Origin of the sequence: Virgibacillus sp. 6R (assembly GCF_001895305.1) — a bacterium.
GTDB classification, from domain to species: domain Bacteria; phylum Bacillota; class Bacilli; order Bacillales; family Amphibacillaceae; genus Virgibacillus; species Virgibacillus pantothenticus.
Genome location: NZ_CP017762.1, coordinates 1,441,788 through 1,499,458, shown reverse-complemented (window position 1 = coordinate 1,499,458; position 57,671 = coordinate 1,441,788). Strand labels below are relative to the sequence as shown.

General features: G+C 34.0%; 60 protein-coding genes and 1 pseudogene (2 of these 61 cut by a window edge). 32 read left to right on the top strand and 29 right to left on the bottom strand.

Annotation, left to right across the window (positions count from 1 at the left end):
* The 3 genes from guaA to BKP57_RS06845 form a co-directional block, all read left to right on the top strand.
* Positions 1-1,102, top strand: partial view of a glutamine-hydrolyzing GMP synthase gene (gene guaA, locus BKP57_RS06855; protein WP_072741231.1) — the 3' portion only. Its footprint begins 434 nt before the window's first position; the window shows 1,102 of its 1,536 coding nt (coding positions 435-1,536); the start codon falls outside the window, past its left edge; the stop codon is at positions 1,100-1,102.
* 282 nt (positions 1,103-1,384) lie between these two features.
* Entirely contained in the window at positions 1,385-2,401 is a 1,017-nt protein-coding gene (locus tag BKP57_RS06850) for a DUF3231 family protein (protein WP_050351800.1), read from the top strand.
* 87 nt (positions 2,402-2,488) lie between these two features.
* Positions 2,489-2,956 (top strand): hypothetical protein, encoded by a 468-nt coding sequence (locus tag BKP57_RS06845; protein ID WP_050351799.1) that lies wholly within the window; start codon positions 2,489-2,491, stop codon positions 2,954-2,956.
* A 255-nt stretch (positions 2,957-3,211) separates the two neighbouring features.
* Here BKP57_RS06845 and BKP57_RS06840 read toward each other — a convergent pair whose 3' ends face one another.
* Entirely contained in the window at positions 3,212-3,697 is a 486-nt protein-coding gene (locus BKP57_RS06840; protein WP_050351798.1) for an ImmA/IrrE family metallo-endopeptidase, read from the bottom strand.
* Between the two features lie 68 nt (positions 3,698-3,765).
* Entirely contained in the window at positions 3,766-4,110 is a 345-nt protein-coding gene (locus BKP57_RS06835; protein WP_050351797.1) for a helix-turn-helix domain-containing protein, read from the bottom strand.
* 179 nt (positions 4,111-4,289) lie between these two features.
* On the opposite strand from BKP57_RS06835, the gene BKP57_RS06830 reads away from it, so the two are divergent.
* The 24 genes from BKP57_RS06830 (at position 4,290) to BKP57_RS06720 (ending at position 21,518) form a co-directional block, all read left to right on the top strand.
* Positions 4,290-4,520: a helix-turn-helix domain-containing protein gene (locus BKP57_RS06830; RefSeq protein WP_050351796.1), complete on the top strand. Its 231-nt coding sequence runs from the start codon at positions 4,290-4,292 to the stop codon at positions 4,518-4,520.
* Positions 4,521-4,591: 71 nt separating this feature from the next.
* A complete protein-coding gene (locus BKP57_RS06825) occupies positions 4,592-4,834 on the top strand; it encodes a hypothetical protein (protein ID WP_050351795.1) in 243 nt (80 codons plus the stop codon).
* Between the two features lie 370 nt (positions 4,835-5,204).
* Entirely contained in the window at positions 5,205-5,378 is a 174-nt protein-coding gene (locus BKP57_RS22480) for a hypothetical protein (RefSeq protein ID WP_169770795.1), read from the top strand.
* A gap of 27 nt (positions 5,379-5,405) precedes the next feature.
* Entirely contained in the window at positions 5,406-5,972 is a 567-nt protein-coding gene (locus BKP57_RS06820; protein ID WP_050351793.1) for a hypothetical protein, read from the top strand.
* Positions 5,973-5,992: 20 nt separating this feature from the next.
* Positions 5,993-6,493, top strand: a complete 501-nt coding sequence (locus BKP57_RS06815) for an antirestriction protein ArdA (protein WP_050351792.1) — start codon at positions 5,993-5,995, stop codon at positions 6,491-6,493.
* 48 nt (positions 6,494-6,541) lie between these two features.
* Positions 6,542-6,934: a DUF961 family protein gene (locus tag BKP57_RS06810; RefSeq protein WP_050351791.1), complete on the top strand. Its 393-nt coding sequence runs from the start codon at positions 6,542-6,544 to the stop codon at positions 6,932-6,934.
* Between the two features lie 157 nt (positions 6,935-7,091).
* Positions 7,092-8,465 carry an FtsK/SpoIIIE domain-containing protein gene (locus BKP57_RS06805; protein WP_050353464.1) on the top strand — a complete coding sequence of 458 codons (1,374 nt, stop codon included), beginning with the start codon at positions 7,092-7,094 and terminating at the stop codon, positions 8,463-8,465.
* Between the two features lie 23 nt (positions 8,466-8,488).
* A complete protein-coding gene (locus tag BKP57_RS06800; protein ID WP_072741230.1) occupies positions 8,489-9,535 on the top strand; it encodes a replication initiation factor domain-containing protein in 1,047 nt (348 codons plus the stop codon).
* A 27-nt stretch (positions 9,536-9,562) separates the two neighbouring features.
* A complete protein-coding gene (locus BKP57_RS06795) occupies positions 9,563-10,030 on the top strand; it encodes a hypothetical protein (protein ID WP_050351790.1) in 468 nt (155 codons plus the stop codon).
* Between the two features lie 10 nt (positions 10,031-10,040).
* Positions 10,041-10,340: a hypothetical protein gene (locus BKP57_RS06790; RefSeq protein ID WP_050351789.1), complete on the top strand. Its 300-nt coding sequence runs from the start codon at positions 10,041-10,043 to the stop codon at positions 10,338-10,340.
* Positions 10,340-10,648, top strand: coding sequence for a hypothetical protein (locus BKP57_RS06785; protein WP_050351788.1), 309 nt, complete (start codon positions 10,340-10,342; stop codon positions 10,646-10,648). The genes BKP57_RS06790 and BKP57_RS06785 overlap by 1 nt, the downstream gene beginning before the upstream one ends.
* Positions 10,648-11,694, top strand: coding sequence for a conjugal transfer protein (locus BKP57_RS06780; RefSeq protein WP_050351787.1), 1,047 nt, complete (start codon positions 10,648-10,650; stop codon positions 11,692-11,694). The genes BKP57_RS06785 and BKP57_RS06780 overlap by 1 nt, the downstream gene beginning before the upstream one ends.
* A gap of 12 nt (positions 11,695-11,706) precedes the next feature.
* Positions 11,707-11,955 carry a TcpD family membrane protein gene (locus BKP57_RS06775; protein ID WP_050351786.1) on the top strand — a complete coding sequence of 83 codons (249 nt, stop codon included), beginning with the start codon at positions 11,707-11,709 and terminating at the stop codon, positions 11,953-11,955.
* A gap of 12 nt (positions 11,956-11,967) precedes the next feature.
* A complete protein-coding gene (locus tag BKP57_RS06770) occupies positions 11,968-12,489 on the top strand; it encodes a conjugal transfer protein (protein ID WP_050351785.1) in 522 nt (173 codons plus the stop codon).
* Positions 12,490-12,499: 10 nt separating this feature from the next.
* Complete coding sequence (locus tag BKP57_RS06765) at positions 12,500-14,899, top strand: ATP-binding protein (RefSeq protein ID WP_050353462.1); 2,400 nt, start codon at positions 12,500-12,502, stop codon at positions 14,897-14,899.
* Between the two features lie 57 nt (positions 14,900-14,956).
* Positions 14,957-15,241, top strand: a complete 285-nt coding sequence (locus BKP57_RS06760; RefSeq protein ID WP_050351784.1) for a hypothetical protein — start codon at positions 14,957-14,959, stop codon at positions 15,239-15,241.
* A 67-nt stretch (positions 15,242-15,308) separates the two neighbouring features.
* Complete coding sequence (locus tag BKP57_RS06755; RefSeq protein ID WP_050351783.1) at positions 15,309-15,500, top strand: hypothetical protein; 192 nt, start codon at positions 15,309-15,311, stop codon at positions 15,498-15,500.
* Positions 15,490-17,589: a CD3337/EF1877 family mobilome membrane protein gene (locus BKP57_RS06750; RefSeq protein WP_050351782.1), complete on the top strand. Its 2,100-nt coding sequence runs from the start codon at positions 15,490-15,492 to the stop codon at positions 17,587-17,589. Before BKP57_RS06755 ends, BKP57_RS06750 begins: the two co-directional genes overlap by 11 nt.
* 54 nt (positions 17,590-17,643) lie before the next feature.
* Positions 17,644-18,708, top strand: a complete 1,065-nt coding sequence (locus BKP57_RS06745) for a lysozyme family protein (protein WP_050351781.1) — start codon at positions 17,644-17,646, stop codon at positions 18,706-18,708.
* A 31-nt stretch (positions 18,709-18,739) separates the two neighbouring features.
* Positions 18,740-19,231, top strand: a complete 492-nt coding sequence (locus BKP57_RS06740; RefSeq protein WP_050351780.1) for a hypothetical protein — start codon at positions 18,740-18,742, stop codon at positions 19,229-19,231.
* 52 nt (positions 19,232-19,283) lie between these two features.
* Entirely contained in the window at positions 19,284-19,703 is a 420-nt protein-coding gene (locus tag BKP57_RS06735; RefSeq protein WP_050351779.1) for a hypothetical protein, read from the top strand.
* Positions 19,704-19,735: 32 nt separating this feature from the next.
* Positions 19,736-19,927 (top strand): hypothetical protein, encoded by a 192-nt coding sequence (locus BKP57_RS06730; RefSeq protein ID WP_050351778.1) that lies wholly within the window; start codon positions 19,736-19,738, stop codon positions 19,925-19,927.
* Between the two features lie 111 nt (positions 19,928-20,038).
* The gene (locus BKP57_RS06725) at positions 20,039-20,254 is read left to right on the top strand and encodes a DUF3173 domain-containing protein (RefSeq protein ID WP_050353461.1); all 216 of its coding nucleotides are present in this window, start codon (positions 20,039-20,041) and stop codon (positions 20,252-20,254) included.
* Positions 20,241-21,518, top strand: coding sequence for a tyrosine-type recombinase/integrase (locus BKP57_RS06720; RefSeq protein ID WP_050351777.1), 1,278 nt, complete (start codon positions 20,241-20,243; stop codon positions 21,516-21,518). Before BKP57_RS06725 ends, BKP57_RS06720 begins: the two co-directional genes overlap by 14 nt.
* 36 nt (positions 21,519-21,554) lie before the next feature.
* Here BKP57_RS06720 and BKP57_RS06715 read toward each other — a convergent pair whose 3' ends face one another.
* The 4 genes from BKP57_RS06715 to BKP57_RS06695 form a co-directional block, all read right to left on the bottom strand.
* Positions 21,555-22,805 carry a site-specific integrase gene (locus tag BKP57_RS06715; protein WP_072741229.1) on the bottom strand — a complete coding sequence of 417 codons (1,251 nt, stop codon included), beginning with the start codon at positions 22,803-22,805 and terminating at the stop codon, positions 21,555-21,557.
* A 26-nt stretch (positions 22,806-22,831) separates the two neighbouring features.
* Positions 22,832-23,032 carry a DUF3173 domain-containing protein gene (locus BKP57_RS06710; protein ID WP_072741228.1) on the bottom strand — a complete coding sequence of 67 codons (201 nt, stop codon included), beginning with the start codon at positions 23,030-23,032 and terminating at the stop codon, positions 22,832-22,834.
* Positions 23,033-23,606: 574 nt separating this feature from the next.
* The gene (locus BKP57_RS06700) at positions 23,607-23,837 is read right to left on the bottom strand and encodes a helix-turn-helix domain-containing protein (RefSeq protein ID WP_072741227.1); all 231 of its coding nucleotides are present in this window, start codon (positions 23,835-23,837) and stop codon (positions 23,607-23,609) included.
* Entirely contained in the window at positions 23,834-24,256 is a 423-nt protein-coding gene (locus tag BKP57_RS06695; protein WP_072741226.1) for an RNA polymerase sigma factor, read from the bottom strand. Before BKP57_RS06695 ends, BKP57_RS06700 begins: the two co-directional genes overlap by 4 nt.
* A gap of 600 nt (positions 24,257-24,856) precedes the next feature.
* Here BKP57_RS06695 and BKP57_RS06690 point away from each other — a divergent pair.
* Positions 24,857-25,213 carry a helix-turn-helix domain-containing protein gene (locus BKP57_RS06690; RefSeq protein ID WP_072741225.1) on the top strand — a complete coding sequence of 119 codons (357 nt, stop codon included), beginning with the start codon at positions 24,857-24,859 and terminating at the stop codon, positions 25,211-25,213.
* 151 nt (positions 25,214-25,364) lie between these two features.
* Here BKP57_RS06690 and BKP57_RS06685 read toward each other — a convergent pair whose 3' ends face one another.
* From BKP57_RS06685 to BKP57_RS06665, 5 genes are all read right to left on the bottom strand, one after another.
* Positions 25,365-26,537 (bottom strand): MFS transporter, encoded by a 1,173-nt coding sequence (locus tag BKP57_RS06685; RefSeq protein ID WP_072741224.1) that lies wholly within the window; start codon positions 26,535-26,537, stop codon positions 25,365-25,367.
* Positions 26,534-26,926, bottom strand: coding sequence for a MerR family transcriptional regulator (locus tag BKP57_RS06680; protein ID WP_072741223.1), 393 nt, complete (start codon positions 26,924-26,926; stop codon positions 26,534-26,536). The genes BKP57_RS06685 and BKP57_RS06680 overlap by 4 nt, the downstream gene beginning before the upstream one ends.
* A gap of 288 nt (positions 26,927-27,214) precedes the next feature.
* A complete protein-coding gene (locus BKP57_RS06675; protein ID WP_072741222.1) occupies positions 27,215-28,327 on the bottom strand; it encodes an ABC transporter permease in 1,113 nt (370 codons plus the stop codon).
* A gap of 25 nt (positions 28,328-28,352) precedes the next feature.
* Positions 28,353-29,522 (bottom strand): ABC transporter permease, encoded by a 1,170-nt coding sequence (locus BKP57_RS06670; protein ID WP_072741221.1) that lies wholly within the window; start codon positions 29,520-29,522, stop codon positions 28,353-28,355.
* An 11-nt stretch (positions 29,523-29,533) separates the two neighbouring features.
* Positions 29,534-30,475 carry an ABC transporter ATP-binding protein gene (locus BKP57_RS06665; protein ID WP_083547209.1) on the bottom strand — a complete coding sequence of 314 codons (942 nt, stop codon included), beginning with the start codon at positions 30,473-30,475 and terminating at the stop codon, positions 29,534-29,536.
* A gap of 177 nt (positions 30,476-30,652) precedes the next feature.
* Between BKP57_RS06665 and BKP57_RS06660 the strand changes: the two genes are divergently transcribed.
* The 3 genes from BKP57_RS06660 (at position 30,653) to BKP57_RS06650 (ending at position 35,367) form a co-directional block, all read left to right on the top strand.
* Positions 30,653-31,246 carry a TetR-like C-terminal domain-containing protein gene (locus BKP57_RS06660; protein WP_072741220.1) on the top strand — a complete coding sequence of 198 codons (594 nt, stop codon included), beginning with the start codon at positions 30,653-30,655 and terminating at the stop codon, positions 31,244-31,246.
* Between the two features lie 184 nt (positions 31,247-31,430).
* The gene (locus tag BKP57_RS06655) at positions 31,431-32,258 is read left to right on the top strand and encodes a Hachiman antiphage defense system protein HamA (RefSeq protein WP_232231348.1); all 828 of its coding nucleotides are present in this window, start codon (positions 31,431-31,433) and stop codon (positions 32,256-32,258) included.
* The gene (locus BKP57_RS06650; protein WP_072741218.1) at positions 32,248-35,367 is read left to right on the top strand and encodes a DEAD/DEAH box helicase; all 3,120 of its coding nucleotides are present in this window, start codon (positions 32,248-32,250) and stop codon (positions 35,365-35,367) included. Before BKP57_RS06655 ends, BKP57_RS06650 begins: the two co-directional genes overlap by 11 nt.
* A 310-nt stretch (positions 35,368-35,677) precedes the next feature.
* Here BKP57_RS06650 and BKP57_RS06645 read toward each other — a convergent pair whose 3' ends face one another.
* The 18 genes and pseudogenes from BKP57_RS06645 to BKP57_RS06560 form a co-directional block, all read right to left on the bottom strand.
* Complete coding sequence (locus BKP57_RS06645) at positions 35,678-37,588, bottom strand: UvrD-helicase domain-containing protein (protein WP_072741217.1); 1,911 nt, start codon at positions 37,586-37,588, stop codon at positions 35,678-35,680.
* Positions 37,588-39,519, bottom strand: coding sequence for an ATP-dependent nuclease (locus BKP57_RS06640; protein WP_072741216.1), 1,932 nt, complete (start codon positions 39,517-39,519; stop codon positions 37,588-37,590). The genes BKP57_RS06645 and BKP57_RS06640 overlap by 1 nt, the downstream gene beginning before the upstream one ends.
* 208 nt (positions 39,520-39,727) lie before the next feature.
* A complete protein-coding gene (locus BKP57_RS06635; protein WP_072741215.1) occupies positions 39,728-40,639 on the bottom strand; it encodes a conjugal transfer protein in 912 nt (303 codons plus the stop codon).
* 15 nt (positions 40,640-40,654) lie between these two features.
* Positions 40,655-41,665, bottom strand: a complete 1,011-nt coding sequence (locus tag BKP57_RS06630) for a bifunctional lytic transglycosylase/C40 family peptidase (RefSeq protein WP_072742384.1) — start codon at positions 41,663-41,665, stop codon at positions 40,655-40,657.
* A gap of 5 nt (positions 41,666-41,670) precedes the next feature.
* Positions 41,671-43,854 carry a CD3337/EF1877 family mobilome membrane protein gene (locus BKP57_RS06625; protein ID WP_072742385.1) on the bottom strand — a complete coding sequence of 728 codons (2,184 nt, stop codon included), beginning with the start codon at positions 43,852-43,854 and terminating at the stop codon, positions 41,671-41,673.
* 1 nt (position 43,855) lies between these two features.
* Positions 43,856-46,312: pseudogene (locus tag BKP57_RS06620) on the bottom strand (ATP-binding protein).
* Complete coding sequence (locus tag BKP57_RS06615; protein ID WP_072741214.1) at positions 46,296-46,688, bottom strand: conjugal transfer protein; 393 nt, start codon at positions 46,686-46,688, stop codon at positions 46,296-46,298. Before BKP57_RS06615 ends, BKP57_RS06620 begins: the two are co-directional and overlap by 17 nt.
* A 59-nt stretch (positions 46,689-46,747) precedes the next feature.
* Positions 46,748-47,248 carry an antirestriction protein ArdA gene (locus BKP57_RS06610; protein ID WP_018705629.1) on the bottom strand — a complete coding sequence of 167 codons (501 nt, stop codon included), beginning with the start codon at positions 47,246-47,248 and terminating at the stop codon, positions 46,748-46,750.
* A 167-nt stretch (positions 47,249-47,415) separates the two neighbouring features.
* Positions 47,416-47,637 (bottom strand): hypothetical protein, encoded by a 222-nt coding sequence (locus BKP57_RS06605; RefSeq protein ID WP_010097509.1) that lies wholly within the window; start codon positions 47,635-47,637, stop codon positions 47,416-47,418.
* A gap of 25 nt (positions 47,638-47,662) precedes the next feature.
* A complete protein-coding gene (mobT, locus tag BKP57_RS06600) occupies positions 47,663-48,865 on the bottom strand; it encodes a MobT family relaxase (RefSeq protein ID WP_072741213.1) in 1,203 nt (400 codons plus the stop codon).
* 227 nt (positions 48,866-49,092) lie between these two features.
* Complete coding sequence (locus BKP57_RS06595; protein WP_072741212.1) at positions 49,093-50,433, bottom strand: FtsK/SpoIIIE domain-containing protein; 1,341 nt, start codon at positions 50,431-50,433, stop codon at positions 49,093-49,095.
* The gene (locus BKP57_RS06590; RefSeq protein WP_072741211.1) at positions 50,433-50,813 is read right to left on the bottom strand and encodes a YdcP family protein; all 381 of its coding nucleotides are present in this window, start codon (positions 50,811-50,813) and stop codon (positions 50,433-50,435) included. Before BKP57_RS06590 ends, BKP57_RS06595 begins: the two co-directional genes overlap by 1 nt.
* A 13-nt stretch (positions 50,814-50,826) precedes the next feature.
* On the bottom strand, positions 50,827-51,141 hold the full coding sequence (locus BKP57_RS06585) for a YdcP family protein (RefSeq protein WP_018705633.1): 315 nt from the start codon (positions 51,139-51,141) through the stop codon (positions 50,827-50,829).
* A gap of 101 nt (positions 51,142-51,242) precedes the next feature.
* Positions 51,243-51,437, bottom strand: coding sequence for a hypothetical protein (locus BKP57_RS06580; RefSeq protein WP_083547208.1), 195 nt, complete (start codon positions 51,435-51,437; stop codon positions 51,243-51,245).
* A gap of 69 nt (positions 51,438-51,506) precedes the next feature.
* Positions 51,507-52,586 carry a DNA cytosine methyltransferase gene (locus tag BKP57_RS06575; protein ID WP_072741210.1) on the bottom strand — a complete coding sequence of 360 codons (1,080 nt, stop codon included), beginning with the start codon at positions 52,584-52,586 and terminating at the stop codon, positions 51,507-51,509.
* 87 nt (positions 52,587-52,673) lie between these two features.
* Positions 52,674-53,780 (bottom strand): UvrD-helicase domain-containing protein, encoded by a 1,107-nt coding sequence (locus BKP57_RS06570; protein ID WP_072741209.1) that lies wholly within the window; start codon positions 53,778-53,780, stop codon positions 52,674-52,676.
* Positions 53,780-55,417, bottom strand: coding sequence for an ATP-dependent nuclease (locus BKP57_RS06565; RefSeq protein WP_072741208.1), 1,638 nt, complete (start codon positions 55,415-55,417; stop codon positions 53,780-53,782). Before BKP57_RS06565 ends, BKP57_RS06570 begins: the two co-directional genes overlap by 1 nt.
* Positions 55,418-56,018: 601 nt before the next feature.
* Positions 56,019-56,951 carry a helix-turn-helix transcriptional regulator gene (locus BKP57_RS06560; RefSeq protein WP_072741207.1) on the bottom strand — a complete coding sequence of 311 codons (933 nt, stop codon included), beginning with the start codon at positions 56,949-56,951 and terminating at the stop codon, positions 56,019-56,021.
* 121 nt (positions 56,952-57,072) lie between these two features.
* On the opposite strand from BKP57_RS06560, the gene BKP57_RS06555 reads away from it, so the two are divergent.
* Positions 57,073-57,671 carry the 5' portion of a type 1 glutamine amidotransferase family protein gene (locus BKP57_RS06555; protein ID WP_072741206.1) on the top strand. 40 nt of this gene lie beyond the right edge of the window, so 599 of the gene's 639 nt are visible here — the first part of the coding sequence; its start codon is at positions 57,073-57,075; the stop codon falls past the right edge of the window.

The following is a 57,671-nucleotide window of genomic DNA, read 5'->3' as shown; positions in this document are numbered from 1 at the left end:
TGATGCCACAAGTCCATCGACACCAATTGCAGCTATTAGTTATCAGGAAAAAGGACTATATGGTGTACAGTATCACCCTGAGGTACGTCATTCTGAGTACGGAAATGATGTATTAAAGCAGTTTGTATTTGCTGTTTGCGGGAGCAACGGCGATTGGACCATCGAGAATTTTATAGATATGGAAGTAAAAAAGATCCAAGAAACAGTCGGCGATCGCAAAGTATTATGTGCATTGAGCGGTGGGGTGGATTCTTCCGTTGTTGCAGCATTAATTCATAAAGCGATTGGTGATCAGCTAACTTGTATTTTTGTTGACCATGGTTTGCTTCGTAAAAATGAAGCTGACGATGTGATGAAGGTATTTGCTGATGATTTCCATATGAACATTATTAAAGTGGATGCTAAAGATCGTTTTTTAACGAAATTAAAGGGCGTCGACGATCCAGAGAAAAAGCGTAAAATTATCGGTAATGAATTTATTTATGTGTTTGATGATGAAGCAGCTAAATTAAAAGACATTGATTTCCTTGCGCAAGGAACACTTTATACTGATATTATTGAAAGTGGTACAGAAACAGCACAAACGATTAAATCACATCATAATGTTGGTGGACTACCAGAAAATATGCAATTTGAATTAATCGAGCCGTTAAATACATTGTTTAAAGATGAAGTTCGTGAATTAGGAACTCAGCTAGGTATACCAGAACATATCGTCTGGCGTCAGCCATTCCCAGGTCCAGGACTAGCTATCCGTGTCTTAGGAGAAGTAACCGAAGAAAAATTAGAGATTGTTCGCGAATCTGATGCGATATTGCGTGAGGAAATTGCTAAGGCTGGTCTAGACCGTGATATTTGGCAATACTTCACTGTCCTTCCTAACATTCGAAGCGTTGGTGTTATGGGCGATGCCCGCACGTATGATTACACGATCGGTATCCGTGCAGTCACCTCGATTGATGGTATGACTTCCGACTGGGCACGTATCCCTTGGGATGTCTTGGAGAAAATTTCGACCCGTCTCGTGAACGATGTAGCCCATATTAACCGGGTAGTGTATGATGTGACGAGTAAGCCGCCTGCGACCATTGAGTGGGAATAAGAGGCTAACTTGATTTGAAGAGAGAACGCTGATTTAACAGCATTTGTCCTAAGCTAAAACGGATAAATTGATAAAAAATAATATAGTTCCCTGCCAAAAACCCTGCCAATAAAAAATTTTGGCAGGGAATTTTGTTTTTACACTGAATTTTGGCAGGGAAATTTTTTGGTATTTGGATTGTCGTGTGGAATTAAAATTAATAACCATGTAATCCTAAAAAATGAATATTTCTCAGAAGGTGGTGAAACATAAAGGTAAATATAAGGCATGAGGAGTGATTAAATGACAACAGGACATATACCGATAACGTCATCCGAGCTTTCAACCCTTTGGATTATTTATCAAAAAAAGACTATGATGGTAAGAGTGATTGAATTTTTTTTGTCAAATAATCAAGATGCTGAGGCTATAGAAATATTGCAAACATTTCACGAAGGTGAAAGTAATTTTGTTAATGAACTAAGGAACATTTTTACACAAGAAGGGGCAGCAGTTCCAATTGGGTTTACAGAAAACGATGTAAACCTTAATGCACCAAAATTGTTTGACGACATTTTTGAGGTCATGTACTTACGTATGATGATGAAAGTTGCTTCAGGTTTACATGCATTGCATATATCGATGAGTTACCGGAAAGACATCATGGATTTATACAAAAGGTTCTCAGCGTTTGCGGAGGATACCTGTGAAAAAACGACACAGTTTTTGCTAAGCAAGGGTGTACTTCCAAAATCTCCAGTTGTCACCTTACCCAACCATGTTGAATTTGCTGAGAAAAAGAATTATCGGTCAGGATTTAAAATCACGGGTCACAGGAGGTCATTAAATACAGTTGAAGTGGCTTATCTATACCAAGCGATTGAATCGAATGTAGACGGAATGAAATTAATGACAGGCTTTGCTCAAGTAGCTAAGAAAAAAGATATACGGGACTACTTCTTCCGAGGTAAAGAGTTATCTAAAACAATCATTACAAAATCCAGCGAAATATTATTAGACAGTGATATTAATCCTCCGTCCACACCAGCAGGAAGGGTTACAGATTCAACAGTGTCGACTTTTTCAGATAAGCTTATGATGTATAATACGTCCTTACTGAATACTTTTGGTTTTGGCAGTAATGCTATAGGTACGACCTTCAGTCTAAGGAAAGACTTACCTTTAAAAATGATACCAATTGCTAAAGATGTTTTCGACTTCGCAAATGATGGAGGAGACCTCATGATTGAACACGGGTTATTGGAAGAACCACCTCAAATGGAGGATAGAACCCAATTATCAAAAGGACAGAGTAAATAAAGACAAAGATTGGGCAATTCTGAATTACGTTGTCCTTCTTTTGCCTTAAAAAAGTTATGACCAATATAATCATTTGGACGTGATTATATGAATCAAAATAATAAATATGAGAAACTGTTTTGGAGTATTGCATTGCCGGGTTTTGGTCAAATTCTAAACGGTAGGTTTCTAAAGGGATTACTCTTCATTGCTTTGGTGTTTCTAGTTAATGTTCAGTCCAACTTTCACCAAATTATATTATTAAGTTTTCATGGGAGTATCAAAGAAGCCATTGAGAAAACGAATTATGCATGGTTGATGTTTTCCCCTTGCCTGTATATTTTTGCAATATGGGATGCCTGGAAAGACGCCGGAGGTGGAAGGCATCCTCATTCTTTTCTTCCCTTTGTATTCACAGCCTATTGGGCAACGGTTGGTGTGATTTATTCTTCGGAATTCACTTTATTTGGGCTATTATGGGGGCCTGTTTGGCTCCCAATTCTTTTTATAATACCGGGATTGGCCACGGGATTTCTCATCAAGTTACTATTACTGAAATATAAAAAAATTTCTTAACGTAGGGTTTTTTTAAAATGCTGGCGATACCTCTGGAAGTGAGCATTATTATATTTTATTGTATAACCGAATAAAGGCTTGTTCCGTTGGGCGCTTTTGTTGAATAAAGAATTTCAGTAAAGAACTTTTTATCACAAATTTATGTTTACTGGTCGGGCGAATGTGAAAAGTAAACAACTATTTTTGAAATCAGCCGCATTTTTCAACGGTAATAATGCGGCTTCATCCCTTCAAAAGGAAACAACTTTATTGTCATTACGCATTAAGTTGTTGTTGCAATCTTGATATTTGTAGTTGATTTCTAAAATGAATAAGTCTTTTTTGTGCAAATTTCTGTGTTACGTTGAATGTCTTTGTTATAAAAGGTATACCTTCGGGTATGTTGGCGATTTCATATTTAATTAATATAAATGTTGGTACACAGAAATGAAGTGCAAAGTTATTTGCTTTCCATTCTTGGTATGCCAGAAAAAGATTATTCAAGTGCAATATTTGATTTCCGTACTGTAATAATAAATGACAAAGTTCATGTCCAAAATCCTCCCATTGTTCTTCGGGGGATAACCTAGAATCAATTATAATTTCTTTTTTATAAACACGACTTGATATATCCCAAAAATAGACTTTAATTCCCAGGTAGTCAGCTATTTCCAGAATATCTAGTTGATGTGGGTAATAAATACCTAAGTCAACATAAAAATGCTTTATTGCATCTTCTAGTAATGTTGTGTGATATTTCATGGCTTGTCCTCTTTCGGGGAATGTATGTTCTGTTTTTTATTATAAATAAAAGCCCTAATATTAGAGCTCTATTTCTTTTTGTCTCGTTCTTTAATAAATTCCCAAAAACGTATTAGTTCTTCGATTTTTTCTTCGGGTGCGTTTTGTAAGTCTTTAAAGAATATTTGTGTTTTAGGGTCTAAAAATTCTTTCCACATTTCATCAGGAGAATTAGAATGTTCATTTCCTGTGATTAGGTAGTCAATTGATACATTGAAAAAGTTAGAAATTTTTTTGAGTGTACCGTAATCAGGTTGTCTTTTATTTATTTCGTAATGAGCGTAGGTTCCTCTGGAAATGTTTAGTTTTTTTGCTAGTTCTTGTTGAGATAAATTCTTTGTTGCTCTTAGTTTTTTTAGTCTGTCTCCCAACATTGTGTAACCTCGTTTCTATACGATTTATAAATCGTTTATAGTTATTATACTGTAGCAAAAAGCTACATAAAATAATTGTATCAAAAAAGTACAAAAAAGTATTGACAGTAGCGAAACGCTACTATATAATTAGAATTAACAAGTAGCGAAACGCTACAATGAAGGTGGCGATTAAATGTATGAAAAAAAGAGAATGGTTGTATGAAAAAAGAATTGAACGAAATTTAACACAAGAAGATGTTGCGATACAATCAAACATAAAAAGACCTTATTATTCTCAAATTGAATTAGGTATAAGAAGACCTAGCGTAAAAGTTGCTAAACAAATCGCCGGAGTAATTGGTTTTGATTGGAAGCTTTTTTTTGAAACTGGATGTAGCGATTTGGAACAAGATATAAATGTTTTATAGAATTAGATTTGTTTCTTATAAATCTAATATCTAATAAATGAATTATATTATTTCTAGGGGGTGAAATTCAAATGAACTTTAATGAAATGCAAAATTTAATGAAAAAGGCAGTTCCTTTGGCAAAAGAAATGGAAGGTGACTGGCAGGCTAGGATGAAGTTAGCTGTCCGAATTGTAAAGGCAGATTATTATATGCAACAGCCGATTTCGAAGGAAATTATTCAAAAGCTTTTATTGCATAATGTTTCATATCGTAGAATTTGTAAGAATTATGATATGTCAAGAAAAGGAATTTCAGCATTTGAGAACATGTAACGAGTGTGAGTTTATACCACTTAATGAATTGTTCGAAAATGCATGAAAGGAAATGATGTTCCTTGAAAACTTCATATAGAAAGAGAGCGCATATGATAAATCGTAACTTATCATACACGCCAATAAAACCTAGACACTTTTATTGTAACGTGTTTTGACTGATTTGTCATTAAACGTAATCTAAGTGATGATAGCTAACACTTTTAAAAAAGCTATAGCAGTCCAAAATGAGGGTGCTAATGGTTATAAGCATAACCTACTATATGTTGCCATGACCTTAACTGTGAGCGACTGATAAGCGCGGTAATGGTTCTTATAGAGCCTAGCGAATTATCTTTAATTTTTTATTAAAAATGAATGAGGTGATTTTGTGCTGGATAAAAGAATTGCTTATTACACGAAAAAAGTTGCTGATTTTGGCTCTATTCATCCTAGTAAGCGTAGGAATCCTTATCGGCATGAAAGATTACTTCTATATAAAAAACTACTTCATGAAAAAATATATGAAAATAGACCTTCTGCATTTAGAGGGTTTAATTATTAATCAGATAGTAGGTGAATAAATGAAATTATGAAATTAAATGACCTTTTGAAAGAAAATAAAATAGTGGCATTTGGTTTTCCGGCAGTGAGAGATTTGGTGCGATATGATAATAAAGAATCAGATACCACTATTATTATTTCTACACTTGCACCTTCCCTTTTAGTAGGGCATGGAATAAATGAATATTATGGATTGGATTTGCCAAGAGATAAAGTATTTGAAACTGGACTAGATATTATTAAAGCAGATGTAAATGTATCTAAATATCGTTTAACAGCTTTAGAAATTTATCCATGGGAAATGAAAAATAACTTTATCATTGCAAGTCGCCATATGGGAACTGTTGAAATATTAAAAAATGAATTTCCATTTTTGCAGAATGCACCGGTATTCGAACGTGTTGAAGCAGATGATATTAAAGGAAAACATGTTTATGGTACATTACCACATCATTTAATAGCAGGATGTGATTCGTATGTAGCTGTGACTATAAAAGGTTTTGATAATGCAAAAGATGGTGATTTGATGGGAAAAGAATTAAAGGAACGTATTCAAATTGCCGAATATCCGATTATGTTAGAGATGATTGAATGAATTATACGAGGTGATAAGTATTGGAAATGCGTGTGTATATATCCAATCTCGGCAAATATAATGAGGGGGAGCTTGTTGGTGATTGGTTTACTCCTCCAATCAATATGGAAGAAGTAAAAGAGCGTATTGGCTTAAATGGTGATTATGAAGAAATTGCTATTCACGATTACGAATTGCCATTTGAGATAGATGAATATACATCTATCAATGAAATTAATCGTTTGTGTGCAATGATTGAAGAAATTGAAGGCACACCTATTTATTACGAGTTAAAAGCAATGATAGGTTACTGGTTTAGTGACCTTGAGGAATTGTTGGAAAATGTAGATGACATTGTATGTTATTCTGATTGTCATTCTATGGAAGATGTTGCAAGATATTTCGTTGAAGAAACAGGAGCACTTGGAGAAGTTCCTACCAATCTACAAAATTATATTGATTATGAAGCTTTTGGACGTGATATGGAATTGGAAGGAAACTTCCTTGTTACTTCTCATGGTGTATTTGAGTACAATAATTAAAAAAACAAGAAACTTAAATATTAAAAACAATTAAGGGAGAGATTTTGAATGGAATTTAAAACAGGAATTATACCGAATGAACTAACTTTTGGTGACTTATTTTTTATGGGGTTGAAAAGAGAGAAGATGTTTTTTGACCGAGATAAAAATGAAAGAACAGATAAACTGGAATCAAGGGTTTATAATCTTGCTTCATCCACTCAAAAAGAGCAAATTGAGGTGACTATACCGGAATATGTTGATTTAAAAGAGATTGATTTTAACAAACAGGTGACCCTAAAAAATCCTGTCATTAAAGCAAGAGCACAAGCAAATGGAAATTTTGCTAATGTTGTATGGACTGTTGAAGCAGAGGATATTGTAGAGGTTGGTAGTTCGGGTGGTGTGAAGAAAAATGAACCGAGTAAAGAGCCTGTGGGAGCAGGAACGGATAAAAAATAGTAGAGTAATAGCGTGCTAGTTATAAATTAATTGGCACGCTTTTTTTTGTTCAATTATTTTAGAGAGGACTGAGATTTCTCTGTAAAAGAAGGTGATAAGGATTGAATTTTTAAAGAAACGCCTTTGGAAATATCGTGGCATAAGAATAACGCCGAAAATGGAACATGGAGTGTTAATAGCAGGATTAAGCATATTTATTCCTGTTTTTTTATTGAGTATTTTTTTCTGTTATAAAACTGGAATGAGCAATGTTGCCGAATGGTTCACTTGGGACTATTTGAAAAACATTAAAGGTTGGAATTGGGCGTACATTGGAAAAGGATTTGTTATATCTTTTATAGTTGGCGCAATGACTGTTTTATTAGCTTATTTTGTTTTCTTTGAAAAGTATAGGCGTATTTGGCATAGGCAAAAAATAGCAAGAATGTTTATATCTAATCGTTTTATCGAAAAAGAAAGCTATTCAACGGAATCAAAATGGAGTTTTAGTGATAAGACTGTTACGAAATCAAAATTAACCTACTTCCCAAAAGCCTATTACAAAATAAATAAAGGATATATTGAATTTAGAGTGGCTATGGATATGAGCCGATTTCAAGAAAGGTTTTTAAAGTTAGGGGATGAACTAGAAAACGGTTTATATTGTACTTTAGTTGACAGGGAATTGGAAGAAAATTTCGTTTGTTATAAATTAATGTATGATGTACAACGAAACCGTATTTCTATTCATGATGTGACTGTTAAAAATGGCTCTATGAAGCTTATGGAACATATTGAATGGAAGTTTGATGAATTACCTCATATGTTGATTGCTGGTGGTACTGGTGGAGGGAAGACTTATTTCATTTTGACCATGATTGAAGCTTTATTGAAGTCGGATGCTGAATTGCGGATATTAGACCCAAAAAATGCAGACCTTGCAGACTTAGAATCGGTCATGCCTGAAAAAACTGTTTTTAGTAGGAAAAATGGAATTAAAATGACTTTGAAGAAAGCAAGAGAAGAAATGCATGAACGTTCCGAAAGAATGAAAAACATGCCGAATTATAAAACAGGTGGAAATTATGCAAGTGTGGGCATGAAGCCACTCTTTGTTATTTTTGATGAATATGTAGCATTTATGGAAATGTTAGACCATAGAGAGAAGCAAGAAGTATTGGAGGATATGAAGCAATTAACTATGCTGGGTCGTCAGGCGGGTGTATTTCTTATTTTGGCAAACCAACGTCCTGACGCAAAATATTTGGCAGATGGAATAAGAGACCAGTTTAATTTTCGTGTAGCATTAGGTAGAAACAGCGAAACAGGATATGGAATGATGTTTGGAGATGTTGATAATACATTTGTAAATAAGCGTATAAAAGGGCGTGGCTATGCCGATTATGGTGCTTCTATCATTACAGAATTCTATACACCATTAGTGCCTAGAGGATATGACTTTTTAAAGGAGATAGGAAAAGCAACGCCGAAAATGGAGGTTGCGCCAGCGACGACAGTCGCAAGCGACAGCGAAAAGCAACCGGAATTGTAGGCGTGGAGGAAGGAGCGTAGCGGATGACGACATCAAACCCCCCCTACTCTAACAGGGGGGTACAAAATACAAAAAATGAAGAAAACCCTTTAGTATCAATGATTGACTATTTAAGGGTATCGTTTAAAACGCATAATGTCGATTTGATATTAGAAAAAGTGCTTCATCTAAAAAAAGAATATATGGAGCATAAAGAAAGTGGTTTTTATGGATATGTAGGCACATATCAACTGGATAATATTAAAGTATTATATTCTCATGGTTCAGATGTGCGTGGAACACTTATTGAATTAAGTGGTCAAGGTTGCCGTCAATTTGAAACTTTTTTAAAAGCTAGGAAAGTAACGTGGTTCGATTTTTTTAGAGATTGTAAGAAAAATGGTGGGAAATTTCCTCGATTAGATATTTCGATTGACGATAAAAAAACATATTTTGAAATACCTATGCTTTTTGACAAGATAAGAAATGGCGAAGCGATTTCCCGATTTAAAAAAACTGATTATAATGGCTCGTTATCAATGGAAGATGGTGAACAGGGCGGTACGACACTTTATTTTGGTTCAAAAAAACATTCTGAAGTCTATTTCTGTTTTTATCAGAAAAACTATGAGCAATCGGAAAAGTATGGAATCCCTTTAGAAGAACTTGGAGACTGGAATAGATATGAATTAAGATTTAAAGATGATAGGGCGAATGCTGTTGTATCAGAACTTATAAAAAGTGAAAGCATGTTACCAGTTGCTAAGGGAATCATTAAGAATTATTTACGTTTTGTGGATAAGGATAATGATTTAAATAGAGGGCGTTGGAAAACTTCTCATTTTTGGGAAGTTTTTTTAGGTGATGTTGAAAGGTTAAAAATTTTTACGAAACCGCAAGAAGATTTTTATCAAAAGTCTCGAAATTGGTATATGAATCAAGCGGCTAGAACAAGAAAAATGATAAAACTGGTGGAAGATACAAAAGGAATTTCTGATTTAGAAGATTTTGAGGAAGAATTAGAACTAAACGAAAAGCAAGAGCATATGATGTTGGTTTATCTTGCACAGCCGGAAGAAATGATTGTTTAATGTTTTTCCCCTTTTGAGGTAGTGATATTGGGACGCCGTGTGGGGGCGGAACCCCACGAACTTAACGTCATTTGTTATGGAAAAGGGCTGATATTAACGAACGACAGGGCAAGCGGTTTTGTCGGTACAATAGTAAGAGACAAGTCAAGTTTATTTAAATCCCTTTTGAGTATAGTTGACTTGGTGACCATCAAGCACCGACAAAAAATCGGAAAGCAAGGGGGAAAGGGTGGAGATTTTTTAGGCGGTTTTCCTAAAAAATACTACCCGAACCTTGCTTGGAGATTAGTTACTATGTTAGGTGGTGAAAATGTGGACCACGCAATTCAGAATTTGAAATCCTATATGAGTGCAACGCTTGATTTGCATAGAGACCTTGGCCAGCCAGAAGATGTTTATAGAGATGAAATAAAGGCGTATGTATGTGCTATAAATGCTTTGGAACTTTATTATTATGAAGAAAAAAGAACAAAACTAGAATTTGTTTTGAGTTAATGGAAGGAAGGTGAAAAAAATAATTCCACTTATTTTGAATCAAGCTGTATTGATAGGAGCCTTGGAAAGGGAAAAATTGATTAATCATAAATCTGTCATTTTAGAAAAGTTGAGAGAAGAGATGCAGGGTATTGATAATTCCCTCTATATTGAAATGGACGTGTATTTTTATCATAAGAATGAACAAGAAGAAGATAAAACATATCATTGTATATTTGCGAATGTTTCTCATAGACAGAACAAAGTAACGGGAAAACCAAAAAATGCAATTATAGCAGTGGAGTTTCTTGTATTGGAGGTTCATGAATAATGAAAATGAAGTCGATACCCGAATCTTTTAAGGAATTAGGCTTTACTGTAGGTATTCCTAAAAATAGGGAAGGAGAAAAACATTCTTTTTATCAAGCTTATGTAAAAGATTTATCTAAAAATACATCTTTGATTGTTGAAGGATATAGAAGGCAAGGATATTCAACCTATCGTTTTTCTTTTTATAAAGCTACCTATATAGATAATGGTAAGAAAATAAATGAAAAAGTGTATTTGGAAAATGCTTCACCACTGGAGGTATTACAGAGGGTAACATCTTTTGTAGATTATATTGAGAGGAGTTCATAATGAGTATAAAAGATAAATTAAAAAAGAATAAAGTTGTTGATAAAATTGAACAAATTGAACGACCAAAAAAAGAGAAAAGTCCTGTGCGCAAAGATACATCAAAGCGAACAGCTTTTTTTATTTGGTCATTAATTTTAGGAATGTTATTTTTAGCGACAATTTCAGTGTTATTGTCTTTAAACACTCGTTCCACTTTGAATGAAACAAATAAATTGGTCCAGGCGAATGAGGATAAGGAAGTGATAGAAGAAATTCCTGTTGAATCTGCAAATGAATTTCTATCCAATTTTATCAAGGAATATATTAATGTTTCTAATGAAAGTGAAGCTTTGCAAGAAAGAGCAAATCGTTTAAAGGAATATATGGTTTTTAATGACACGTTTAATGATGAAAAAAATTCTTTGTACAACTTAGACAATGTGAATGGTACTAGACAGTTAGAATCTTTGAACCTTTTTCATATTGAAGATGAAGGGGAAAGAAGTCTTTTTCAATATAAGGTTACATTTAAAAATGAATTGCAAAGGGAAGTAGAAAAAGAGGTTGTTAAGGGTGAGGGTAAAAATAAAAAAAAGGAAATTGAAATCGAAATTGAAACAGAGGAAGAAAAAAACACCTTGTTGTTAAATATTCCTATTGTTTATGAAAAAGGTTTGTTTAGCGTTCAATCCGTTCCATATTTTACGGAAGTTCCCTCTTTAGCTGGGAACATAGAATATGAAAAGAAAGAGGTTGACTTAGAAGAATATACCGGGAATGAAAAAGAAAATATCAATGAATTTCTAAATACTTTTTTTGAAAAGTATGCTACAGAACCAGTTGACGAAATGGCGTATCTGATGGATGACCCACAAACGTTAAATGGTTCTTTTTTATTTGAAGAAATAAGAAATTTAAAAATCTATGTAGATGGCAAACATTACAAGGCAACGATGGAGGTGGTGTTTAGAGACGAATTGACAAATATACAACAAGTTAATCCAGTAGAAATGACGATTTCTAAAACTGGAAGAAATTATTATGTGAAAAATTTTATTTATAATTAGGAGGAATGAAAAATGGACTTTTTTAATCACTTGGTTTTGGCTGCTGATTTGCCTACTTTAGGAGGAATTGAGAATTGGGCGTTGGAAATTGTTCAGCAAGCGATAGTCATTATTATTATTTTCCTAGTCACAAAACATCTAGCCAAATTTAAATTTGGTGCGATTATTGTGTGCTGTATCGTTGGAGGAATTGTTTATTTTGTAGTTCGGAATTGGGACACAGTTGCCGGTTGGATTGAAGCCTTCATGAATAAGCTGTAAGAGAGTGATAATATGGCAGAGAAAAAAGAAAGTAGAGTGGTATATAACTATAGAAGGGCTTTAAGGGAACCAAAGAAAATTAGGCAGATAACAGATAATTATTATCTGCCTTTTACAATTGAATTGATTCCTGCATTAAATTTTGTGGTCTTTCTAATTATCACATTTTTAGCAGGTTGGATAATAAGGAAATTTTATCCGTATGCATTTTCGAATACGTGGTTTATATTTTTAATTTGTGTTCCGTTATTTTTTACGTGGCTTGTAACGAAAATTAAGCCGGAAGGCAAAAATATTTATATGTTCATTTATGATTATGTCAAATATTTATTCGGGATAAAAATTCCTAAAAAAAAGTTTTGTAATGGGAAAGAAGTAGAGTGGATGAATGAGAAAAAAATAACATTTAAAGAATGTGTATGGGTGGTGGATAAAGAGAATGACCAAACTGAAACCAGCGTTGAAAACAATAAAGAACAATATGCTATTAACGAGAACGGGAGACGTGTTCGCATATTATCGAATAAAAAGTGAATCGATTCCTATTCAAAATCAAAAAGTGGTAGCCAATTATAAAAGAAATTGGAAAATGTTTTTTGAGGATATCACAGCTTATGAAGATTTTCATTTGAGAATGTATCCTCAAGAGTTCCGTTTGAAAGAACGCTTTGAAGATTTAAGTTTGGGTTTGTCAAAAGATAGTGAAGATGTTGGACGATATTATTTAGGTGAAACAGAAAATGTTTTAAGTTCACGCTTGGGAAATATGACAAAAAATGATTTTATTATTGGCATTAAGTTAAAAAATGCATTTGTAAATGTGGATGGACGACTAAAAGATAATGTTTATTCCATTTTTTCGAATGTAACAGATATGTTTGTAAACTATTTAGGTTGGGAACAAAATGTTCCCACTTCTTTTTTTAATCAATTTGAGGAATTGGAAGATACAATTTATAAAATGGTTGCTGGTGTCAATGGGTCAAGATTAAAAGAAAATGAATTAATTTATGTTAATCGTTATGATTATATTGCTGGTTTGAAGCATGATGTAAGTGAAGAGGAGGAACATGGAAATATTAAGGCGATAACAAATTCGATTATTGACCCTACGGAATCATCTACTTTGAAAATAAGTAGTGAGCAAGATGAAGGTTATTTAACTTTTGTCGTGATTGATGAATTTCCGGATAATATGGCAGAGAGCGATATTTTTTATGAAGCCCAATCTTTACCTTTTGAGGTATGTGTAGATTTTAAAATTCATTCAGAAGGTAAAGGAAAATCAAAAATGAAGGTGAATTTAAAGGGGAGAGAGTTAAAAGAATCAGCGAATGAACAAGCAAAAACAGGTGACTTCGTAGATGATTCTGTTGTAGATAGTCATTATTTAATGAGAAATTTACAGCAAGAATTAAAAAATCATGATGTATCTGTAATGAATTGGCTTGCTACAATTGCTGTAACAGGCAAGACGAAAAAAGAAAGTTTATTACGTGCTAAACAGGTTGTACGTTATTTCAAACAATTAAATATTATTTGCCGTATTCCAACGGCTGACCAATTAAGCTTATTCTATAGAACGTTGCCTGGGGAAAAGTTAGAAGCAACGGATAGAAATTGGTTACAATCGACTACTCAAGATGGTTTAGGAGAAAGTTTGTTTGGCGTAAATTCTGAAATTGGAAATAAGATTGGTTTTTTTATAGGCTGGGTTGATAGATTTCATAAACATAAGGATTTGGAAAGTGCCAAATTATCAAGTCGTGACCCTGTGTTTTTTCATCCGATGCTGGCAAACCAAAATATTAGAGGTAGTAAATATAGAAGTCCGCATGTTCTGATTACAGGTGATACAGGCAGTGGGAAATCATATCTTGCAAAGTTGTTATTTATTTATGTAACACTCTTAAATATAAAATCCTTATATATTGACCCTAAAAAAGAAATAAGGAAATGGATAAATAAAGTTATAAATGATGGCATCATTAGACGTGATTATCCTTTATTTGTTGAGCACTTGGAAAAGTTTAAATTTGTAACTTTGGATTTTGAAGATAAGGATAATTGGGGAGCATTAGACCCGGTAGCTTTTTTACCATCTTCTCAAGCGAAAGAATTGATTCAAGATATTTTTTCGGAAGTTTATGATTTCAAAGGGAAAGATGAAATTCATACAGCCTTTTTGAGGGCAATATCGGAAGTCCTTGAAAGAAAAGAAAAAGGTGAACAAGTGGGCTCCATGCATATCATTGAGATTATGCAAGATAGCAATGAGCCATCTGTAAAAAAAGCAGGAGATTTTTTATATGAAGTGGTTGCTGATTCTATATTAAAGCTATGTGTTCATGATGGTTCTAATTCTGCGTTATCCTTAACCGATAGAATTAGCATTATTGAAATTGAAAACATTGATTTGCCAGAAGCTACTGCAAGTGTAGAAACCTATACAAATAGCCAGCGCAAATCAAATTCGATTATGCTGGCTTTAGGGAAATATTGTGAACTGTTTGGCCGGGATAAAGATGAGCAAACCGTAGAATTTATTGATGAAGCATGGGTTATCATTGCGTCACAACAGGGGAAAAAGGTCGAAAAACAGATGAAGCGTGTTGGGCGTAGCTATAATAATGCTTTATATTTTATCTCACAATCTACCAAAGACGCTTTACGAGAAAAGGAGAATGAAACAGGGAACTTTGGTGTAGCTTTTGCTTTTGATGAAGAAAACGAACGTCCCGATATTTTAAAATGGATGAACATGGAATCAAGTGAAGAAAATATAGAAATGCTAGATAACATGTTACAAGGGCAATGTTTGATGAAAGATATGTTCGGCAGAACCTCAAAAATTACGATTGAATGTCTCTTTGAAGAATGGGAAGGAGCATTGGAAACAATCAATAAATCGGCGGTTGCCTATGCAGAGGAAAAATATTTATAGATGGAATGGCTATCCATAATTGGTAGCCATTTTTAATATAAAAAAGGAGATGATTTAATGAATGAGAATGTTTTAGGTATGATGTATATTTCTGAATTAGAAAATTATGTGGAGTTGGAAGAAAAACTATTGGAATTAGATATGTCTGAAAAGTTAGAGGAAATAATTAGAGAGGCTATTGATTATTCGAACGATAATTTGAGGGAAGATGGAAATGTAAATTTTACAATTACAAAACGTCATTCGCAAAAAGATATAAGTTACAATTTTGTTTTTGAATTATTTTTGGTGGAAGAACAGCGTGACAGATACCTTTATTATGAAACTTGTATTGAGCTCTAAGTAGTAATTTTTTCAAGGGTGGCTATCGAAAGGTAGTCACTTTTTTATTTGAAAGGCTGGTGAGGAAATGCAAAATGAAATTTTTTTAAAGTCGTTTGTAAAAGGGTTACAAATTAATTTTGAGAGATTGAAAGGCTTGGAGGAAGGAAGGAAACAAGGAAAAACAGATGCGGAATTTTTAGCTTATTGTCGTGGTGGCGTAAGTGCCTGTGAAAGGATACTAGATTTTATAAAGGATTTGAATGCCAATGAAGAATAAAAAATGGTTGTTAATTCTACTTACTGCATTATTTTTATGTTTCGTGACATCATCAGTTGTTCTTGCGGAAGATGATGAAGACGTTGATACAAGTGGGAATCTCTCTGATTTGATTGATGATGATTTTCCAGTTGGAGATTTTATTCTCAAACTTTTCGGGAAAATATTTGACAAAGAATATAAACCTTTTAAGTATATGGATAAGGCAAAGGAAAAGGAAGAGGGTGGTGTTCAATTAGAAATAAAAAAATATCCACTCGAACGTTATATGGTGAATAATGAAGATACAAGTGGAATATTTGGTTTTAATTTGTATTCAATCAATAACTTTTTTATGGGTATTATTCAAAATGTGGTTAAAGTTACAGATAGTTCTTTACAATTATTTACGTTAAATAAATTGGATGATTTTGCGGATGATATTGAAAGTGTTTCGGGTAGTATATATGAAGTTTTAAAGGAGCATTTTGCAGAAATATTGTTTGCATTTTTATGTGGATATCTTGTTTTTATATTTTTTACCAAAGGAAATGCCAGAGAATCTTTTAGAAAATTTATGTTGTTTGTGGTTGTTTTAATTGTTGCCGGTTATTGGGTATCGAATGCCAGTTATTTATTAAAAAGTATGAATGCACTTTCGGGAGAGATACAATCTACTTTAGTAAGTGCAGGTGATGGTATTTTAGGGATTTTTGATGATAAGAGAGAGGGTGTTTATGCAGGGATTAATGATATTGATGAAAATGAGAAGATAGAAGGTACAATTGCGGTCGTTCGTAATATTTATTTTGATTTAGCATTAAAACGACCATACCTTTTAATTAACTATGGTAAAACAGATGAAAAAGAAATTAATGCTGATGATAAGATTAAAGATTTAGGTTTTGGATTTCAAGCTTTTCCACGTTCGGAAAGAATGCTGGCTTTTAAATTAAACTCGGAAGGTTCAGCGTATAGAATCGGTCATGCCCATCTTGAAGTAAATAAAAACGGAAATACGAATGTAGCTTCGGGTTCAGCTTTTAAACAATCGGGTATAGTATTTTTGACTTTTTTCATTGTGATTGGTTTGTCTATTCCCTTTTTATTATTAGGTTTAATCAATTTTGCATTACAATTGTTAGCGATATTCATAGCTTTAGCTTTACCTTTTGCGTTTGTTTTAAGTTTTATTCCTCATTTTGCAATGACAGGTTTTAAGGCATTAGGTAATATAGTGACCATTTTTTTAACGAAAGGTTTGTTAGGTTTACTTTTATTTGTTGTTTATCTGTTAACATATTCCATGTATCTATTTGTAAAACCAGTCGATACAGGAATGTATTTGTTACATGTGGTGCTTTTGATTGTGATATTTTTCTTAATCATAATTAAGAGAAATAAAATTATTAGTTTTGTTACGGCAGGACGTGTTCAAACAGTTGATGGAAACATTATGCCAAATATGAACCAGTATTATAGTAATCAATTTTCTAATGCGAAAAAGAGATTACAAGAAAGACGTTCTCAAAAGAGGGAATCTCCAATGAATTATGGAGATGAAAAAAGTGATTCTAAACAGAGTGCAAAAACGAATCGAACGAGTATGAGGGAGGAAAGAAAAGGTACTGAAAATGGCAAGGGTGTGGATACTAAACGTTCTCCACAGAGAAAGAAAAAGGATGATGGGGATAAAGCAGTACCTGTACCATTGGAAACAGATGACCCATCAAAAGAACGAACTTCACAGTCAGAAAATACAAATGAAAAAGATATTGGTGGTGTGAATGAAGAAAGTCGTGGTCATGCTGAATCTTATCATGACAAAGAACATTCTGTAGAACGAACTTCACAGCCGGAAAATACAAATGAAAAAGATATTAGTGGTGTGAATGAAGAAAATCGTGGTCATGCTGAATCTCATCATGATAAAGAGCGTGCTGTAGAACGAACTAAACAACCAGAAAGCATAAATGAAAGAGATGTAGACAGTGTGAAGAAAGAAAATCGTAGTCATACAGAGGTTCATCATGATACAGGTTTGAATGCGCAACGAAATAGAGAAGTATCATCTGTAGAAGAAAGGAAAAGAGAAAGAGATGAGAATTGAGGATTGCTATAATAGGCAATTCTCTTTTTGTTTTTTGTGGAGGTGTTTTTTTAATTGAATACAGATAAAATACCTGGGGTAAAAATGGCTAAGATGAAAATAAAAATCTTTTTAATTGTTTTGTTGTTTTTCTTCTTTTTTATCATTGGTATAGTGGTTCTTTTTGTTGTTAATTCAATAAATATGAGTGATGATGGAATGCCTCATTTAAGAGAAGAAGAAAATGAAGAATATACGGATATTTATACTGGTAATGGTATTGCGCCCGAAGTGTTGAGGTATAAAGCTTATTTTGAAAAATATGCCAAAAAATATTTCATATCACAACATGTAGATGTATTGATGGCTATGACTATGCAAGAAAGTGGAGGTAGGGTTTTAGATGTAATGCAATCATCCGAAAGTCTCGGTCTCCCTCCCAATTCAATTACAGACCCAGAAATTTCTATTGATATTGGAACAAGATATTTTTCACAAGTCATGAAGGAAGCAGATGGAGAAGTGAAGCTTTCCCTGCAAGCGTATAATTTTGGTTCGGGATTTATACCCTATGCGAACGAAAGAGGGGGTTATTCTAAGAAGGTCGCCATTGATTTTAGTAATATGATGGCTAAAAAAAATGGGTGGTCTCGCTATGGTGATGTAAACTATGTAGACAATGTTATGCGTTATCTTGAAGAAGATAATTCCCCTATAAATGTTCGTGGTGATTGGGCATTACCGTTAAAAGAAATTATAATTACAAGTGGTTTTGGACCGAGAACGCATCCGATTACAGGTGAGTTAGAGAGTTTTCATGGTGGGGTGGATTTTGGCTGTACGCCTAGTGATAACATTATGGCGGTTAAGGATGGAAAGGTTGTAGAAGCCATTCATGGAAATACTGGCTATGGAAATTATGTTACTTTGCAACATGCAAATAATGAATTTAGTCGGTATGGTCATATGTCCTCATTAAAAGTTTCTCTTGGTGATAAGGTTAGTCAAGGTCAAGCTGTTGGTAAGTGTGGAACGACAGGGGATAGTACAGGAAATCATTTACATTTGGAACATTTAACTAAATTAGGTCAAGCACATCAAGATAAAATTGACCCTCGAAAAACATTAGGGTTAGATTAATTGAATGCTATTCGGATTTAGAGGTGATAGAATGAAAAAGTATTTACCATTAATTATTGTTGGTGTTTTAATCATTGTTTTCTTATTCGTGAAGAATGAAAATTATAGAAATGAGTTAAAGCAAGCAAAGAATGAAATAAGTCAATTAGAGAGTTTGGAAGAAGTCATTCATTTAGAAGCTGGTGAGATAGCAGAAAAATTTATTATGGGCTATTTTAATTATCAAGGCAAACCAGTAAGGGAAGATGTAGAAATGTACGTATCAGAGAAAAAATTAAAAGAATTAAACTTTGATGGGAATGAAGAATATGACGATAAATTAGCTGAAGTGAAATCTACTGTGAATAATCTAGATGTTTATTTAGGAAAATCAAAAGAGGGTAGGCAAAAAGTTTTAGGTGTCTTTATAAACGAAATTGAAATGGATGGTGCGGTAAGTTCGGTGGATTCATTCATTGAACTAGATATGGAAAATAAAGATGATGTTTGGCGTATTGTTGACTTTAATTTTTTTCAGTATTGATTATATGTTATCATAGGTTAAATGAAAATTATTCTAATTGGAGGTGATTTTCTTGCATAAACACGTTTTAAAAATAATGGTACTGATGATTTTTTCTATCAGTCTAGTAGCATGTGGAAATTCAGAAGCTAAAACAAATAATAATTTAACCTATGAAAATATAGTAAATTTAGCTATTGAGAAAGTGGAGTCAGAAATCGCTGAACGAAATAATATAGAATATGATAGTTCTAGTATAGATTACGGAAATGATTTGAGAAGTAGTTCAGATATTACAATGTGGGAAAATGGAAAATATATAAAAGTTGTTGTTTATGATAAAGAAGAAGATGATGAAAAAGAAATAACTCATTATAGATTAAAAGATGATGAATTAGTGAATATAAACGGTCATCCAGACATTGACTTTGATTCTATAGAGGAACAAGAGCCCGATTATATAGAAGAAAAAGGAAAAATAATTAAGCAGTAATTAATTAGATAAAATTAATAGGAGGTAATAATATGAGCAAAGAAGTGACTAATGAGCAGATTTTACAAGCTATTACTGAATTATCAAAAGAAGTAATAGATGTAAAACAAGAGGTAAAGAAAAATGCTGATAAAATTGACAAGTTAGATGCTAAGGTAACCGTATTATCAGAGGGATTACTAGACACTCAAGCAGAAGTAAAAATTCTTAAAAATGCAAAATGATTAATTGCAATGAAAAGCAATGTTATAAATTAAATATTTGATTTATTAAAAGAGCAGATAAATTATCTGTTCTTTTTTTTATTGAAAAAATAAGGAGGAATTGTTTTGCTAATGAATAAAACCATTTCAAAAAAAGAATTACAAGATATGGGTTTTTTGCCTTACCAAGCTGTTGATATTATTAGACAAGCAAAATATTACATGGTGAGACAAGGATATCCCTATTATAATAACAAAAGATTAGGACGGGTGCCTTGTCATGCTGTTGAAAATATCATAGGTGTGGACGTATCTCTGGAGGAAGGGGATACGAATGGCAAAGACTAAATATAAAGGAGTTTATACGGATAATAAAGGAAATTTCTTTTATAATATTGAACTTGGTGTAGATAAGATTACGGGAGAAAGGATTCAGAAGAAATCTAGGAAAAACGCTAATGGTGAAAAATTTAAATCTGCAAGAGAAGCTAATAAGGAAGCGACTAGAATAAGAAATGAATACCTTAGCCAAAATGGCTATGCCAATTATCGCCTTACTTTTGGTGAGTTTATGGATTTATTTTTTTTACCATACTATCAATCAAGCGTGGAAGAGGATACTTGGGCATCAAGAAAACATGCTTTTGAATTAATTAGAGACAGGTTTTCTGATAAAAGGCTTAGAGATATTGATGTCAGAGATTGTGAATCCTTTAGAACTTGGCTCTTGAATGAAACTGGATATTCTCAAAATTATTCTGCGTTGCTCTATGGAGGATTTAGACAAGCACTTGAGTATGCTGTGAATTTGGAATTTTTAGAGAAAAATATTTCAAAGAAAACAAAAGCAATTCCAAAAGCGAAAAGTGTTGTTGGGTTTTGGACGAAAGAGGAATTTGAAAAGGTTATCTCGATGATTTATACTCATAACTTTTATGAGCACATGTGCTTTGTTGCAATTTGGTTATATTATATGACAGGAGTAAGAGTCAGTGAAGGATTGGCACTCTATTGGAATGATGTTGATTTCGATAAAAAGAAGTTAAGGGTTCATCACACTTTGCAAATGAAATCAAAAAAAGATTTTAAACGAAAGCCATATACTAAAACGGAAGATGGTATTCGCACAATATCGTTAGATGACGATACGTTAGCAATCTTGCAAAACTGGAAACAAGTACAATCAGAGCATGGAATAGATAATTTCATATTAAGCTATACAGGACTACCTGTTCATAGGTCTACAATCCATAGAATTGTACAACGATATGCCAAAATAGCAAAAGTTACTGTAATACAAGCAAAAGGATTGAGGCATTCTCATGTTAGTTATTTAATTAATGAGTTTAATGCTGATGTATTAGTTGTATCACGAAGATTAGGACATAGTTCACCGGAAATAACTTTGAAACATTATGCGCACTTATGGAGTAGAAATGATGAACCACTTGCTGAAAAAATGGCAGGGAATATTAAGTTCAATTTTTCTAAGGAAACTTATATGGATTTCAATGGAAATCAAGACATTAAGATGGAATTGGTTCCCTACCAAAACCCTGCCATAAGGGAAAGTAAACTGTCTGAAAGCAGTGATAGCAAGGGTTCTAGGTAGCCCATCTACAGTTGAGTGGGAGTAGTTGTAGTAGAGCTAGAAACTTTTGTGTATCAAGGGTTTTTGGCTCTTTTTAATTTTCCATTGCACTTTTATTGCACTTTTTGTTTTTAATCCTTTACGCAGGTAACGAGCAGTGAATTGATTCTTGGGTGAAGTATCTTCATTTTCTGTTGCTGTTTGATAAGACATAATACCTTCTAATTTATGGGCTAATTCAAAGTTACTATTAGGATACAAATGTCCGTAGGTGCCAAGTGTCGTTTCAATATCTTCATGCCCTAGGCGGTCTTTAATGATTAATGGGTTTTCGCCCATACTAATAAGCAAAGAAGCATGAGAATGTCTTAAAGCATGTAATCTAATTCGATGAACCCCAGCTTTTTTTGAAAAATGTGTAAAGGCATTCGCTAACGTATGCTTTTGTGTGGGGATACCATTATAGCTCATTACAAAATTGGTTTGAACGACAGATTGCTGCACGTTCTTCCATTCGCGGAGTAACATTAATGTATCTCCATCTAATGCAATATGACGAACACTTGCCTTTGTTTTTGGTTCTACAAAAGAATAGTTATCCAAATTCTTATAGTAAAGTGTTTTATCGATAGATAACAGACCTTTGTCAAAATCAATATCTTCCCATTGAATCGCAGTGGCTTCTCCAATTCGCATGCCTGTCATAAATAAAAACCACAATGAAATAAATAAAAAATGTTGATAATAATCTTCTTTATAGAAAAGAGAGATGACTTTTTCAAATTCTTCTTTTGTCCAAAAGTCTATTTTTGTCTTTTGTTTTTTTACATTTCCAATAATCTTAGAAGGATTTGTCGTTGTAATGCCTAATACAATCGCTCTATCCATAGCAACAGAAAATAAACCTTGAACTGCTCTTACATATGAAGATTTTAGGTTTTTTGATAATTTCAGTTGCCAATTTTGTACATCGATGGGTTCAATATCAGGAACAGCGATTTTGTAAAAGTAAGGAAAGTGCTTTTTAATACTTGGTAGACGATTTTCATATGTTCTGAGCTTTACTTGTGTCTTATACCAAGGAAGAAAAATTTCAAAGATATAATGTTCAAACAACATTTTGTTCTTACTCTCACTTAATTCTTCTGGTTTCATAAGTAGCAACTTCGAGTATTCTTCTCTTGCTTCTTTTTTAGTAGTAAAACCACTACGATATTTTTGAATCTTTTTACCTTTAGAATCATATCCTAGATTTGCACGAAAATAGTAAGTACCATTTTTCGCTTTTTTAATCGGGTCTTTAGCCATAGTTTTTACTCCTTACCGTGCAAAAACTAATCAGACCTGTTGTCATCCGAAAAATTGATTCCAAGAATTTCTTCTACAGCTTCACGAGGGACTCTATCTAGCTTTCTAGATTCATAGTAGGAATGCCCTTTTGTAATCATTAATTCTTTTGCTTTTTTAATGATATCTGCTGAAAAAGAAGTCCCGTATCCTAGCTCAATTAAGTCTTTTTTAGTGACTGTTATCATTGATACTCCTTTCCATTATAGGCTAGGAAAAACTCCAATATTCGCCTATAATTATAACGCGCTATTTAAAATAAATGAATTTTAAGTTGCATCTAAAGTAGATACTTTTATATGGTGGTATGAACTACAACTACTCTCAAATCAATTAATATATAAGTAATCGAACAGCTTTGGCTAAGCTCACGGGAATTTCACCCCTGCATGGTTCGCATGCAGCTATACCCATTGCCTGTGACGCTTTGAACGCTCGGGCTGTGGCTGTACAGGAGTATCATTATCACGATAGAGAAGTCATGGCAGTGACTTGTCCAAAAGACACTTACGGATCACTGAAAAAATCGCTCGTTTTGCATTATCTGCAAAGTCATGGCGTATCAGTCCGTTGGCTCAATCTCTATCGAAATGTATTCGATCACTTTTTATTCAGTTGTCAAAGAACATTGGCTTGTCAGCCTATTAAAATACACTGAGTCAGCCTATTAAAATACACTGAGACAGCATATTTTAATAGAATGACAAACTACTAATCAGGAAGCGTGAACGCTCCAACACGCTTCCGCGAATGGAGAATTGATTATTTAATTTCAAAAGTTAAAATCTTGGTAATTAATCTGGTTTCCATTCTGCCACGCAACGTTTCATCGACTATCATGTGTGAATTTCCGTATTCATCTTTCATTAGTCGAAGGGAGCGTTTTGAAAGATAACCTCTATAGTGTTTTACAATGTAATGAATGGTTTCTGTATCACCATCAGTTGCTTTTACAATAAGAGAGAAGGGGATCATAGGATATTTTGATTTCATTCTGTATGCTCCTCCATGAATTTTTTTATAAAAGCTAGTCCACTAGTTCGGTGACGATAGACTGTTGAACGACTTAATTTCAATAACTCTGCAATTTCCGCATCGCTCATATCCATAAAGTAATAAAGTAAAATGATGTTCCGCTTTTTATCTGTCAGATTCCGTAATGCTTCACTTAACAAATCACTTTCCACGCCAATACTAAAGCCGTTCAATGTGAAAATCTGTAAATCACTTGAATAGCTATCGATGGTAGAAAACTGATTGACGAGATAGTCACCTGTATCAGAGAAAGAAATTTCTTGTTTTGAAATTCTCGACAAGTGTTTGAAATAATCTTTGCGTTCATCTTCCATCGCACGCTTACAAATATAATCAAACTGATTTTCTATGGTAGTCCGAAAAGAAGATCGCTTCATGATTTCTCACCCCCTTTCTCGACATGAAAGGAAGTGTGCCCTGCTCTATTATTTCCTTTCGCACTAAGTCCCGACACGAAAGGGCTGTTTGTTGCATATTCGATAAAGAATTTTTTAGAAAAGTTTTCAGCAAACAAAAAAACACATAAACAGATTGCTCAGTCTGTTTATATGTTTTAATAGTTCGTCTTATATGATCTAAAAAACCACATTTAAAGGCATTTTTATCTAGGGTAGATGAATAACCTTTTTTAATAAAGCGTCGGAAATCAAACATTGTTGAGTAACAACATATTGCATGACGACTACCTCCTAAGAGCCGTCATCTTTTTAAAAAAGATTAAACATAGTTACACCATACACCATCTATAAATTCTGTATAAAAAAGAGACGGCGGCTATTTAAACCGTCGTCTGAAGAGGGAATATCTTTTTTAATGCATGAAAAGAACACTGCCAGATAACGGTTTTTTTTATTACCGCATGGCAGTATCTTTTGTTGTATGAAGCATTCAATAGGAATTGTGTAACCGCATAGTACGTTTTTCTATACCTGTTTCTTAACTAATAGGAACAGTAAAATGTATAGAGGTGGTTTATTATGCGTAAAAAAGAAGATAAATATGATTTTAGAGCATTTGGGCTTACGATAAAAGAAGCTCGTATAAAACAAGGTTTAACCCGAGAACAGGTAGGGGCATCGATAGAGATTGACCCACGCTATTTAACGAATATTGAGAACAAAGGGCAACACCCTAGCATACAAGTACTTTATGATCTTGTATCGTTGTTAAATGTATCCGTTGATGAGTTTTTCTTACCAGCTTCTGAAGTGACTAAAAGTAGCAGAAGAAGGCAACTAGAAAAACAACTTGATAGTTTATCAGATAAAGATCTTATTATCATGGAGAGTGTTGCCAAAGGAATACTTGAATCTAAAAAAGCAGGGAAGAAATAAATTCTTTATTTATTTTTGGATATTTATTATTAATCCAATTCATATCTCTTATTAGCCTTATATTTTTACCATTAACCAAAAGTGATAAATGATTAGTCAAGACAAATGTCTCAGTTTTATTCAAATAGAATTTTTGGTTAATGTTAAAAATTTAGGAAATTGCCGACTTTGCTTTCTTTTTAGCTGATCTATTAACAAAGGTAAATAATACTAATGCAATAAGAACTAATACACCACTTGCTAATCCTACATAATTTACTGAACTTATACTTATAACGCTTCCCCCTACAAAAGCTCCTAATCCAATCCCCGTATATAGAGCCGAAGCACTGAATGATAAAACCATTTGAGCTTGCCGAGGATTCAAAGATATGAGAAATGAATTAAGAGCAGGGTTCATTCCAAAACCAGGAATTCCCCACAATATCGCCACAATTGAAACCATTACAATTGCAAATGTAGATGGATTTAGCAGCGATAAAAATGAGAATGCTGCTAATAACACTGCAAAACTTCCAAGTGACAGCATTAATGTTTGTGGTGCACCAATCTTATCTGTAAAATAACCTCCAACTAAATTTCCGAAAAGTGCTCCTATGCCAAATAACATAAGAAAGACACTAATATTCTCTACATTCGTAATACCTGTAATGATAGGGGCTATATACGTATAAGTCATGAAGCCACCAGTAGTACCAATAATGTTTACACATAATGTTAATAAAATAATTTTATTGAAGCCTTTTAATCTTTCCCTAATACTTAGTTCTGCTTCTCTTTTAATTTTAGGTAAAAATAGTAAAACTCCTATTACAGTGATAAAAGAAACCACAGAAACAAAAACAAAAGAGTAACGCCAAGTCATGGCATTTCCGATCCACGTTCCGATAGGAGCCCCTAAAACCAATCCCATCGTTATACCTGCTAATATAAATGACAGTGCTTTTCCTCTCATTTTTCCAGATACTAAACTAGTAGATGTAGTCATTGCTAATGGTGTAAATATAGCAGCAGCTAGAGCAGCTAAAATTCTTGTGAAAAAGAGCATTTCAAAAGAAGTAACCAGTGCAGAAAGTGCATTTGCAATTGCGAATACTAACATAGATACGACTAAAAGAGTTTTTAATGGCAAATTCATAGTTAGCGTGCCAAAAATGGGGGCTCCTATAGCATAAGCAATAGCAAATGCAGTAACCAACTGACCCGCCACAGCAATTGTAACGTTCATATCTTCAGAAATATGAGGTAATAAACCGGCAATAACAAAATCATCTGTACCAATAATGAAAGTCCCAAGTACTAAAATGAAAATACGATAATTCATTTTATGTCACTGCCTTTACCTTGATTTTCTACATTAGTCCAAAAGTCAATGAGGTTTTCTAATTCTCTTTCGACTTCCTGTAAATTACTTATTTGCTCACGAGTTTTCTCTAATTTTTCTTTGTAAAGAGAAAGTGCGGTTGAAGCACAGTCAGCAGAGTTATTATCTACTGGATGAAAGGAGTCACAGGATATAACAGGATATATCTCATCCGTATTTAAACCTAACTCTAAAAAAAGTTGAACCGCTTTTACACGTTCCACATCTTTTTCGCTATATATACGATACCCATTTTCTAATCGCTTTGGATAAATTAAGTTTTTCTCTTCATAATATCGAATGGATCGGATGCTGACTCCGGTTTTCGATGATAATTCGCCTATTTTCATAACAATTTGCCCTCCCAATTTACTATGTTATAGCCATATTAAAGTATGACATGGTGTGAGGGTCAATATCTAATTTTTGAATTCGGATGTTCTTTTATCCATTGATGATTTCATTACTAGAAAGCAATTTTGTCTTATATATCGTTTTGTTATGCTTTTCTATGAAAGATTGAACACCCCTAAAACCTACTACATAACCAGCACAAAAAGAAAGACTTACAGGTTGGTAACCCTCTTTTTTAATTTTTCAATGCTGAATCGTGTTTAAATTAAATAGCATACTGTCAATTACTGTCCACCACTATTTTTAACTAAAAGTTCTCTTTTATAAACGATCGGTAGTATGGCAATAAAAATTAAAGCGGCTACAATTAAAAATACATACTGAACAATATCTAACCTTCCACTAAAATTGTGTAGGATTGGGTTGAACCATTCAAAAACATATGAAAAGGCCCATATCTCTGAAAATGATCTTGCAATTGGTGGTAAACCAGCAACACTAGAATATCCACCAGCTCCAAAGAAGGTAGCCATAAAAGTAACTATGATAATAGGTTGAATAATTCGGTATCTTCTTAGGAAATGAGCGATAATAATTCCTAATATTGCACAAGCAATTAACACAGGAATTATCCCTATAAAAATCATTAATAAATTTTCTGGTTCTAATCTAAAAGCAAACATCCCAACAAGCAGGGTAGAAATTGCTGAGACAAATGCCAGTAAAACCGATGTGAGAATAATCCCAATTCCACTGTAAATATTACTCAAAGGAGTAAGAGATATTTCTTTAACTGTCCGGTTCTCTATATCAAAGGAAAATAAATTTGCAGCTGTTATGGTTGCTGAAAACATTAAAGCAAGTAAGACGCTACTACCTGCAATAAAGGATTCCCGCCAAACATCTTCCTTTTTCTCCAAGACTAATTCTGGGGCTGCATGAAGCACATTATTTTTTTCAAGCTGTTTTAAGACTGTATGCTCCAAACGTAATCGTACATTTTTCATCATGTCCGTATTAATATTAAATGTTTCTGTATAAACAGTTTGGGATTGTACAAAATCATCTGGAATTCTAAATAACATTTGCAATCTACCTTTTTTAACTGCATCACTAGCTTGTTCATGCTCCATTTCTCTAATAGAAAAATAAGGTGTGATATTTGAATGAACGGTATCTAAAGTTTCAATAAAATCTTTTGATTCAACACTGTCAGATTCATTTACCAATCCAACAGGCCAATCATCTCCACCAGCTCCCATAATAAGTGCTGTTAAAATCATAACAACAACAGGCATTAAGAAGGGGGCAACTAGGAATTGTTTTTGGCGTAATAATAGCTTAATATTTCTTCTGTTAACGGCAGAAATTGCATAAAACCATGTTTTCCATTTCATGTTTATCCTCCTTGCATTTGTTATCTCACTGACCTCCAGAAGAAAACAAATTATTTTTTAATTTGATAATAGAAGCCCAACCAAATAATAAGATGGTCGCTGGTATCGTAATCATGCTCATATAAAAACTTGTTGTAGTTGTTAACGGATTGGCTGAGCTGGTTAGTAAGTTATTCTTGCCAGTTACAAAAATAAGTCTCATCGTATCCGTTATATAAGACATTGGTAAATAGCTAGAAATTCTCCAAACAAATTCAATTGGACCGCCATAAGCAAATCCTCGAATAGAGGATTCATTTCCACTTAGTAAGTAAAGCGATATTCCTATGACTGCTGACAATGTAATAACCGGTAAAGATTTTTGAATCGTCACTCCTGCAAATGCTCCTAGAGAAGCACCGATTAAAAATAAAACAAATAGCCAACCTATAATCGGCAGTGATACATCTGCAATTGGAAATTTCAATGTAAAAGCCATTAAAATCATTGCTAAAACAGTTGTAACAGTTGTCAATAGCAAAGCAGTAGTGGCTTTTGCAATTAGTAATGGAGCAAATCCACTTGGAGATAAAGAAACTTCTTTACTTGTTCGCTCTTCCCATTCCCTTGTTAGTAAAGTACCTGTATTAACCATCCCAGAATAAATCACTGCAAACATTAATAAACCAATAGATACATAAAACTTCATGGATATGTCTTTATCAAATGTTGAAAATTCTTCAATTATACCTATATTACTTTCGCTGTCTCTACTTTCTTGAAATTGGTATAATGCATGCGAAAGTCGAAGTTGAAAGTTTTTAGTTCCATCCGAATTAATATTATTTACATATAGTTTGATCTTTGGATTCTGACCCTTTTGTAATTGTTGGTCAAAATTTTTAGGTATTTCAATGAGAGCCGGAGCTTCACCATTTTGATACATGTGAAACGCTTCGTCTGGATCAAGCGTCATTATCTCATAATAAGGTCCATCCTCGATTTCCATTTCCTTCATAATTGTCGTTAATTCTTTACTTGCAGCATCCTCTGAATGTTGAGCAATAGCAATAGGGTTAGTTGTTGACAATTGAGAAATAAGTGAATAGAGGAAAATAAAAACTATAGGAACAATGATACTCAGAACGAGCATAGAAGGGTTCCTAAAAGATGTCTTTAAATCTTTTTTTACCATTCCTGTTATAGCATGAAACATGCCTACACCTCCTAGTTTCTTAATTCACGCCCAGTGAAATGCAAGAAGACATCATTTAAAGTTGGTTCATTCATTTCAAAACTAACGATTTTGTCTTTTAAGAAATGGATTTGGTTCATCATCGTAAAAATTTCTGTTCTGTCTTCTGTTCGAACTTCTATTTCAGTTTTATCTTGTTTCAGTTTGTAAGTATGTTGAAGAACCTTTACAGCTTCTTTGGCAGCTTCTTGGTCTTGGAAACTAATTGAAAGGGTATTAGTGTCAATTTCACTTTTTAGACTTTTTGGTGTTCCGGAAATAACTTCTTTGCCATGGTCAATAATCATAATATGATCTGCAAGTGCTTCAGCTTCTTCCATGGAATTAGTCGTTAATACAACAGTCTTGCCTGCTTTGGCCAAATTTCTAATTTGATTCCAAATGGCGTTTCTTGATTGCACATCGACCCCTAAAGTAGGTTCATCTAGTAATAATATCTCGGGCGATGTCATTAATGCTCTTCCAAGTGCCAATCTCCGTTGCATTCCACCCGAATATGTTCCGACACGATCATTCTTCCTTTTTTCTAAACCTACAAGTTCTAAAGCACTTTGAACGCTAGTATTCCATTTTTTTTGGGGGATACCATAATATTGTGCATGGAACATTAAGTTTTCCTTCGCGGTTAAATCATTATAAAGAGCTGTTTCTTGAGGTACAACAGCTATAAGGTTGCGAACCTGTTTCATGTCTTTGATTGGATCTAAATTCATAACTTCTATTTTTCCTTCGGTCGGTTTATTTAGACCATTAATCATATTGATGGTAGTAGTTTTTCCAGAGCCATTAGGACCCAATAAAGTAAAAATCGTTCCACTCTCTACTTTAAAGTTAAGATTCTTTAGTGCGAAAAACTTTTCATCTTTATTTTTTTTGTAAGATTTGCTTAATTTATTTATTGAAATTGTTTTCACTAAATCCGCCTCCTAAATAAACAATAAATATCAAGACAACATGTTGTTGCTTTTATTGTAAATCGGTTATAATAAAGTAACAACCGAATAAATTGTCTAATCTGTTGCTTAAAGGACAAAGGGATTGAAACTGTCTTGTAGCATATAAATAACCAACAAAAATGGAGGAGATGTTTTATGGGCAAATCCAGTGACTTGCGTGTCATTAAGACGAAACAACTTTTAAAAGAGGCTTTATTAGCACTTCTTACGGAAATGGAATTTGAGGAAATTACAATAATGAAATTAACAACTTATGCACAAATCAATCGATCCACATTCTATGCGCATTTTTACGATAAATATGATTTATTAGAAAGAACTATAAATGATGAGCTATTCACGTTTGCTGAGGAAGTTGCACCTAAAAGTGAAGAAGAATTAATGGCAGCGCATATTCCGAAATCTCTTTATTTAAGAGCAACGCAATATATCTATCAACGGGAAGAATTTTTTAAAATCATGATGGGAAAAAATGGGATTCCTTCCTTCCAACAGCAGTTCCTGGAAATCATTAAAAGGTACATGGGAAACTATTTAGAAAGGTATCATCCACAACCGGATGAAATGGGAATTCCAAGGGAATTTTTAATATCATATGTTGCTCATGCTTATGTTGGAGTTATTTCATATTGGTTGCAAAGTGGGACGCAATACTCGCCACAATATGTGGCTGAAAAACTTGCTAGTATGACAGTAAGAGGACCATTAAGTATTGCGGGTTTAAAATAATTTTTGTAATAAAGAAAGAAAAAATGGATTTCCGAATTTTTATTAGTAAACTAATAATAAAATATGGTTTACTAGTTTCGATAAGCTCTATTCTAGTTGAATAACGGTTGGGTGGAGGGGGATACAACACATAGTGAAAGGACTTAATATTTTCAGTAATTATAAAATGACTTATATTTAAGGAATGATAATTATGAAACTAGCTAGTAAGGATCATATCGAATGGATTGAAGATACTGGAGAAAGAGTAACTTTAGCTGATGGGAAGACTATTGAGGTATGGGTATTAAAACATGCAAATGATGAAGAGATATTATCCTATTGGGCAAAGCATTTAAGAAACCATTATTGTCTTGACGATGAAATAGATTTTTACCGAAAGGGTTATAATTTCTCAAGAGCCGAGTATTTAAATAAAATTAAATTTCCGGATCACTCAGTAGCACCTGGACCAAGTATTCGCGCGGGAGATTTTAGTGAAATATTGGTAGCGGATTATCTTCAATATGTTCTTAATTATTGGGTACCTCGGACACGTTATGGAGATAAAACTGTTCGGAATGAATCTACAAAGGGCAGTGATATTATAGGATTCAAAATTTTCAAAGAAGAACAAGATTCTTTAGAAGATACACTTGCAATTTTTGAAGCAAAAGCAAAATTTACTGGACGTGGAGAAAACAGGCTACAAGATGCGGTAAACGACTCTTCCAAGGATCATGCAAGGAAAGCTGAATCTCTAAATGCAATTAAGCAACGCTTATTCCAAAAAGGATTATTATCTGATGCTGAACGCATAGAAAGGTTTCAAAACTTGGAGGATCGACCATATAAGGAGATATATGGAGCTGTGGCCCTCTTCTCTTCGGCTAATTATGATTCAGAGATGGCATCTGAAACGGATGTTAGTAAACATCCAAACTCAAACAATTTAAAGCTTCTTATTATTCATGGTCATGAAATGATGGAACTTGTCCACATGATTTATAGGAGGGCTGCAGATGAAGCCTAAAAATAGATCACTACAACTTTTAGGTGCTACTCGTTCAAAGGCCAAGATGCATGAGTATCAGGTTCCAGAAGATGCTCATATCAAAGTCACTAGGGATCCAGCGAGACTTTTTATGCTATCTATCGGCATGCTTGGTGATCTTGCTGCTCAAATAAATGAAGGAATTTTAGATGAGAATGAACTCAACCAACAGCGTGAAAATCTTCTGTTTTCAGCGCATTTTTTTGATTCATATCTCCAATCACGATTAAAAGAAGATATTGAATCTTATCTTTTATTGCTAGGTTCATCCTCTTACTATTTATGTGACTTACCTGGAAGTTCACATGTTCTTGCAACTCGTCTAGGTGAAAGATGCTCTAATTTAGAAGGAGAAGGTTTAGAGACGTTACTACACTGGCTGCTTAAGGCTGATTTTTTAAGAAATACTTACGATATAGAAGGATTATATTCAAAGGAAATTTATGAAATTTTAAGGCTAATGAATGAATATTATACATATGGAATAGAAGATGGTCTATTAGAGGTAGCCTTTGATCTTAGAAAAACCGTCTATACAAATGGGACATCTCGTCAGTTACTTTTTGCTGACATCATTTGTGCAATTATAAAGAGGAGACTTGAAAATTCTGTGTGGTATTGCTTACCGCAGTATACAGATATCTCTAGGGATAAATGGCAAGAAATAATTCAAAAAAAGACATTTGTTCGGGAATTTTGGCCAGCACAGCATCTTCTAGGTCAAAAAGGAATTTTTCGAGGAAAATCAGGAATTGTACAGATGCCTACTAGTGCAGGAAAAACTAAAGCTACAGAAATAATTATTCGTAGTGCATTCCTTTCTAATAGAACTTCTCTTGCCATAATCGTGGCTCCTTTTAGGGCATTGTGTCACGAAATTAATAATAGCTTAAATGAATCTTTTCATAATGAACCTGTAAATATTGATGAACTTTCTGATGTAATTCAGACTGATTTTGAAGTTAATGAAATATTGGGAAGAAAGCAAATTTTAATTGTTACTCCAGAAAAACTTATATATGTACTTCGTCACTCACCTAATCTAGCAAGAGGAATTGGGGTACTAATCTATGATGAAGGTCATCAGTTTGATAATGGGAGTCGTGGAATAACCTATGAACTACTTTTAACATCATTAAAATCTATGATTCCAGACACAGTTCAAACAGTGCTAATTTCTGCAGTTATAAGTAATGCTACATCTGTAGGAAACTGGCTTAATGGGGAGGATAATAAAGTTGTTTCTGGTATAAACCTTGCACCTACTTTTAGAACAGTTGCCTTTGCAAGTTGGATTGACCACCTTGGAAGACTTGAGTTTGTAAACAAAAACAATCCTGAAAATGGTGAGTTTTTTGTACCAAGAGTTATTGAGAAAAACCCACTTCAACTAAAAGGAAGAGAACGTAAGGAGCGTTTTTTCCCAGATAAAAATGATGGCCAAAGTATAGCTCTATATTTTGGCATAAAGCTTGTTTTAAACGGAAGTGTAGCTATTTTTTGTGGAGCAAGATCTTCTGTATCTCGTTTATGCGAAAAAATTGTGGATGCATTTGATAGGGGACTCCCATTTTCGCAACCAATAGATTACTCCGACCAAGAAGAAATAAGCAAATTAAGTTTTCTTTATCAATGCAATTTGGGAAAAGATGCAGTTAATACAAAGGCTGCTAAACTTGGTATTCTAACACATCATGGAAATACGCCACATGGAATACGTCTATCTGTTGAATATGCAATGAAGGAAGAAATGGCGAAATTTGTTATTTGTACTTCTACTTTAGCTCAAGGAGTTAATCTTCCAATTCGATATCTTATTGTAACGAGTTTATATCAAGGTTCTGAAAGAATAAAAGTTCGAGACTTTCATAATCTAATTGGTCGCACAGGACGTTCAGGGATGCATACGGAAGGTAGTATTATTTTTGCCGATCCAAATATTTATGATCAACGGAGAACCCATAGAGCAAATTGGAGATGGAAGCAAGTTAAGGAATTACTTGACTCCACTAATTCTGAACCTTGTGCCAGTACATTGTTACAAATTTTCCAGCCACTTCATAGTGATGATCAAGAATATACCATTACAACAGAAATTATAGATTTTATCCGGGATTTCTTAGAAGACCCTCAAAAAGTGATCATAAAACTTGAAAGTATTGCTTCCGAACATGAAGACAAGGGATTTACAAAGAAAGGATTGGAGAATCAAATATTATGGAAAATGAACATTATATCTTCTATTGAAAGTTATTTAATGGCACATGGAGATGATTCTGAGTTTAGAGAAGATAAGATAGTTGAACTTGCTAAAGGGACACTCGCATATTTTTTAGCAGGAGACAAGGAAAAAATAAAGCTTATTGAACTTTTTAAACTTTTGGCTCAAAATATTACTAAAAATGTTCCGAGTGAATCCAAAAGAAGGGCTTTTGGAAAAACCCTATATGGTGTACAGACTTCAATAGAAATAGAAGCCTGGATATCAAAAAATATTTCTTTGATTGCTAAGTGTAAAGAGCAAGATGAATTACTTTCAGTTGTATGGCCAATAATAGCAAAAAATATCAAAAATAGTACATTCAAAAAATGTGATAAACCGGATGTTCTAAAAAAGCTCGCTTTAGCATGGCTTAAAGGGCAACCTTATCATAATTTATTTAAACTGATCAAAAATGCTGATGCTATGCTTATCAGTGGCAGCCAACTGAGACAATTCAATCTAGATCAAATTATAGATATTTGCGACAACGCACTATCATATGATGGTACACTTTTGTTGGGCGCCATAGTTGAATTAATCGAGACTATTCATCCGGAAGTAGACAAAGATACCATTAACAATCTTAAGGAACTTCAAAAGAGCTTGAAATATGGCTTACCATCTTCTTTAGAAATAATGCTGTTTGAATTAGGATTCGCTGATCGTGTAGTTTCCCAAGACATACGTTCAGTTATTGACGAAGGTATATTTTTAAAGAAAGCCCTAATAGAAGAAATCAAAAAGAAAAAGGATTATATTTACAAACTGCTAAAAAAGTACCCATCATATTTTACTATGATACTAGACAGTATAATAACCGAGTAAACTTTTTTAATAGATAAACAACTTTTTTGTTTGGCATTTTCCCCAGGGTAACAGTATGTTACTGATTAAACTTTATTTCAAAGCAACATTTGTTACCCTTTTTTTAAAAAAAATTTCGGGAAATACGCAGTGTAGACCAGCTTGCCTGAACTCAGCGCTACAAATTTAGTAATATATAAAATGTAAAGAGGCAAACATATTTGTAATATAGTCATGTTTATCCTTGTATAATTTCGCCTTATTTTTTATGTAAGTATATATTACAATTATATTAGCAAATATGAGTAACTGCAAAAACATTAGAATGTTTCTATACAAAAATAATATTCCAACCCATTGTATGTAATTTTTTTATTTCTGCTGCACTTATTTTTTCAAATGGAATCGCCAGACATAATAAACCTCTTGGTCTTGTCATGGCAACATAATGGCATTTTAAATTATCAATCTTACTTTGAGGCACCTTTTTTTTACATGTACTATCGTAAAAAAATGGTAGTATGTTTTTTAATCTATGACTGTTTCTAAAAGTCTCCAATATTAATGTAGATAAATGAGTTTTTCCTTTTACTCCATGAATACTGTCCAGATTTATGGCTACTTTTCTGTTGTCATATTCATAATGAAATGTATTCGTCGAGTAATCTTTTAAACTTTCAACAGATTCAAGAGAGATATCTTTCAATTCTGTCCATTTGCTGAACTCTAAATTAGAAATAGTAATGCCAAATAGACCAAGAAGCAAAGTAATATGTTCCAAGGTTATATTCCAATTATTTTTTGTATCAAACTTTGCTTTTTGTAGATTAAGCATGCATTGACGAAAAATTTGAATATGTTCTTCACTTTCTAAGCAATCTGAAAAAGATTTCATAAGATTTTTTCGATTAGGTAGATAAATCTCGTTCATTTCCTCATTAATTATCTTGCGTAGTCCAGATAATATCCATGTAATTTGTTTATAAGTATCTTTAGTGTGAAGTAATTCTTGATACCCTAATCTGAAATAATCAATCAGATATTTAGGGTTGTACCCTTTACTAACGGGCTTTGACTTATAGGCTGGCCAGTAATCATAGACACCTTTGGGAAAATGTTCTTCTTTAGTTTCTGCTTTCTTGTTATGAACTAAACCTACAGCAAAACAACCATCTGTTTGATATCGTTCTAATTCTTCATCAGTAAAAGTTTCTAAAATTAGTTTCCCGTACTCGGAGAGCACATCTTCTACTTTATTTTTATTAAAAACAAAAATAGAGTGTTTGCTATTGTTAAATTCATTATTTATCCCAAGCATTTTTAATTTGGAAATAGCTAATGGATTGGCTAATTGGGCTATATTGTTTGAAAACCTTTTGCTTTGTTGAATAACTAATGGCGCATCTCTTGGGAATCTTACTGAATTACTTTCTCCGACATAGTTATATATCGCCTGATTTTCATCTCCAAAGCCTTGTTGTATGGATTCATTAAAACATTTATCAATTAAATTATACTGAAAATCATTAGTATCCTGAGCTTCATCAATAAAAACAATCGGAAATCTTTTAGATGTAATTTTCGAAATAGAAGGTGCGTCTTCTAAAGCTTCTTTCGCAAAAAGTAACATTTCATCGAAAGTAAAATATCCACTCTTTTGTGATGAATTAACTATATTTTTTACGTGCTTATAAGGTTTACTGTTCGGTTTATAATTACCTAATTCTAAAGTGCCAATAGCCCCTTTGTAACTGCAATTATTTTCAGTTATAAATTTTTTTTCGAAAATATCTTTATAAAAAGGTAAAATCTTATTCCATCTATATGCAGTAGTTAAATCTGTTTCAATAATTTCAATTTTTTTACCTTGAGATTTCACCCATGGTGAAGCTATATATGTAGTGAAAAATGAATGAACGGTACCAATAAAATGTGGATATTTTAATAATTTAGCCCCGACACTAGTATTACCTAATCTTTTTTCAATCTCTTCTCTAGCTACATTTGTATGTGAAAGAACACATATACCTGAAGTAGAAAAATCCCATTTTTGGGCTAAAATCGCCAGTTTGGCTACTAAAACAGTTGTTTTTCCACTACCTGGGAAAGCTTGTATGTCTGTTGACTCTAAATTTTTAATTATATTTCTTCTCTCAGAATCAAAAGTTATATCCTCACCCATAATTTTTTCTACCCAATCAATGTCCTCATCAGTAATAATAATATCACGAATTATACTCATTACTTCACCTCAGGCTCTTCTGTGACATAATAAATAGAGTCTAATAAATATTGAGGCAGAGTTTTAGTTAAATCTAAAGTATTATCTATAAATGCTTTTTCTAATTCTATAGCTAAATGTTGAGCAAAATCTGCCTTTGAAGTTTTTCCAGAAGTAAAAAAACTATAAAAATATGAAGATTTTTCTTCTAAATTAGTATAATCACTGATTGTTTCTTCTATGTCTGTCTTTTTACTCGCTCGATTTTTTGGGGCGTAAGTAGAGTTGACTAGCGCATCTAACAACACAGATTTCATATTTTGATCATTTAACCCTGAATATGCTAAATCATATTCAAGAGTCCATTGGTCTGAAATAAATGTTTTTACTAGCTGACCATTAGCTTTATCACGAATCTTTTGCAAATGCTGCTCTTTTTCATCTTCATCTTTAAAATCACTTTCAACAATCCATTGTCTTTTTTCCTTACTCGGCCATTTTTTTATGTCGTCAGATTGAATATCTTTTATGCATATTTTAGGTGCACAGTCAGGCATAACATCTCTATCTGTTACACAAGCTACGTTAATATCCAACCACTCCGAAGATTCACTCGTGTTTCTTTGAAATATTTTAGAATATCTTCTTAATCCAGTACTTCTAACATCCACAAGAGATACACCATAGTCAGTGAAATCCCTTTTTAGTAATCTAGACAAAGTGGGAATCAATAAAGCTTCCCCTGGACCTTCAACTATCATAACACTACGAGCAAAAAATAAATTTGCCTTTGTAGCATCTAAGTATTTCTCCAAGAAAATATAATCGTCCTCATCCAGTTTAGTATGTTTTTTTGCTAATGAATATGGTCGGCTATTCTTTATAATTACAATATTATCCAATTTAACTACTGAAGCAAGTAGTGGAGAGTGGGTAGTCATAATTATTTGTTGGTTAGCTGTTTCCGCTTCTTGCTGTAGAGATTTAATAAGCTTTAACTGTCTTTGAGCATGAATATGAGACTCTGGCTCTTCTATTAACAGAAACTGACTAATATCATTAGTATTTTTTTTGAGTAAGAGTTCACATGCCATACTCATTATATTGCTAGTACCTAGTCCAGGTAAACCTTTTATGTCAGTCTCTTCTTTATTAATCGTTAAATCTAATTTTTCTAATAAAGTTGAGGTTTTTCTAACATCTGATGTATTGACTCCAGAAACTGCAAAATTAGTAATAATATTATCTCCTTCTAGCAGCATTTGTTCTTGCAAGATAGTTGACATTTGACTGCTAGCGTTCTTTAATGGTTCGTAATCAGTTAATAATTGATTTGATAAATTAAATATACCAATAAGTGATAATTCCTTTGGATCGTCACCAGTTTCATATTCGTCATTGCCAACATTAAGGTTAGGTAGATTTTGTACCACTTGGGATAGTCTAGAGTTCCGTCCTGACTGCATATCACTATAAGCATCTCTAAGAGCTTTGAGATGTGTAACTCTTAAAAGTTCTTTTGCTTCAGGAGATAGGCTGGGTCCGTCACCATTTAATCCAGTTGCAGTGTGTATAATTGGTCTTGGAGGCTTCATGGTTTGTAGATATTTACAACTCCACTTTAAATAGAGAACTGGATACTGCTTTCCCTCTTTATTCTTTTCATAAGTTAAATACTCCAATAGACCAGAACTCTCTGCATCGGATAAGTCCATAAATTTACAAGATATTTCTATTTCTTTAGAAATATCTTCGTTATGAAAATCACTTTCTTTAATCCTATACCAACCTAAGTCAGTTGTTCCAAGAACAATTTTCAAAGCATCAATAACTGCTGATTTTCCAGAGTCATTTTCTCCAACCAAAAGAGTTAGTCCAGGATTAAAACAAATTTCTCTCTCCGTTGAATCAAATGCTCTAAAATTTTTTAATGATATTGATGATATATACATAGACAACCACCTCTCCAATTTTATAACTCCTATATGAAAATTGTACTAGAAAACTGATGAGTAAAGAAGGATAAAGGATAATTCCTCCTTTTTTTACCCTATATCTCAATTAATAGAGTAATAAGTTTAGGTCATTTATCAGATTTATTTTTAGGAATCTTGATAAATGACCTAAATATATTTAACAGTAAAATCTTGATGTGTCTTTTTATTCTACAATCATCCAATTTGTATCTTTCTCTAAAGTCAATTCATGTTGTGAAAACTGTATTGCTTTCGTTGTTTCATCTAAATACTTTACTGTAACCCATACTTTTATTTGATGGTCCTCTGTCTGAAATACGGGATTAACTAATTTGGAAAATAAATAGTCTTTTCCAATTGGTGGTAATGCATTATTTTGCACATAATAAGCAAGTTCCTTATCTGTCGCAGTTGGATAGAACGCAAAGAATGTCTCCAAAAACTCCGTTACTTCTTGCACCGTATCAGAATCAACTGTTCCATTGTTTTCAGGTTGTGGTGGCTCATAATCTGATTTATTCGGTAAGCTCCATAAGGTAGGGTTTTGTGTAATTACTAAGTTTCCTAAAATATCTTGATGAAGCAAAATACGATAGGTAGAGCGAATCCACTCAGTATTTTGATTCTCTGTTACTTTTTGTTCTACTGAATAAACAACCGCATAAGTATCCTCATTTTCCTGCGATACCGACCAAATGTTTATATCACCTACACTAGAACTGGTCGGAATATCATTTCTTACGGTATCTACATTTAAAGCTTGTAGTTCTTCTGTCAAGTAGTCATTAATCTTTTCCGCCCGTTGTTCAATAGAATCTTTTTCGTTTTGCCATGTGTAATAGTCTTTCACAAAGTTTTTCGTAAAGCTTTCAATCGCATTTGTATCCATTATCTTGGTTTCAATGATTTCTCTTTCATGAACCGTATGTCGGTCAATCGCTGTAAAGTTTTTGTATATTCCAAAGGCAAGGCTGCTAATCAATAGTATCCATAAAATCATCACTGACTTTTTTCGTGTTCCAATCGTCCGTACTTTCAGCTTTTTAGATTTTGTCTCTTTCGTTTGCTTATCTTGCTTCTTAAATAATCCCTTCATTTTATCCAATCCTTTCTATTTTTTAATCCGTCCAGCTCCAATTAGGTGCTTTTGCCAGTAAGAAGACGTCAAATCGGCATAACCAATCGGATCGCCTGCGTTATACATTTGGTTGTTTCCAATGTAGATACCAACATGCGTGACATAAGTTCCAGCGTTATAAGTGGAATGAAAAAATACTAAATCACCCGGTTTTGCTTGAGAAAGTGGAATATGCTGGGTTACGTCATATTGTTGCTGTGCTGTTCGAGGCAAGTTGATACCAGCCTTCCGATAACTCCATTGTGTCAGTCCACTACAATCAAAAGAGGTCTGTGGATTGTCACCCCCAAAGACATAAGGGAACCCTTCATACTTTAATGCTTCATTCATCACAATCTGAACCATTTCACCATCAAATTTAGGTGATATGAAATACTGACTCACTAAATCGACATAAAACATATTTCCATAAAGATAACGCCAGCCCCCGTTTTTCTTTACGGCTATCGGATTGGAGTAAGTGACTTTATTGCTTCCTGACCGTTCCTTCGCAAAGCTTTCAGCTAGTTCAAAAGAGTAAGAGTTTCCTCGTTTTGCGACATAATCAATAAAAGCACCACCATAGTTGTAAGCCTGAATGACTGTATTTCCATCGACACCATTTGCTTTTGCGGAACGTAATAAATCCGCAAAATATTTTGTTCCTTGTTGAATGGATGCTTCGGTATCCAATGTATTAGGTGGTAATCCCAACGATTCACTTGATTGCATCACATCTTTTAACTTGCCACCGCTTTCCACTTCAATAATGGCAAGTAGTGTCGAAACATACTCAAGAATGCCATATTCTTTTGCATATTTTTCTACCATTGCTTGATGTTTTAACACATCCGCAGAAACCGATATACCGCCTAACTCACCAATGAAGTCACCACCATCTGATGAATGTTCTTCATTCGATATAAAAATAGCTACAAATGCTAATAGCCCAAACAACGCAATAAATCCTAATCCCCAAGTAATTAACGTGATTTTTACTCTCATCATCTTCATAAGCGTTTTCTCCTACTTGTTTGCACGAACCGTTTCTTAATCTGCTTTTGTCTTGTTCGGTTAAGGGGTTTAGAAGGGCGTTTGATGATTTTTCGATTATTTTTTAATCGGGAACGTTCTTCTTGGATAGGTCGATTTCCTTTTTTAACAGGTTGTTTAGAATGATCGGTTTCAATCAGATACTCTTTTCTGTGTGGACTGGATAACCGTTGTTGTAATTTGGTTGGCTTCCTATGTTCGACTATTGTGACAGGTCTATTCTTTTGTTTTTCTTGAACAGTTGTTTTCTTTAATCTTTCCTGATGTAACGATTCATTGCCTTTTTGTGTGACTGGTCGTTCATGATTGGCAATATTCCGAGAAGGAGTACGCTTTTTATCCAATGCTTGTCGCCTATCTGCAATTGTTTGACGATGTTTTGCTTCACGTGCTGTATTTACTTGCTGTCTTTTTTCTTTTGCTTGTTTTATCCCTTCTTTAAAATCACGGGCAGGTTTTGTAAGTTGTTCTTTTCCTTTCATGACCGCATATTGGGCAGTGATAGGCAAATCATGCAATTGCTCTTTGCGATGCTTGATATTTGCACGGAGTTGATTTTTTGTCCCAAGCATTTTCCCTGTTACTTGTCCTACTTTCTGGCTCAAAGATGTTGGTTTTGTATTGGCATTTGAGCGTTCTTTGTTATTTTTTGTAGTCGATGTTAGCCGCTGTAATGGTCGAATAGGGGAGAAGAAACCTTTTGTTTGCTTTGATTTCCCGACCATTGCCCCGACCGTTGCTCCAGCTGTTGCCCCCGCAAGAGTACGCCCAAGTGAGCGTTGTAATCGGCGACTGCCACGATTGAACATGCGGTAAGGACGACGCATGACTTGACGTCCAACCTGTTGGGAATCATTACTTTGTAAGCTAAACATACTCATGATGTCACCTAGCTTCATGTAAATGCCTGCGAACGTCACAATCTGTAAGAAGGCAATCAAGAAAAATGGATAACTCGTTGTTAAACTGTAAAGCATGGAAGAAATACTGAAAGCAACGGTAATAATGAGCGTAATCCCAGCCCGAAGCATAATCACATTAAACAATTTCATAATCGCTTGTTTCCCCATGTTTTCAAAAGTCGGTATCATTGAAAGTAGAAAACTAATTGGTAAGAACATCGCATAGATGATAAACAGAATTTGCGAGAAGATCATAATGCCCGATAGAAGAAACACGAAAATGGATATTCCAATATTAAATAGAAATAAAAAGAAGACCATTCCTAAACGTGTGGTGGTCTTCGTAATTGTTAAATTTTTATTGTCATGATCTTCAATTTCTGCTTTGACGGCATCTTCACGATCTTTTCCGTTATTTGCATCTGGACTAATGGAAACTAAAGTTTCAACTCGATCTTCACCAATCGTTTCTTTATCTGAATCATCGAATTGTAACAGCATCCAAGGTTGTTCTACTTGAATGGAAAAGAGATTATTTCGTATCATATCCACACTATCTTTTCCTTGGCTAGTAGAGCTTGGCATTAAGATTTTTGTTCCTAAATCTAAACTTGCCTGACTAATATCAGCAGAAAAATCATTAATTTTCGTAATATAGGTTGGCGCATAGGCGATAAAGGAAGCTGATAAAAGAAATACGACTAAAAAGTTTAGAATCGCTCGAATTGCTTTCGTCGTTTCCCGTTTCATTAAGCCCGTATAGGCCACGTAAATCCCAATGACTAAAATGAAAAGAAGCAAGAAACCTACATAAAATCCCGAACTACTAAAACCACTTGCAGTAACCCCAGCTAATGTCTGCATATTCTTCCCGATGGCATCCGCAGTTTGTGAAATGAAATCAAGAGAATAAGCTTGTTGGATTAAGTAGCCTGTCGCATTAGACAAATACAAACTAATAATCCAAATAAAATTCGTAATCGTATAGAGCCCGTACATCACTTGTTTTCCGATGCCATCATTCCAATTCCATGGCAACCAATCCCAATCTGTATCGACGTAAAAATCGAGTTGATAATGGTCAAGTGGATATTTAGAATATAGATTGTCTTCCGATACGGTATCATCAACTAAGCCAGCTGCTTGAGCTAATGTTCCAAGTAAAAAAAGACATAGAAAAACGGCAGTACCAATAAGTACCACCGTTAAGACAATCTTTTTCCATTTTTGTTTTTTCAAATTAATCGCCACCTTTCTTCTCCTGTGTCGGTGGACGCGTGTCAAAAGCATGAAATAAATCTTCAAAGACAGGATGGACTTGAATAATACCCACACGCCCATATAAGTCTTGAATTAAACATTGTCCGTTTTCCAGTTCCCGTAATCGCCTTTGATTCGATTCATCTTCCGAATCCACACCAAAGAATTGAAAAGGTTTTCTTTATTTCTGTCATATCTCTTGAACGGAAAGCGAACTTGACACCAATATTATTCTTTAATTTTTCATCGGTTAAATCGTCGGCGTTCTGGGTAACAAAGTAGACACCAGCATTCATGGCACGCCCTGCACGAACCAATTTATTAGAAAGTGTTTTTCCTTGTGCAACTTGTAGGAAGCTCCAGGCTTCGTCCAAATCAACAATTTTAAATATGCTACGGTCGGAATGGATAAAGTCTAATGCAAAAGTAGAAATGACAATCAACATGGCGACACTTAATAATTCCATCGTCGTATATTCCTCAAAACTTGTTTCTGCGTCTGGTAACACTAAATCCGCCACTTGGATAATATTTAACTGTTTTTCTAAACTGATCGAATGTTTCACCGTTCCATCTGAAAAAAGTAGGTGGGCAAAGTCATAATCCGTAAAACTTTCGATATGGTCTGCAATAGGGCCTGCTAAAGGATTGGGATCACTTCTTAATTCATGAACCACAAGAAGCAGGCCTCGTTCTTCCTGTTGACTGACAGCTCGAATCGCTCTTCGTAACACAGGAAACTTTTCACCATCTCGACTCGAAATACCCGTAAGGAAAGTGAGAATATCAATCGCAAGACTTTCTGAATCCTTTTTCTTTTTCATAATGACATAAGGATCAAGTAATCCTTTATTGGAATCATCACTTGTTAAATTGACAATATTTATTTCATGTGCGATTTCGGGTAACGTTTCTTTCCATTTTCCTCGTTCTGCCTTTGGATCAACAATCAGGGCTTGACCACCAAAGAGAACGGCATAATAGACTAATAGATTATTGGAAAAAGATTTCCCACCACCAAGTGAGCCTATGAAAGCAGAAGCTAAGGCATTCGTGACCGAACCTTTGACCCCTTGACTAGCTAGGCTCGGGTTAAGGTATACGTTTCTTCCAGTGTCCAAATTGTAACCAAAATAAATCCCTTCCGTTTCTCCCAACATTTGTGTGGCTCCAAATCCAAGTCCTGCAAGAAAATCAGACGTGACATACTGAATGTAATCATTCATATACCGTTTACTGGCTGGGATAAATTCACTGTGTAAACCATCATATCCCCAAATGGACGAACGAGTTTTACGTTCAAATCATCATAAAAATCTTTTACCTCATTACAACGCTGTTTAAGTTCGTCCAAATTAGGAGCGGTCACGCGAATCACGTAGCTTAACTTATACATCGATTCTTTACTTTGGTCGAGCACATCTTCTAATTCATTTACCTGTTCCAACGCGTCGATAACATTAATGCCTGTTTCGTTATCGGATTCCCAGGCATGATTATCTAAGTCTTTCAATTCTTTTTTCTTATTTCGTACGGTAGATAATGCTTTTTTGTTCGTGACAATTTCCACGTTCATGGAAGTATCGATTGGAAAACCGAATTGTTGTTGTTGATAATAAAAAATTTCATCTGATGGAAATTCCAAATCACCAACAATAGAGTTAATCGTAAAATATGCAACGTATGTGGTTTGTTCTTCCTGTTCGATTTTTAAATAACGCTGATTTTCCTCAATCAAACAACGAGTCGGTTTAATCAGATCATAACGCTTCACTAAAGTTTCCCTTTTTAATTTCTTAAGAGGTAGGGCATAATCATATTCGTCATAAGCTATTCCAGTTTGGCCGTGAAGATGTTCAATCAGATAGCCAAAGTCATTTTTATCTAAAGGACGTACCTTAAAACGTCTCATTATTTTGTTTTGTAATAAAGATTCCATTTTAGAGAAACGTCTAATTTCTTCATGAGGCATGGAAACAAAATCCCCCATTAGATGATGATTTACCTCACGGATAAAAGTAGATAGAGAAGTAGATACTGACTTTCCTATCGATTTGATATTTACTTCTTCTTCATTCAGCAACAACTTAAAGCCGATAAAGAAACGATAGTCTACTTGATGTTCACCAATCATGGAAATAAGGGCTTCTGTTTGTTCATCAATCCGTTCATAAGCAACATCTTGTAATCGTCCTGTCACTAATTCTTTACTTCTTTCTTGTACCGAGCGAATACTACTAGCGGTACTAATCTGTAAAGCATGTATTTTCCCGTCTTGATTTTGTGCAATCAATTGACGGAAATGATCATGTACTTGCATTTTTTCGTCTGGTGAAAGGAACGAATAGTTATATGGTAACAGCTCATAATACGCAAAACATTCGCCATCATGGTTGAAAACGAGATTATTTTCAAGATATTTAATCGGATAACGCATGGACTTCACTCCTTACAGCAGTCATATTTTCATTCACTTTCATACGTTGTAGTTTGACGGGTTTCCCTGCATAGGAAACCTTAGATCGAAACCAATATGTCAATGCAGACTTGAGAAAGCTATACGGTTTTTTGCCATCAAATGTTTTCTGACTCATAAACCATGTCAAACCAGCTGGAATTCCGACATATTTTAATAATGCTCCATCGATCAAAGAAAGTGGGGGAAGATTACCTAGCAACATGACAGCTAAGAGGGAAAGTACAAACCATGACATTTGATTGAGTGTTACGGGAAAAGGTAAACGAAAATCATTGATGGCATAAATCACTTTTTCGACTGACCAAATACGGGTATAGCTTTTTAACTTTTTCAATATTCATCTTCCTTTCCAAAAGAAAAAGCAGCCTGTACGATAACAAGCTGCTTCTCCATCTATTGAACATATTCAAATACACCATGTGACGTCACAAGAAAGCTGCCTTCAATTTCAAGGTCACGTCCAAAAGCTCTATAATCAATATAATTCTGTAAGTTAGCAGGGACTTCCCCAAGTACGCCTGTTTCTTCTATCAAATATCTCGCAACATCTTCCATATCTTCACAATCAGAATAACAAATGATGTCATCTTGATGCTCCAGTAATTCTTCTAAACTATCAAACCAATAGCCTTGTACTTCTGATAGTGCATCATATAAAGGAGAGCCTTCGATTTCTTGCACCATTGCACATAACCGGTTGATTTCGGATATTGGCGTATATTCATCAACCTCAAATGGTAACTCGTAATCATGTATCGCATATTCTTCATACTCACCATTTAAACCAATACGCTCTTTCACGTCTTCCATATCAATAGGTGGTGTAAACCACGCACCAACAAGTTCGCCTTCATTGTACTTGCCGAGGTTAGCAATGTAGACTTGCATATCCATTGGTTATCACATCCTTTTCATTAAAAATAGCCATAAAAAAAGCAGCAGCTTGTTATCTGCTGATACACAAACGAGGCTTGTTAATCCCTACCGCACTACCGTTTGGTCCACCATTTTTTTGCAGAACATAAGAAGACCACTTATCTTCTGCAAAATAACGGTACAATTTAAGCCCCTATGATTCGGTTAAATAGGTTTAACAACACATCTTTTACTCCAGCCGCATTAAAGACTAATCCCACCGCAACCAAAGCAATGATTAGAAAGCCGATTAGTTTGGAAAACTCTCGTTTAAAGCCTAAATAAATGCCAATCACGACAATCGCCATTAATACTAAAGATTGCGCATTACTAAGAAACCAATTGTACAAATTCTGCCCAAAATTCATCTGAATTTCTCCCTTCATAAGTTAATCAATCGTTGCTTGACAATGGTTGAATCACTTTCTCTATGGGAATGGTTTGTTGCATGAGTATTTTTTGGTGCCGTTCGGATAATTCTACTTGCTCCAACATGTCTTCAATTACACTCGTTTTATTAAGTTCATCTATCTTTGTCGCTAGTTTCCAAGTAGGAGCAACTTGTCGAGCCAGCCATCTTAAAGATTTTTCAAACGTATATGGTTCGGGCTTTGTTGTTAAAGAAATTTTTCTATTCACACCTAAATCCAAAAAACGTTGCCATTCCTTATTCATTTTCCAACTGCTGCGACGTTTTTCCTCGTCTTTATCGACAAAACGAATATATCGATTAATAATCGAAAAGGCGGTTCGTCCAGCATCTTCATACGTCATTAAATCTACAATCGCATGATAAGCACGATCATTCTTTAAACGAATTTCAAAACGATTTTTCAAGTCTGTATCTTCGAGTGATGTTCCATGTTTCACGTATTGTTCGTAATCCTTCTCATACGCACAGAAGTACACATCACTTTTTAACGAACCGATATATAACGTATTGCCCATATCAGGCTTGTCTTCACTCTGCACAAGTTCACCAGAACGATAACTTTTAAAACTGCGAAAAACAGAGATACATTCTTCATTACGACATTTGTTGGTCAGAAATGGGATATCCAATATCCCTGTTTTATCGTTTATCGCAAGATCAATTCGTTTAAAAACCCCACATACTCGAAACACTTCCATAAAAAAATCGAACCATGTTCGTTGCTGAGCTAATAAGAAGTTCTCAAATTGCCTACATCCTTTTCCTTTGAGTTCGAGTAAACAGCCTTTGTCTTCATCAGGAGAAACCATGATGACAATATCGCCAAAAACATATTGTTCCATATAAGAGTAAAACGCATAATCTTCATGCAACATGTACTCCATTTTCAATTTCAAAATATCTTCAATGATAGGCTTCGGGTTTGTTGTTAAAAATCGAATCCGTACATAGTCAAACAAGATTTCCAAAGGAGCATCTGGATTAAATTGTTCTAAAATATCAAACAAGGTATTTTTTAGTGAAACGGAAGGAGTTACTTTTCCTGTTTCGATTTCACTGATATATTGTCTTGAAATTCCAATATGAACAGCCAGTTTATTTTGCGACACACCGTATTCCAATCGTTTTTCTTTTAATTGTTGATACCAAGGTATTTGATTCATATGCATTCCTCCAAACTAAAAAAAGATGTCAACTAAAGGTTAAAAGCTGACACCCTCTTTATATGCTCCAAACCGTTGTGCCATCAGGTCTTAGTGGCTTTTGGAACAGTTTCTTATTGTTTTTCTACCCCCCTGTTAGAAATGGGGGGTTAAGGCGTGGCTGTCGCCACGCAGGCTTAGCCCAGTACGGCGGCTTTCGCTTCGCACGCCGCCGCACTGGGCAGCCTTTATCGGGCTAGTTTAGCAATTTCTTCTAAAAAGTCATGTTCTTTCGGGACAAGTGGTGTATAAAATTCAGAAATGACATTATCTCCTTTATCAACATACCCTCGTCCTTTGATCTGTTTTAAGAAAAATTGTTTTTGTATGTCCGACCCAAACATCATTCCATATCCGAGCTCACTCATACGTCCTAAAGCAACCCGAAAATTAAACTGATCTCGAATGCCATCTCCAAGATATTTTGCATCTGGTCGTTGACAAGCAAGGATAAGGAAAAATCCTGCTTGTCGTCCTAACATAACAATCTGTTTCAGTTTAGTTAACACCGCCGTATTTTCCTTAGAAGCAAGCATTTCCATAAACGCAACATATTCATCAAAAACTAAAAAGTGAGGAGATAAGCCTAAATAAGCATAGTTTTCCCCTGTTTTATAGCCCTTCATCAGTTTCATTTCTTCACTACGAATCATCATAGATTCATAAAATTGGTCAATACATGCCATCATATCTTCCTTTTTATAATACACATCAGGCATAACAGTGGCTAAATCCGCTAAATCGGCATTTTTCGGATCTAAAATATACAACTTTGCATCTGTTTTTAATAGCGCTTCAATCAGCGTGAGAATAAAATACGTTTTCCCACCGCCTGTTCCACCAGCAATTAACATATGCGGCAACTTATCGTATTCCCAATACATCGAATCCATGAGCTTTAAGCTACCATTTTGTGCGATTACTTCATCAATAGAAATACGGTTTGCAATCATATCATAGAAAAGAACATACTCTACATAGGAGTCATGTAACTCTTTCGATACCAACTCACAGTACAAGCCACTTTCCAGTTTGTTTTCGAGATTTAGTAATTGATCTTGATATTTTCCAAGTGTGATTTCCACTTGAATACGAATCATCCCTTTTTCGAGCAGATAGTACATTTTAGGAAAGTAACTAATTTTATCTTTTGTTTTTCCGTTTGGAATATCTTCAAAGAAGCTACTCGATTGTACTTGTTTCGTTTCATACCAACCATTTTCTAATATCATTTTGGCGAGTTTTTGACGATGAATAACTTGCTTTATCTTGTCATACCGATAGTGATAATAGAGATACGCACATCCAGTAGTTATAGCTAGACTGATTAACAATGTCATCAATCCATAAATGCTTATAAAGTGTGCTTGAAATAGATCAAGCTGCCACGTTGTAGAAAGTAAAAATGGCAGATGAAAAGGGATAAAAGAAGCGAGCCATACACCAACGAGTCCAAAGAATACAAATTGAAAAACGAGGGAAGCATCTTTTTCCTTAATGCGTTTCCCTCGCCCTTTGAAAATCTTCATTATTTATCCTTCGTTGGCGTAGCTTTTGAAACATTACTAGTCGATGTTGTTGCTTTTCCCTTTAAGACTAAATCATCTGCTTTAATGTACCAATCAACATCTGCACCACGAAATGTTGCATTTGCGACGGTATCTGCGACGGGGTTAATAATTTCTACTTCCGCATTATAATCAAATTCTTTTAAGGGAACGGAAGCAGGAATACTAACTTGAATCATGCGGCCTTGTTCACGGGACTTTAAATCATATGTTCGTTCCTTGACTTCAGAAGATACCGTTCCATCTTCATTTTGGAGGAACACTTCACGTCGTAATGCCGAAAACTTTAATAAGCCAAATGTCTTTTCTTTATCAATGACAATACCTTGTGCTAATCTCATGTTTTTTTCCTCCTTATGCTTTTACCATGTCATCTGCATGTAAGATATAGTTTGTGAACCCACGTTCTCCAATTTTATAACCTTCTGCGGTGATTCTTGCATTGACTAATTTTACTTTTTCCTCATGTTCAAAGAACTTTTCTCCTGCTTCTTGTGGGAGAACTACTTCAATATCATCTGCACGTTGAATATCGGAATACAAATTATAACTCCTGGATAGCGTGGTCATACGTCCATTAATTCGGCGTTGTTCGACTTTGCCTTCTCCTGCGTATTCTAAATTTCCAAAAGTTTTTTCCATATTTGGAATGACATATTTTAATTCCATCATATAAACCTCTTTTCTTGTTTTAATTTTTGGTTATCTATGAAAAGCCAGGGCAGAAGGGAGGGGAACGAGAAAAATACATCTTCATTTGTCAATCACTCCTATGTTTCTTGCAAACGATAATCCACACGCCCATAAATCACACACCAAAATACAACCATCGTTTCACCTTGTTGGTCACGTACCAATTTCCCACAAGGGAAAAACGGAAAGTCTTCAATCTCAATTTCATTCATAACAAAATGATCATCGATCCATTCCATCACCTTTTCTTCATTTTCTTCCAAAGAAACCACACTCCCTCCTTGATTTAGACAATAAAAAAAGCATGACAGATGGAATTTGTCACACGTTAGTTGATTTATCTATAAAATTTCTGCAATACCAGCCATGATATATTCAGCACATGGTACGGCAATTGCATTTCCAATTGCTTTATATCTTGCATAATCACTAATGGATTCACCATTATTTCCAAATGCTGTCCAGTCTTCTGGTAATCCCATCAAACGTTCACATTCCAACGGAGTTAGTTGTCGGATATAACCTTCTTTTTCTTTCCCTTCATACCAAAAAGAAAATATATTGACCGAACCAGCTAACAAAGTGGGGAAAGGGTCATTTGTCCGTCCAAAACTTCCAATGAATCCTGATTTGTTTTTATCTTTTGCTGTACTTCGCATACGTCGTTCTTGAAAGGGGCGGATGACGGGTATGTTCCTCCTTGTTTTTTCAGAAGATCTTCGACTGGCCGCGGTGGAGGGCAGCCTGTCTTCTCCGCAAGACGTAGGAAATGATTGCAATTCGCGGGTTTTAAATAATATTTCTCTGGCACGTTTTCCTCCAAAATCTGCCACGAGGAAGATACGTCTTCTTCTTTGAGGAAGCGTGGGCTTTCCCCAATATCGGGCATCCAACACGCGCCAGCACACATCAACTTCATTCCCTCGGACCATTCCCGCTTTTGCCCAGACTCCAGAAGTAGGCATTGGAATTTCGGTATTTGTGAACGACTCCAGCACGGCTTTAAAATCCAACCTGTTATTTGATGAAAAAGCTCCCATGACGTTTTCCCAAACAGCGATAGCTGGATATGCTCCATTCGTTGCACACCTCATTTCTTCGATAATTCGTATCGCATGATAAAATAAACTGGATTGACTCCCAGTAAGACCTTCTCGTTTACCGATATTGGATAAGTTCTGACAAGGTGAACCAAATGTAATGATATGAACAGGTGGAATTTCTTCTCCATTTACTTTAGTAATATCTCCTAAATGAAGCATGTTAGGAAAATGCCGTTTTGTAATAGATATAGGTGCTTTTTCAATCTCACTTGCCCATGTTGGACTAATTCCAAAACGGGAAGCAGAGAGGGGGAAGACACCGATTCCGTCAAAAAGGCTTCCAATTTTTAAATTTGTGTTATAAATCTTTTTATTCATTTCATATTTCACCTCCAATTTAACAACAAAAAACGCCATTTGTCGGTAAGTAAATACCGTCCAAATGGCGTTGCAAGTAAACGTTAATTAATATTCGTATATGGGGAGTATATCCGTTTCGATATTATTTTTACATACAATTGCAACACTATATCGTGCTCTTGTTACCGCTACATAAAATTTACATTTAATATCAAAATTATCCAGCTTTTTATCATTCAATAACCAGTCTGATATCTTTTGAGTTGGATATATTAATACTCGATCTCGTGTTGTTCCTTTGGATTCCCCAAAATTCTTAACTTCATAATTGGGGTTTACTTTTTTAGTGCGAGAATATCTTAATTGTGTTGGAGAATACTCTATTAAATAACGTTCAATATCCTTTTCTCTTACAAGAAAAACCCCATCATGTCCTGTAATTTCATTATGGAGAGAATCACAGGATGGATATTCAGGGAATAGATAGTTGGCGAAATTACAGATAATCTGGTTATTACGCCAACTATCTTTAAGAGTATCTGTATCGATATTAACATCTATAGATTTGCATTCATTTAATATAAATTCTTGTATTTTTCCATCGGAGTATTTTTTATATTTGTCAGGAAAATGAGTTTGATATGTTACTTGTCTAGGATCACCAGCAATTTTAATAATTGAATCGGATTGAAACAAAAGTTTTATTATCTCTAAATCATATCCTGCCATATCCTGTACTTCATCTATAAAGATATGTTTAAACAGTCTAGCAATCCGTTCAATTACATATCCATTATTTTTGTCATTACAACGAACAACAAATTTTGAGAGCTTGTCTGAATATATTTGGAAATCATTTGAAAAATAATGTTTTTCAACTTCTGTTTCTTTGTAGTACACTGGGAACTTTCCGTTTTTATATCTAAATCCTGATTTTTTATTCATCAATAACAAACCATTTATATTTTTATTTGTTAGTTTTCCTTGGTATGGTTTTGCACCATGCTCAATTAAAAACGAAAACCATGTTCTGATAGTAACGTTGTGTGGAATGACACCATTATTTAACTCGAAAAATTTCTTTCTTATTTCTTCTTTATTTTCTTCTGTAAAAGTAGTAATTAGAACACTTTCCGTAAGCTTTAATGATTCTTGTACAAAATGGGTAGTTTTTCCCGCGCCAGCCGCAGCTATTAAAAGATTATTTTTCATCACAAGGCCCTCATAATAAATTCCGGATAATTAATCTTATCTTGAGATGAAAATATTTTTAATGCACAATCAGTCTTATTTGATTTCATGTACTTAAGTAGAGAGTCTTCAGTTTCATATTTGGTATCGAATATAGAATTCAACTTTTCTAAACTGTTTGCACGTAATAAGGCTGGTTCTAGAGTATTATAATTAAAAGGTTTATTATCTTTTCCTATAGTTAGTGGTCCAGTGTGTATTTTTTCTTCATAGCAAATCTCGATATTTGATTTTTTGTTTTTTCCTAAGTAATTCTTATATTTCCGTTTTAAGGACTCTAAATATCCATCATTGTCTGTAACAACTTTTACAGGTATCTCTAAGCATTCAGCAATTTCTAAGAACCTTAGGAAAGATGTTCCTACGGAAATGATTTCTACTTCGTCTTCAATAGGTAATTTATCATTGTTGTTGTCCCTATATGCCCTTTGAAGTACTAATTCGTCAGAATCTCCTTCAACTAGGATTGCTTTCTTGCATAATATTAACCGCAGAGTGTCATATCCGGATACTTTTTCAAAAAAATCTTTGGAACTTAAATGATCAAACTTAACTGTTTTTTGTTTATTTAATAATATTAAATTATCTAAACCCAATTTATTAGAAACAAAACTACTATGAGTAGATAGTATAATCTGCTTATCATGATAATTGTCTTTGATGTTATTTAGCAGTTGGTTAAGTCGCGAATGGCTAATATGACATTCTGGTTCTTCAATTAGGATTATAGATGAAGCTTCTGCCCTTTTGTTTGACAAAGCTAAATCAGTTTTTATAATAGATTGCTCCCCTTTACCGATAAAATCAAAGGGGATTTTATCAAGTTGAGTTATTAAACTACCGTCCCAAGTTGAACGTGACCCTAAATCAACGGTCAATTCAATTTCTTTATTACTTAATTTAGATATATCAGTTATTTTTGAGTTAATGTCAGCAATCGATTGGTCTTTTGAAAAAGTTTCTTTTACTTTTCTATAGGCTTGTGCAACTTTAGTTTTTTCATCAGTATCTAAAATATTTTGAACAATTCTAGATATATAAATATCAGATCCATTTCGAAACTTGCTAAAACCTACATCGATAAACGATGACTTAATTGGAATGCTTCTAGCAGTCAATGCTTTTCTTGCGAAAGAGTACCATTCCACATCATAGTATTCAATTGGTAGACTTTCTATATTTCCCGATTTTATTAAAGATTCATATTCTTCATTATATTTTTCATCTAAGGCAATTTTTAGTGCAATTCCACTAGTTTTTCCTGAAGTCTTCTTTTCAGAAAACTTATCACCTTCTAAAATGGGGAGAACTTCATCTAAATATAATTCAATTAAAATATAAGGTGGTTCAGATGTCTTTCCATCGTTAACATTTTCTATATACTCTTTTACAACTTCATAGTTAAATAAATATTGTGTTAGATTTCCTTTGACTAACTTCCCCCTAAATATACCGCTGAGAGCCAAATGTATTGCCTCTAAAATGGTAGATTTTCCAGCTTCATTATTTCCAACTAAGATATTTATTCCCTTTTTAAAATCTAAAGTGAAAGAACCCTTGATACATTTAAAATTCTCGATTTTTACACTTCTGATCATTGTCTCTCTCCTACATAATATTCTATAAATTTATTATCAGGTATTTTTTAGGAAAAGACAATCTAATGCACTATAAATAAGAATCTATTCAAATTTCCCAATGAAAAAAGACGCCTCAATTGAAACGTCTATTGTTTAAGATATCAAATATTTATAGTGATAACTCTAAATTAGGATTTGCATTTATTGCATTAAAATTGCATTATATTAATTTTTAATATCATATTATAAGAGTTGATACTTCTTAAAAACCCTTTAAAATCAATGATATTGCTTTATATCAAGCACCGTGAAAGTAGAGTGGGAGTAAAGAGCTAACTTGATTTGAAGTGGGAATGCCTATTTAACGGCATTTGTCCTAAGCTAAAATGAAGAAAATGTATTAAAAATAATATAGTTCCCTACCAAAAACCCTACCAAGGAAAAATTTTAGTAGGGAATTTTGTTTTTTCATTGAATTTTGGTAGGGATATTTTTGGTAGAAAAGATAAATAGTATGTACGTGTCATTTTTAGTTTTAAATGGCACTATTTTATCTTAAAAAATGGCAACAGATTTAACTAAATAGAACAGTATAAGGATAAAATTGAGATTTCTTGATTTAATTTTCATATAAGTTAGCTATATCATATATTTTCCGTTTCAATTCTGTTCGGATATGTAAAGGCTCTAAACATTCACATTTATCACCAAAACTTAAAAGGATATTGTAATAATATTCGTTTTCTATAAAAGGGAAAGTAACAATGTAGTACTCATCACCGTCTGGTGAAAAATGTTCATACATACAATAATCAAGTACTCTATCCATGATGGATTTATGAATACGAAGTTTGATTTTCACTTGTATGGTTGCCAAAATATCAGTAAAATCCAATAGTGGTTTTTGATAATCTCGTGGCGTAAAGAAAATATTTTCTAATTTTAGATTTGATATGCGAGTTAGTTTGAATAGCCGAAAATCGTTTCGTTTATAACAGTATCCTTGAAAATACCAATGATTACCCTTCAATACAATTTGATGGGCTTCAGCTTCTCGTTCAGTTTTATTACCATGACGGTCAGCATATTTAAACGAAAGTAACTTGTTTTCTTGTAAAGCTATTTTTATGATTTCTAAATATGGTTGTACGTTCCTATAACCTATCCACTGACTTAAATCGATATGTATTTGATCTGTTTTTAATTTGATCTCGTCAACTCTATCCACTGGGATAAAGCTTTTTACTTTCGCAAGGGCGTTTACCAGTTCGTTACTTTGTATCATATTGGATAGACTAGAAAGACCTGTCAAAATAGTAGAAATATCAGTAGTTGAAAAAACATTTCTATCAATTTTATAGTTTTTCATGATTTCAAAGCCACCTCCTTCTCCCGATGTTGAGCGAATTGGAATACCTGCCATGTTGATGGCATCTATATCACGGTAGATGGTGCGAATTGAAACTTCAAACATATTTGCTAACTCCTGTGCACCTATCCGTTGTTTATCAAGTAGTATCATAATAATGCTAACAAGCCTGCTAACTTTCATCTGTTAACCGCCTTTCAAAAAAAGTTTCTTCATTCTAGATTGTTGCCATATTGTTGTCAACAATAGATAAGTATAATAATAATCAAACAATCAATTTATTACAATCATATGGAGGAAAATTATGAAAACAATCTATATTTATGTACTGGATACTTTAGCAGACTGGGAACTAGGATATGTTACTGCGGAGTTGAATTCCAGGAGATTTTTCAAAGAAGGTGCGAATCAAGTAGCGATTAAAACAGTCAGTAATTCCAAACAAGCGATCAGTACAATGGGCGGAATGACAATAGTTCCTGACTACTTAATTGATGACATTATTGTAAGTGAAACAAGCATGCTGTTATTACCAGGTGCAGATACATGGAATGATCCAAAGCATGAAGCTATTCTTGTAAAAGCAAGCGAGTTGCTCTCTGTAGGTGCTACAGTATGTGCAATCTGTGGAGCTACCGCAGCACTTGCTAATTTTGGGATACTAGATAACCGTCCGCATACTAGCAATGGTCCGGGATTCCTTGAAATGGTTTGTTCTGATTATAAAGGACAAGATTTTTATATAGACCAACCATCTATTGCATCTAATAACCTTATTACTGCTGGTTCCACTGAAGCTTTGCTATGGACGAAACAAATCATTGAGTGCTTAGATGTTTTTAAGTCAAACACATTAGAATCTTGGTATAACTATTTTAATACTGGAGATTCTAAATATTTCTT

Coding starts and splice junctions, on each gene's coding strand:
- BKP57_RS06850 (WP_050351800.1), top strand. CDS start 1,385: ATGACAACAGGACATATACCGATAACGTCATCCGAGCTTTCAACCCTT.
- BKP57_RS06845 (WP_050351799.1), top strand. CDS start 2,489: ATGAATCAAAATAATAAATATGAGAAACTGTTTTGGAGTATTGCATTG.
- BKP57_RS06840 (WP_050351798.1), bottom strand. CDS start 3,697: ATGAAATATCACACAACATTACTAGAAGATGCAATAAAGCATTTTTAT.
- BKP57_RS06835 (WP_050351797.1), bottom strand. CDS start 4,110: ATGTTGGGAGACAGACTAAAAAAACTAAGAGCAACAAAGAATTTATCT.
- BKP57_RS06830 (WP_050351796.1), top strand. CDS start 4,290: ATGAAAAAAAGAGAATGGTTGTATGAAAAAAGAATTGAACGAAATTTA.
- BKP57_RS06825 (WP_050351795.1), top strand. CDS start 4,592: ATGAACTTTAATGAAATGCAAAATTTAATGAAAAAGGCAGTTCCTTTG.
- BKP57_RS06820 (WP_050351793.1), top strand. CDS start 5,406: ATGAAATTAAATGACCTTTTGAAAGAAAATAAAATAGTGGCATTTGGT.
- BKP57_RS06810 (WP_050351791.1), top strand. CDS start 6,542: ATGGAATTTAAAACAGGAATTATACCGAATGAACTAACTTTTGGTGAC.
- BKP57_RS06805 (WP_050353464.1), top strand. CDS start 7,092: ATGGAACATGGAGTGTTAATAGCAGGATTAAGCATATTTATTCCTGTT.
- BKP57_RS06800 (WP_072741230.1), top strand. CDS start 8,489: ATGACGACATCAAACCCCCCCTACTCTAACAGGGGGGTACAAAATACA.
- BKP57_RS06785 (WP_050351788.1), top strand. CDS start 10,340: ATGAAAATGAAGTCGATACCCGAATCTTTTAAGGAATTAGGCTTTACT.
- BKP57_RS06780 (WP_050351787.1), top strand. CDS start 10,648: ATGAGTATAAAAGATAAATTAAAAAAGAATAAAGTTGTTGATAAAATT.
- BKP57_RS06775 (WP_050351786.1), top strand. CDS start 11,707: ATGGACTTTTTTAATCACTTGGTTTTGGCTGCTGATTTGCCTACTTTA.
- BKP57_RS06770 (WP_050351785.1), top strand. CDS start 11,968: ATGGCAGAGAAAAAAGAAAGTAGAGTGGTATATAACTATAGAAGGGCT.
- BKP57_RS06760 (WP_050351784.1), top strand. CDS start 14,957: ATGAATGAGAATGTTTTAGGTATGATGTATATTTCTGAATTAGAAAAT.
- BKP57_RS06755 (WP_050351783.1), top strand. CDS start 15,309: ATGCAAAATGAAATTTTTTTAAAGTCGTTTGTAAAAGGGTTACAAATT.
- BKP57_RS06750 (WP_050351782.1), top strand. CDS start 15,490: ATGAAGAATAAAAAATGGTTGTTAATTCTACTTACTGCATTATTTTTA.
- BKP57_RS06740 (WP_050351780.1), top strand. CDS start 18,740: ATGAAAAAGTATTTACCATTAATTATTGTTGGTGTTTTAATCATTGTT.
- BKP57_RS06730 (WP_050351778.1), top strand. CDS start 19,736: ATGAGCAAAGAAGTGACTAATGAGCAGATTTTACAAGCTATTACTGAA.
- BKP57_RS06725 (WP_050353461.1), top strand. CDS start 20,039: ATGAATAAAACCATTTCAAAAAAAGAATTACAAGATATGGGTTTTTTG.
- BKP57_RS06720 (WP_050351777.1), top strand. CDS start 20,241: ATGGCAAAGACTAAATATAAAGGAGTTTATACGGATAATAAAGGAAAT.
- BKP57_RS06715 (WP_072741229.1), bottom strand. CDS start 22,805: ATGGCTAAAGACCCGATTAAAAAAGCGAAAAATGGTACTTACTATTTT.
- BKP57_RS06710 (WP_072741228.1), bottom strand. CDS start 23,032: ATGATAACAGTCACTAAAAAAGACTTAATTGAGCTAGGATACGGGACT.
- BKP57_RS06700 (WP_072741227.1), bottom strand. CDS start 23,837: ATGAAATCAAAATATCCTATGATCCCCTTCTCTCTTATTGTAAAAGCA.
- BKP57_RS06695 (WP_072741226.1), bottom strand. CDS start 24,256: ATGAAGCGATCTTCTTTTCGGACTACCATAGAAAATCAGTTTGATTAT.
- BKP57_RS06690 (WP_072741225.1), top strand. CDS start 24,857: ATGCGTAAAAAAGAAGATAAATATGATTTTAGAGCATTTGGGCTTACG.
- BKP57_RS06685 (WP_072741224.1), bottom strand. CDS start 26,537: ATGAATTATCGTATTTTCATTTTAGTACTTGGGACTTTCATTATTGGT.
- BKP57_RS06680 (WP_072741223.1), bottom strand. CDS start 26,926: ATGAAAATAGGCGAATTATCATCGAAAACCGGAGTCAGCATCCGATCC.
- BKP57_RS06675 (WP_072741222.1), bottom strand. CDS start 28,327: ATGAAATGGAAAACATGGTTTTATGCAATTTCTGCCGTTAACAGAAGA.
- BKP57_RS06670 (WP_072741221.1), bottom strand. CDS start 29,522: ATGTTTCATGCTATAACAGGAATGGTAAAAAAAGATTTAAAGACATCT.
- BKP57_RS06660 (WP_072741220.1), top strand. CDS start 30,653: ATGGGCAAATCCAGTGACTTGCGTGTCATTAAGACGAAACAACTTTTA.
- BKP57_RS06655 (WP_232231348.1), top strand. CDS start 31,431: ATGATAATTATGAAACTAGCTAGTAAGGATCATATCGAATGGATTGAA.
- BKP57_RS06650 (WP_072741218.1), top strand. CDS start 32,248: ATGAAGCCTAAAAATAGATCACTACAACTTTTAGGTGCTACTCGTTCA.
- BKP57_RS06645 (WP_072741217.1), bottom strand. CDS start 37,588: ATGAGTATAATTCGTGATATTATTATTACTGATGAGGACATTGATTGG.
- BKP57_RS06640 (WP_072741216.1), bottom strand. CDS start 39,519: ATGTATATATCATCAATATCATTAAAAAATTTTAGAGCATTTGATTCA.
- BKP57_RS06635 (WP_072741215.1), bottom strand. CDS start 40,639: ATGAAGGGATTATTTAAGAAGCAAGATAAGCAAACGAAAGAGACAAAA.
- BKP57_RS06630 (WP_072742384.1), bottom strand. CDS start 41,665: ATGAGAGTAAAAATCACGTTAATTACTTGGGGATTAGGATTTATTGCG.
- BKP57_RS06610 (WP_018705629.1), bottom strand. CDS start 47,248: ATGGATATGCAAGTCTACATTGCTAACCTCGGCAAGTACAATGAAGGC.
- BKP57_RS06605 (WP_010097509.1), bottom strand. CDS start 47,637: ATGAATTTTGGGCAGAATTTGTACAATTGGTTTCTTAGTAATGCGCAA.
- mobT (WP_072741213.1), bottom strand. CDS start 48,865: ATGAATCAAATACCTTGGTATCAACAATTAAAAGAAAAACGATTGGAA.
- BKP57_RS06595 (WP_072741212.1), bottom strand. CDS start 50,433: ATGAAGATTTTCAAAGGGCGAGGGAAACGCATTAAGGAAAAAGATGCT.
- BKP57_RS06590 (WP_072741211.1), bottom strand. CDS start 50,813: ATGAGATTAGCACAAGGTATTGTCATTGATAAAGAAAAGACATTTGGC.
- BKP57_RS06585 (WP_018705633.1), bottom strand. CDS start 51,141: ATGGAATTAAAATATGTCATTCCAAATATGGAAAAAACTTTTGGAAAT.
- BKP57_RS06575 (WP_072741210.1), bottom strand. CDS start 52,586: ATGAATAAAAAGATTTATAACACAAATTTAAAAATTGGAAGCCTTTTT.
- BKP57_RS06570 (WP_072741209.1), bottom strand. CDS start 53,780: ATGAAAAATAATCTTTTAATAGCTGCGGCTGGCGCGGGAAAAACTACC.
- BKP57_RS06565 (WP_072741208.1), bottom strand. CDS start 55,417: ATGATCAGAAGTGTAAAAATCGAGAATTTTAAATGTATCAAGGGTTCT.
- BKP57_RS06560 (WP_072741207.1), bottom strand. CDS start 56,951: ATGAAAGTTAGCAGGCTTGTTAGCATTATTATGATACTACTTGATAAA.